Origin of the sequence: Balneola sp. (assembly GCA_002694685.1) — a bacterium.
GTDB lineage: Bacteria > Bacteroidota > Rhodothermia > Balneolales > Balneolaceae > Gracilimonas.
In genome coordinates, this window is record NZMW01000003.1 from 57672 (window position 1) to 105539 (window position 47868).

At 40.6% G+C, this 47868-nt stretch carries 41 protein-coding genes and 1 other RNA gene (1 of these 42 cut by a window edge); 17 read left to right on the forward strand and 25 right to left on the reverse strand.

The window, feature by feature from the left end:
• From CL667_05360 to CL667_05370, 3 genes are all read right to left on the reverse strand, one after another.
• Positions 1-258, reverse strand: the 5' portion of a protein-coding gene (locus CL667_05360; GenBank protein MAL17123.1) for an oxidoreductase. It extends 1209 nt beyond the left edge of the window; only the first 258 of its 1467 coding nucleotides appear in the window; it begins with the start codon at positions 256-258; its stop codon lies beyond the left edge, outside the window.
• 137 nt (positions 259-395) lie between these two features.
• The gene (locus CL667_05365) at positions 396-1244 is read right to left on the reverse strand and encodes a peptidase S51 (protein MAL17124.1); all 849 of its coding nucleotides are present in this window, start codon (positions 1242-1244) and stop codon (positions 396-398) included.
• Positions 1245-1330: 86 nt separating this feature from the next.
• Positions 1331-2908, reverse strand: a complete 1578-nt coding sequence (locus CL667_05370; GenBank protein MAL17125.1) for a hypothetical protein — start codon at positions 2906-2908, stop codon at positions 1331-1333.
• A gap of 517 nt (positions 2909-3425) precedes the next feature.
• Between CL667_05370 and CL667_05375 the strand changes: the two genes are divergently transcribed.
• The 7 genes from CL667_05375 to CL667_05405 all read left to right on the forward strand — a co-directional run bounded on the left by CL667_05375 (position 3426) and on the right by CL667_05405 (position 11333).
• Complete coding sequence (locus CL667_05375; GenBank protein ID MAL17126.1) at positions 3426-6110, forward strand: alanine--tRNA ligase; 2685 nt, start codon at positions 3426-3428, stop codon at positions 6108-6110.
• A 64-nt stretch (positions 6111-6174) separates the two neighbouring features.
• Positions 6175-6552, forward strand: a complete 378-nt coding sequence (locus tag CL667_05380; GenBank protein MAL17127.1) for a GxxExxY protein — start codon at positions 6175-6177, stop codon at positions 6550-6552.
• Positions 6553-6777: 225 nt separating this feature from the next.
• A complete protein-coding gene (gene pdhA, locus CL667_05385; GenBank protein ID MAL17128.1) occupies positions 6778-7878 on the forward strand; it encodes a pyruvate dehydrogenase (acetyl-transferring) E1 component subunit alpha in 1101 nt (366 codons plus the stop codon).
• A gap of 24 nt (positions 7879-7902) precedes the next feature.
• Complete coding sequence (locus CL667_05390; GenBank protein ID MAL17129.1) at positions 7903-8886, forward strand: pyruvate dehydrogenase complex E1 component subunit beta; 984 nt, start codon at positions 7903-7905, stop codon at positions 8884-8886.
• Positions 8887-8912: 26 nt separating this feature from the next.
• Complete coding sequence (locus tag CL667_05395) at positions 8913-10175, forward strand: pyruvate dehydrogenase complex dihydrolipoamide acetyltransferase (GenBank protein MAL17130.1); 1263 nt, start codon at positions 8913-8915, stop codon at positions 10173-10175.
• Between the two features lie 139 nt (positions 10176-10314).
• Complete coding sequence (locus CL667_05400) at positions 10315-10785, forward strand: hypothetical protein (protein ID MAL17131.1); 471 nt, start codon at positions 10315-10317, stop codon at positions 10783-10785.
• Between the two features lie 17 nt (positions 10786-10802).
• Positions 10803-11333 (forward strand): hypothetical protein, encoded by a 531-nt coding sequence (locus tag CL667_05405; protein ID MAL17132.1) that lies wholly within the window; start codon positions 10803-10805, stop codon positions 11331-11333.
• A gap of 10 nt (positions 11334-11343) precedes the next feature.
• On the opposite strand, the gene CL667_05410 is transcribed toward CL667_05405, so the two are convergent.
• The 5 genes from CL667_05410 to CL667_05430 form a co-directional block, all read right to left on the reverse strand.
• Entirely contained in the window at positions 11344-11640 is a 297-nt protein-coding gene (locus CL667_05410) for a hypothetical protein (protein MAL17133.1), read from the reverse strand.
• Positions 11641-11732: 92 nt separating this feature from the next.
• Positions 11733-11909, reverse strand: a complete 177-nt coding sequence (locus CL667_05415) for a histone H1 (protein MAL17134.1) — start codon at positions 11907-11909, stop codon at positions 11733-11735.
• Between the two features lie 133 nt (positions 11910-12042).
• Positions 12043-12687: a hypothetical protein gene (locus tag CL667_05420; GenBank protein ID MAL17135.1), complete on the reverse strand. Its 645-nt coding sequence runs from the start codon at positions 12685-12687 to the stop codon at positions 12043-12045.
• 90 nt (positions 12688-12777) lie between these two features.
• Positions 12778-13551: a cytidine deaminase gene (locus tag CL667_05425; protein ID MAL17136.1), complete on the reverse strand. Its 774-nt coding sequence runs from the start codon at positions 13549-13551 to the stop codon at positions 12778-12780.
• On the reverse strand, positions 13484-16384 hold the full coding sequence (locus CL667_05430; GenBank protein ID MAL17137.1) for a hypothetical protein: 2901 nt from the start codon (positions 16382-16384) through the stop codon (positions 13484-13486). Before CL667_05430 ends, CL667_05425 begins: the two co-directional genes overlap by 68 nt.
• Positions 16385-16613: 229 nt before the next feature.
• Here CL667_05430 and CL667_05435 point away from each other — a divergent pair, with 229 nt between their 5' ends.
• Positions 16614-18638, forward strand: a complete 2025-nt coding sequence (locus CL667_05435; GenBank protein MAL17138.1) for a DNA primase — start codon at positions 16614-16616, stop codon at positions 18636-18638.
• Positions 18639-18768: 130 nt separating this feature from the next.
• On the opposite strand, the gene CL667_05440 is transcribed toward CL667_05435, so the two are convergent.
• On the reverse strand, positions 18769-19179 hold the full coding sequence (locus CL667_05440; protein MAL17139.1) for a hypothetical protein: 411 nt from the start codon (positions 19177-19179) through the stop codon (positions 18769-18771).
• 12 nt (positions 19180-19191) lie between these two features.
• A complete protein-coding gene (locus CL667_05445; GenBank protein MAL17140.1) occupies positions 19192-19866 on the reverse strand; it encodes a hypothetical protein in 675 nt (224 codons plus the stop codon).
• Between the two features lie 211 nt (positions 19867-20077).
• Here CL667_05445 and CL667_05450 point away from each other — a divergent pair, with 211 nt between their 5' ends.
• Complete coding sequence (locus CL667_05450) at positions 20078-21511, forward strand: hypothetical protein (protein MAL17141.1); 1434 nt, start codon at positions 20078-20080, stop codon at positions 21509-21511.
• A 210-nt stretch (positions 21512-21721) separates the two neighbouring features.
• On the opposite strand, the gene CL667_05455 is transcribed toward CL667_05450, so the two are convergent.
• The 3 genes from CL667_05455 to CL667_05465 all read right to left on the reverse strand — a co-directional run bounded on the left by CL667_05455 (position 21722) and on the right by CL667_05465 (position 26221).
• Positions 21722-22636: a hypothetical protein gene (locus CL667_05455; protein ID MAL17142.1), complete on the reverse strand. Its 915-nt coding sequence runs from the start codon at positions 22634-22636 to the stop codon at positions 21722-21724.
• A gap of 4 nt (positions 22637-22640) precedes the next feature.
• Positions 22641-24818 carry a TonB-dependent receptor gene (locus tag CL667_05460; GenBank protein ID MAL17143.1) on the reverse strand — a complete coding sequence of 726 codons (2178 nt, stop codon included), beginning with the start codon at positions 24816-24818 and terminating at the stop codon, positions 22641-22643.
• A gap of 515 nt (positions 24819-25333) precedes the next feature.
• The gene (locus CL667_05465) at positions 25334-26221 is read right to left on the reverse strand and encodes a hypothetical protein (GenBank protein MAL17144.1); all 888 of its coding nucleotides are present in this window, start codon (positions 26219-26221) and stop codon (positions 25334-25336) included.
• A gap of 172 nt (positions 26222-26393) precedes the next feature.
• Between CL667_05465 and ssrA the strand changes: the two genes are divergently transcribed.
• Positions 26394-26760, forward strand: a transfer-messenger RNA (tmRNA) gene (gene ssrA, locus CL667_05470).
• A gap of 101 nt (positions 26761-26861) precedes the next feature.
• Positions 26862-28010 carry a hypothetical protein gene (locus CL667_05475; GenBank protein ID MAL17145.1) on the forward strand — a complete coding sequence of 383 codons (1149 nt, stop codon included), beginning with the start codon at positions 26862-26864 and terminating at the stop codon, positions 28008-28010.
• A gap of 28 nt (positions 28011-28038) precedes the next feature.
• On the opposite strand, the gene CL667_05480 is transcribed toward CL667_05475, so the two are convergent.
• From CL667_05480 to CL667_05490, 3 genes are all read right to left on the reverse strand, one after another.
• The gene (locus CL667_05480) at positions 28039-28482 is read right to left on the reverse strand and encodes a DNA repair protein (protein ID MAL17146.1); all 444 of its coding nucleotides are present in this window, start codon (positions 28480-28482) and stop codon (positions 28039-28041) included.
• 61 nt (positions 28483-28543) lie between these two features.
• The gene (locus tag CL667_05485) at positions 28544-28846 is read right to left on the reverse strand and encodes a hypothetical protein (protein ID MAL17147.1); all 303 of its coding nucleotides are present in this window, start codon (positions 28844-28846) and stop codon (positions 28544-28546) included.
• A complete protein-coding gene (locus tag CL667_05490; GenBank protein MAL17148.1) occupies positions 28843-29775 on the reverse strand; it encodes a hypothetical protein in 933 nt (310 codons plus the stop codon). Before CL667_05490 ends, CL667_05485 begins: the two co-directional genes overlap by 4 nt.
• A 106-nt stretch (positions 29776-29881) precedes the next feature.
• Here CL667_05490 and CL667_05495 point away from each other — a divergent pair, with 106 nt between their 5' ends.
• The 3 genes from CL667_05495 (at position 29882) to CL667_05505 (ending at position 32333) form a co-directional block, all read left to right on the forward strand.
• The gene (locus tag CL667_05495; GenBank protein MAL17149.1) at positions 29882-30649 is read left to right on the forward strand and encodes a hypothetical protein; all 768 of its coding nucleotides are present in this window, start codon (positions 29882-29884) and stop codon (positions 30647-30649) included.
• Between the two features lie 194 nt (positions 30650-30843).
• Positions 30844-31815 carry a hypothetical protein gene (locus tag CL667_05500; protein ID MAL17150.1) on the forward strand — a complete coding sequence of 324 codons (972 nt, stop codon included), beginning with the start codon at positions 30844-30846 and terminating at the stop codon, positions 31813-31815.
• A gap of 14 nt (positions 31816-31829) precedes the next feature.
• Positions 31830-32333, forward strand: coding sequence for a hypothetical protein (locus tag CL667_05505; protein MAL17151.1), 504 nt, complete (start codon positions 31830-31832; stop codon positions 32331-32333).
• Positions 32334-32524: 191 nt separating this feature from the next.
• On the opposite strand, the gene CL667_05510 is transcribed toward CL667_05505, so the two are convergent.
• The 5 genes from CL667_05510 to CL667_05530 form a co-directional block, all read right to left on the reverse strand.
• Complete coding sequence (locus tag CL667_05510) at positions 32525-33841, reverse strand: hypothetical protein (GenBank protein ID MAL17152.1); 1317 nt, start codon at positions 33839-33841, stop codon at positions 32525-32527.
• 449 nt (positions 33842-34290) lie between these two features.
• Positions 34291-36312 (reverse strand): hypothetical protein, encoded by a 2022-nt coding sequence (locus CL667_05515; protein MAL17153.1) that lies wholly within the window; start codon positions 36310-36312, stop codon positions 34291-34293.
• A gap of 98 nt (positions 36313-36410) precedes the next feature.
• Positions 36411-37616, reverse strand: coding sequence for a hypothetical protein (locus tag CL667_05520; protein MAL17154.1), 1206 nt, complete (start codon positions 37614-37616; stop codon positions 36411-36413).
• A gap of 51 nt (positions 37617-37667) precedes the next feature.
• Positions 37668-37961 (reverse strand): hypothetical protein, encoded by a 294-nt coding sequence (locus CL667_05525; GenBank protein ID MAL17155.1) that lies wholly within the window; start codon positions 37959-37961, stop codon positions 37668-37670.
• A 15-nt stretch (positions 37962-37976) separates the two neighbouring features.
• Entirely contained in the window at positions 37977-38558 is a 582-nt protein-coding gene (locus tag CL667_05530; protein MAL17156.1) for a hypothetical protein, read from the reverse strand.
• 191 nt (positions 38559-38749) lie between these two features.
• Between CL667_05530 and CL667_05535 the strand changes: the two genes are divergently transcribed.
• The gene (locus tag CL667_05535; GenBank protein ID MAL17157.1) at positions 38750-40150 is read left to right on the forward strand and encodes a hypothetical protein; all 1401 of its coding nucleotides are present in this window, start codon (positions 38750-38752) and stop codon (positions 40148-40150) included.
• Positions 40151-40438: 288 nt separating this feature from the next.
• On the opposite strand, the gene CL667_05540 is transcribed toward CL667_05535, so the two are convergent.
• Genes CL667_05540 through CL667_05555 form a run of 4 tightly spaced genes read right to left on the reverse strand, consistent with a single transcriptional unit; the run spans position 40439 to position 46318 of the window.
• Positions 40439-42787: a hypothetical protein gene (locus CL667_05540; GenBank protein ID MAL17158.1), complete on the reverse strand. Its 2349-nt coding sequence runs from the start codon at positions 42785-42787 to the stop codon at positions 40439-40441.
• 8 nt (positions 42788-42795) lie between these two features.
• Positions 42796-43689: a hypothetical protein gene (locus tag CL667_05545; protein MAL17159.1), complete on the reverse strand. Its 894-nt coding sequence runs from the start codon at positions 43687-43689 to the stop codon at positions 42796-42798.
• A gap of 3 nt (positions 43690-43692) precedes the next feature.
• Positions 43693-44283 (reverse strand): hypothetical protein, encoded by a 591-nt coding sequence (locus CL667_05550; GenBank protein MAL17160.1) that lies wholly within the window; start codon positions 44281-44283, stop codon positions 43693-43695.
• 28 nt (positions 44284-44311) lie between these two features.
• Complete coding sequence (locus tag CL667_05555) at positions 44312-46318, reverse strand: hypothetical protein (protein MAL17161.1); 2007 nt, start codon at positions 46316-46318, stop codon at positions 44312-44314.
• Between the two features lie 421 nt (positions 46319-46739).
• On the opposite strand from CL667_05555, the gene CL667_05560 reads away from it, so the two are divergent.
• Both CL667_05560 and CL667_05565 read left to right on the forward strand, forming a co-directional pair.
• A complete protein-coding gene (locus CL667_05560; protein MAL17162.1) occupies positions 46740-47087 on the forward strand; it encodes a hypothetical protein in 348 nt (115 codons plus the stop codon).
• 138 nt (positions 47088-47225) lie between these two features.
• Positions 47226-47783 carry a hypothetical protein gene (locus CL667_05565; protein ID MAL17163.1) on the forward strand — a complete coding sequence of 186 codons (558 nt, stop codon included), beginning with the start codon at positions 47226-47228 and terminating at the stop codon, positions 47781-47783.
• The last annotated feature ends 85 nt before the right edge of the window (positions 47784-47868 follow it).

Here is a 47868-nt window from a genome sequence, read left to right on the forward strand (position 1 = left end):
TCGCTGAGCAGAGCCTGAGAAATCCACATCACACAGAGCAGCTACACGTTCTCTTCCATTCACGGAAGCATGTTGTATATCACTGGATCCTTTTCCACCTGCCCCAATCGCTGCTATATTCAGCTGATCGCTCGGTGCGGTAAAACCAACTCCACCTAACACATGGCGGGGGACAAAAAGGAAGGAAGTTGCGATAGCACTTTTTTTAAGAAAGGATTTACGGGTTATTGAGCCGGTTTCTTTTTTATCATTCTTCATAGCTGAAAGGCGATTTTGGATTACCAAATAATTGGCAATCAGTTGGTTAAAGGAATATGACGGGAATATTCAACAATCCGCCCAATTTTAAAAATGGAAATAGGGTGCTTTCATCTGATAGCAGAGTCTCTTATAAGCTAGTCGATGACTTGCCTTTTCTTTAAGTCGTATTTGTCGCCTGAGCGCAGAAAGTAGAACAAGTCATCGGAGGGGAGTTGTTTGTCGCTGCTTCCTTCACGTGACCAAAAACCTCCATCATACATAATCACATAACTGCTGCCAATCACCTCAAAGGTATTACCGGTTACCACAACGGCTGTACTTTCATCGATGCTCATCCCCAGCAGTTCAGGTTTATTTTCGAGGATATTGAACATATCGAAGTGGCGGTTACGGGCAATCACGTGCTGATCGATTGCAATATTTTTAACAAAGCCAAAGCCTTCTTCATGGTCACCCATCATAATTTGGTTGGTTTGAGTATCCCCACGAGCCAGGTAAGATCCCTGAATAGTTGCCCCGGCTGAAGACCCGCCAATTACTCCGCCCTTATTTAATACTTCCCAGAACATGTCCTCGGTTTTGGTTCCGGCATATGCATCTACAAGTCTCCATTGGCGACCACCGCTAAACCAAACCGCTGTTGCCTCTTCCAGCTGCTCCGCAAATACATCGGTATCTGCAACTTTAGGGTTGTTAGTGTGCAGGACGGTTACCCTGCCGGCCCCGGCTTCACGAAATACTCCGGCTCCCCCATAATTCTCGCCATAGGTATCTCTGCCACCGGCTGATGGGATCACAACGATATGTGCATTTTCCCCGCCGGCCAATTCAACAAACTTGTCTACGATACTCGCATCTAAACGCCCGCCTCCAACAATAACCAGCGTGCCGTTATCAGGGCCGGTAGTGGTAGATGATTGTGCAAATAGGGAAGAAGGAATGCCCGCAAGCAAAGCTATTATAAAGAAGACAGTGATTTTCATAAGAGATCAAATAAGTTCAGATTCAGGAATACAAGCTGATAAATATTTCTTGAAATCGGAAATAGTGTTTAGGACAGCAGTTCTATTTAAAACTTGGAACCCCGAATCCATGTGTCCGATCGAGCCCAGCTTTTCTCGAATGCTTGTTGGGTTGAATCGTTTTGGGCATTCATAGCTTTTTCCGCTTCAAGGAGTCCGTAAAGTGACCAGCCATTATTAGGATGATTCTCTAATTCCTTTTTAAAGGTATCGGCTGCATTATCAGGTTGATCCATTTCTAAATATAGAGCTCCCAGCCAGTGGCGGGGAGAAAAGGGCAGAGGTTCGGGCTCATCATAATCCAGATTATCATAAAACATTACACCTTCTTGAAAAGACATAAGTGCTGCGCCAAGGTCTCCTTCCGCCCAATGAATTTCTCCTTCCAAAATTCCTTTAACTGTTCCCAGTAAATTTTCTGCGCTATGGAATCGGAATCTGCCATCCGAATTTTCCGCTAGTTTTTGAAGCTCTTTCAGCTGGTTCTCAGCTTTTTTGATATCATTCATTTTGAGAGCCGCATAGCCTTGGGAGAAATGCCATATTCCTAAAGCTACATCACCGTTCGGTTTTGTTGAGATGGCAGGAATTTCATCGAACCGCCCAAACCGAACCAAGGTTAACACATGGTACATGTTATTACCGGTAAGCTTGGCGTAATCTTTACCGGCTTGAGTGGCAAGTCCGCCCTGCCCATCCATACTGGCTGCAAAAAGAAGCATGTGCAGGTTGTGGGAAGGATAGATCGCAAAGCCTTTGCCCACGGCCGCTTTTTGATCGGAATGCCAAGCCTGAATATTGGCATGAACGGCATCATTCCATCTACCAACTTCATTCCAGGTGTGAGAGGGCATGTGATTAATGTGACTGGCTCCGGGAATTGAATTTCCGATGAACTCCGCACAAGGTTCAGCCAACTCCGGTTTTTGGGTAGATTCTGTTGCGTGAATATATAAGTGACAAGCACCGGGGTGCTTGATGTCTCTTTCCAGAATTCCTTCCAAAACGCCATGCAGAAATTGAACATCCGGGTCGTTCACATCCCGGGTTCCACGCCGTGGTTCCAGTAGAAATAAAGCTTCAGCATACAGGGTTCCGATATCTGAATCATCGGGATAGTTTTCATAGACTTCCTTCATAGCATCAGCGTAGGCAGAATCCAGCGCAGAGCGATTGGAGTTCTCGTAATCTTCCACATATCGAACAGCTGTCGCTTCAATAATAGCTCGCTCTTTTTCGGTGGCTGAAATTTTTGAAAGTCGAAGAGCTTCCTGAATAGCCGCGTACGCTCTGGGTGCTTCGGAATCTCGCATTCCCCCATTTAGGTAAGGTCCCCAGGTCCAAGCTTCGCCCCACCAGCAAATAGCACATTCGGGATCTTTTTGTCGGGATACATAAAACGATCGGGCGGCATCGCCTTTGGCAAAGGCATACATCATTTGATAACCCTGATTGAAATAGGCCTGAGCTTCTTCGTTGTTTGAGGAAATATCCCGGGTGAAGTCACCGAGGGCTTCTTCATACAAAGGCATGGGTTCAGAGAAATCGTCAGGATAATCAATCTGAGCAAAAAGATTGCCGGTACATAATAGCAGAGCAGGAAGAGTTAAAGAGAAAGCTTTCATCAGGTGGATCTGTTTCTTGAGATAAAAGAATAGATACGCGAAAGGGAGGGTGGAGTCAAGGGGAGATAAATAGTTATTTAGTCTGGAAAATTTCAGCTTTTAGAGAATTAGCATTTTGTAGTTTACTCTAACTCTCCTGTTCATTTTGTCTTGATACAAAATGAACCAAAAGATCAAGGCGGATTAAAAAAAGCTAAAGCTGATTCCATTCAGCTAAAATAAATCTATGCTCCATAGCCGGGCCTGCTTGTAATTCAAGTATGATGCGGTGTGATTTATTTTTTAACGCTTCATTCCATCATCTTCTTTACGCTCTTTTTTCTAAGGCCAGAGAAATATCAAGCGTGGCAGATTGGCATTGGTTTAGCACGGAGCGAGAGGTGGAATAGATGAGTTCTAAAGCTTACTAAACCAATCAACAAATAACGATTAACGAATCCTAAACCACAGATGAGTTCAACTCATATTTTTCCTATCTTCAAGGCTCTGTAAAATCAACACTCACACATCAAGTTTAATGTCTCACAAGACTTCTGCCCAGATACGTCAGGAATTTTTTGATTTCTTTGCTGAAAAAGAACACGCTATTGTAGATAGTGCTCCTGTAGTACCCAAAAATGATCCCACGCTGCTTTTCACCAACGCGGGGATGAATCAGTTCAAATCTATATTTCTGGGAGAAGAAGATGCGCTTAAGCATGAGGGAAAGAATTGGAATCGAGCCGCCGATACCCAAAAGTGTATTCGCGTAAGCGGGAAGCACAACGATCTGGAAGAAGTAGGACATGACACCTACCATCATACGCTTTTTGAGATGCTGGGAAACTGGTCATTTGGCGACTATTTCAAAAAGGAAGCCATTGGCTGGGCCTGGGAATTACTGGTGGATGAATGGGGATTAGAACCCGACCGTCTCTACGCTACCGTTTTTGGTGGAGACGAAGAAGATGGACTTCCGGTGGATGAAGAAGCCATCGAGCTTTGGAAAAGTGAAACGAGTATTGATCACGATCACATTTTAAAGTGTGGCAAAAAAGATAATTTCTGGGAAATGGGCGAAACCGGTCCGTGTGGACCGTGCTCGGAAGTGCATATCGATTTACGTCCCGATGAAGACCGCAAGAAGAAGCCCGGCGCTGACTTGGTGAATATGGATGACCCCCGGGTGATGGAAATCTGGAACCTTGTATTTATTCAGTTCAATAGAAAACCAGATTCTAGTCTCGAAAAACTCCCCGCACAGCACGTTGATACCGGAATGGGTTTCGAACGAATTTGTGCTGTCCTTCAGAATAAAACATCGAATTACGACACGGATGTATTCACCCCGGTAATTAATAAAATTGCCGATTTAGCTGGAATCACATACGGGAAGGAAGAGGAAAAAGACATTGCCATGCGGGTTATTGCTGATCATATCCGTGCAGTGACGTTCTCCATTGCCGATGGAGCTTCACCAGGAAATGATGGTCGTGGATACGTGATTCGGCGAATTCTACGCCGTGCTATTCGGTACGGCTGGGATGTGCTGGATTTCAAAGAGCCGTTTTTCTACAAGTTGGTGGAAGTATTGGCTGATCAGTTTGAGGATGTGTTTCCTGAGATCACAGCACAACAGGAGTACATTGTGAATGTGATTCGCTCAGAAGAGAAGAGTTTCCTGAAAACATTGGGGCAAGGAATCGAGCTGTTCAATGAAATGGTGGAAGGCAAGGATAAAATTTCCGGCGAAGATGCGTTCAAACTTCATGATACCTATGGTTTCCCAATCGACCTGACCGAGCTGATGGCTCGCGAGCAGGGTGTGGAAGTGGATGTAGAAGGCTTCAACAAAAACATGAAAGAGCAGAAAGAACGAGCTCGTGCTGCGGGTAAGTTTTCGGTGGATCAGAGTGAGGCTTACGTTTGGAATGTTGTTACTAAAGAGCCTTCTGATGGTTTTAAGCCAAACTTTGTTGGATATGATGATGCTAGTATTGAAACTAGAATTATCAGATATAGAAAGGAAGGTGATAAGTTTGCTCTTCATTTAGAAAAAACGCCATTCTATGCGGAAAGTGGAGGACAGGTTGCTGATACTGGAACTATTTTTAAAGGAGATGAATATTTGGAGGTTTTAAATGTTCAAAAAGGTATTGATAACTTTCATATTCATTATGTAGATAAGCTTCCTGAAGATTTAACTGGCACATGGACAGCCCGAATTGATTTGGATCGACGTATTGAAATCCAGAAACATCACTCAGCAACGCATTTAGTTCATGCGGCATTACGAGGGATTTTAGGCGACCATGTTGCTCAGAAAGGGTCATTAGTAGATGAACACCATCTGCGTTTTGACTTCTCTCACTTTGAAGCAATGACGGACGAGCAGCTGGAAGAAGTAGAGCAGTTGGTTAATGAAAAAGTACAGGAAAACATCCCGCTGACTGAAGAACGCGGTGTTCCTATAGAAGAAGCCAAAGAACGCGGAGCGATGATGCTCTTTGGAGAAAAGTATGGCGAAAGCGTTCGGGTGATATCCTTTGATGAAGATTATTCAGTTGAACTTTGCGGCGGAACCCATGTGGGAGCTACCGGAGAGATTGGATACTTCCGGTTCACACAAGAAACTTCTGTAGCTGCCGGCATTCGACGTATCGAAGCTGTTTGTGGAGCGCAAGCAGATAAAGTTCTGAGAGATGAAAAGCGACTACTTCAACAGGTAAAGGCATCGATTGGTCAGACTCAAGATTTGGCCGGAGACATTGTAAAACTTCTTGAAGACAAGAAATCACTCGAGAAAGAGCTCGAACAGATGCAGCTTCAAAACACCGGTGCCAAGCTGGATGAACTGATCCAAAATTCCGAAACGTTGGACGCAGGAATCAACTTGGTAAAAGGCGAAGTTGCCGGCGCGGATATGGATGTACTCAAGCAATTGGGATACGATGGAATTGAAAAGACGAAAGAAAATACGGCTATTGTACTAGGCTCCAGAGATGAGGAAGAAGGCAAGGTATACCTCATGGTTGCCCTCTCTGACGACCTTGTCAAAGAAAAAGGCTTAAAAGCAGGCGCTATTGTGGGTCAGCTTGGAAGGCTTGTTGGAGGCGGAGGTGGCGGTCAGCCAAACCTTGCAACAGCTGGTGGGCGTCAGCCTGAAAAGTTGGGTGAAGCCCTTAAAAAAGTGAATGAAATAATTACAGAATCAATTTCTTAGGCAAAGATAATAGAACGCGGATAAGACAGATTGAGCGGATAGTCGCGGAAAGAAAGAAAATTATATGAAGCATGAGGAACTAACGGAAAAGATTATTGAATGCTTTTATACAGTTTACAATCGGCTGGGATATGGTTTTCTAGAGAGCGTTTATGAGAAAGCAATGCTCATCGAGTTAAAGCGAGTTGATGTTAAAGCAGTTAGGCAATTTCCAATTAAGGTTTCATATCGTGAACATGAAATTGGAGAGTTCTTTGCTGATATTATAGTTGAGGAAAAAGTTATTCTTGAATTAAAAGCTTCCAGAAAGTTAGATGAAGCTCATGAATTTCAACTTATTAATTATTTAAAAGCTACTAATATGGAAGTTGGACTCTTATTCAATTTTGGGAAGAAGCCTGAATTCAAAAGAAAAATATTTTCAAATAACAGAAAAATTTGAGGCACTAAAGGCATTGGTATAGAACACGATGATAATGATTGAGCTGAAAATCACAGAAAGGTTTTTTGCTTTCTTGTTAATATTAATCAGTGACTATCCTCAAAATCTGTGTCATCTATGTTCAATATCGATGTATATTAAAGAGCAGAATCAAATCACAAAACCTTCATAAAAATTGGATATATTTGCATCCTATTGAAGAAATTTTGGCATTAAAAATTAACTATGGCTAAAAAGAAGACAAAAGAAATCAATTTTGCACCCCGGGGAATCGGAGACGAAAAAGACGGCGTCGTACAGAAAGGTGTTGATCTGCCATCCCCAACAAAGAAAAAACATAAATCTCTTGGCCTGAGTGAAGATGATCTCAAAGCCATGTATGAGCAGATGTATCTTCAACGACGGTTTGAAGAGCGTGCCATGCAGCAATATCAAAAAGGGAAGTTCGGTGGATTCCTCCACCTTTATATAGGACAGGAAGCTGTTTCTACCGGTACTGTATTTGCCCTTAATGATGATGACGATATTATTACCGCATACCGCGATCACGGTTGGGGACTTTGTCGGGGAATCACTCCTAAAGAAGGAATGGCCGAGTTGTTTGGTAAGGCAGCAGGCTGCTCTAAAGGTAAAGGCGGTTCGATGCACTTCGCCAAGACAGAAAATCATTTCTGGGGGGGCTACGGAATTGTAGGTGGTCACATTCCCATTGGCGGTGGACTTGCATTTGCGAACAAATATGATCAAAACGGTCGCATCGCAACCTGTTTCTTTGGTGATGGTGCTGTAGATCAAGGTGCTTTGCACGAGACTTTTAATATCAGCCAGCTTTGGGGACTTCCGGTTATCTACGTGGTAGAGAACAACGGGTACTCCATGGGTACTGCCGCTAAGCGACATACGGTTGCCGAAATCGTAGACCGTGCCAAAGGATACGGCATGAAGAGCAAAGTGGTTAACGGGATGGATGTCTTCTCTGTATATGAAGCCATGAAGGAAGTTTCTGAAGACGTTCGGGAAAACTCCGAGCCTTACTTCCTTGAAATCAGGACGTATCGCTATCGCGGTCATTCCATGTCAGATCCTCAGAAGTACCGAACCAAAGAGGAGCTTGAGACTTATCAGAAGAACGACCCAATTGAGCGGTTGAAAACCTATCTGAAGGACGAGAAAATTCTTAGCGATGATGATCTTCAGGAGATTGAGGACAAAATCGAAGATGAAGTGCTTGAAGCGGTAGAATTTGCGGACAATGCAGACTTCCCGGAAAAATCAGCACTCTACGATGATATGTTTGCTGAAGAAGATCCTTATTTCCATAACTAATTTTAAACGGAATACATTAAAGTAATGGCTGAATTACAATTTAGAGAAGCAATAAAAGAGGCAATTGACGAGGAAATGGCCCGTGAAGAGAAAGTCTTCATTATGGGTGAAGAAGTTGCCGAATACAATGGAGCATACAAAGCTACAGAAGGCCTGCTAGACAAATACGGCTACAAGCGAGTAATTGATACTCCGATTTCAGAGCTGGGTTTTGCAGGTATTGGTGTGGGTGCTGCTATGAATGGCCTTCGCCCCATTGTAGAATTCATGACTTTCAATTTTGCTGTGCTGGCTGCTGACCAGATCATTAACCATGCTTCAAAAGCAGGGTATATGACCGGTGGCCAAATTGATATGCCGATCGTATTTCGTGGACCGAATGCATCTGCAGGTCAGTTGGGAGCAACTCACTCCGTAGCGTACGATTCTATGTATGCTCATTTCCCGGGACTCAAAGTTATCTATACTTCTGAGCCCGATGATGCTAAAGGATTGCTCAAATCTGCTATCCGTGATGATAACCCGGTTATCTTTATGGAATCGGAGCAGATGTACGGAATGAAAGGCAAAGTTTCTGATGAAGACGATTACCTCATCCCCATCGGAAAAGGAAAAATTAAGCGTGAAGGAAGTGATGTTACCATCGTAGCTCACGGTAAAATGTATCACGTGGCAAAACAAGCAGCAGCTCAGCTAGAGAAAGACGGAGTAGATGTAGAAATCATCGATCCGCGCACTGTTAAGCCTCTTGATCTACCTCTTATTGTGGAGTCAATCAAAAAAACCAACCGATGTGTGGTTGTAGATGAAGCACATCCATTTGCAGGATTTGCTGCTGAAATTGGTTTCTTGATTCAACGCGAAGCTTTTGATTACTTAGATGCACCGGTACAGCGAGTAACGCTTCCGGATGTCAATGCTCCATTCTCCAAACCTTTGTTTGATGAATGGCTGCCTGGACCTAAAAATGTGATTGACGCAGTTAATCAGGTAACCTACAGAAATTAATAACTCACTCAACCGAATAGAATATTATGGCGATTAAGATTGAAATGCCGAAGCTCAGCGACACCATGGAAGAAGGGGTGATTGCGACGTGGAACGTAAGCGAAGGAGACGCGGTAGAAGCAGGCGATATCATTGCTGAAGTAGAAACCGATAAAGCCACCATGGAAGTGGAAGCTTTCGATGCTGGTACCGTTCTCAAGATTTTAGTAAATGAAGGTGATGCCGTTCCCTTAGGTGGCTTGATGGCCGTTCTTGGAGAAGAAGGCGAAGACATTTCTGATATCCTTGACGGTGCCGGAAGCAGTTCTTCAGAGCCCAAAGCTGAAACCAAGGAAGCCAAATCAGAAGAGAAAAAAGAAACTTCTTCAGGAAGCAGTTCTTCTGGTCTTACTTCTCCAAAATCTGAAACTTCAGCAAGTTCATCTTCAACCACAGATAATGGCCGTATAAAAGCTTCTCCATTAGCTCGTAAGATGGCTGAAGACAAAGGAATTGATCTTGGTACTGTTGATGGTTCTGGTCCTGGTGGACGAATTATCAAAGTAGATATTGAAGAATATAAAGAGTCGGCACAACCGGTAACTGCTTCGGCAACATCGTTCGAAAGTCTGGAAAGCAAAGAAGTCAAAGTTTCTCAGATGAGAAAGGCGATAGCAAGACGCTTGTCAGAAAGCAAGTTTACCAATCCGCATTTCTATGAGACTATAGATATTGATATGAAAGCGGCGATGGCAGCTCGTTCTTCTATGAATGAAGCCAACGATGTGAAAATCAGCTTCAACGATATTGTGGTTAAAGCTTGTTCAATCGCGCTTACCCGCCATCAGGCAGTAAACAGCTCTTGGCACGAAGATGTCATCAAAGAACACGGTGATGTTCACGTGGCAGTAGCCGTAGCGATTGATGAAGGATTGATGACTCCGGTTATCCGTCACTCTGACAAGAAAGGATTACTACAGATTTCCTCTGAAACGAGAGAACTGGCCGGCAAAGCTCGTGATCGTAAACTTCAGCCTGAGGAGATGGAAGGAAGTACCTTCACCATCAGTAACCTTGGGATGTTTGGTATTGAAGAGTTCACAGCGATTATCAATCCACCAAACGCATGTATTTTAGCAGTGGGTGCGATTCGTGATGTGCCTGTTGTAGAAAATGGGGAAGTGGTTCCCGGTAAACGAATGAAAGTGACACTCTCAAGTGATCACCGAATAGTGGACGGAGCCAAAGCAGCTGAATTCTTGAATACAGTCAGGAATCTGCTGGAGAATCCGCTTTCCATGCTTTTATAGATAGGAAAGCAATTAGTTAATTTTACAAAGCCCTACTCGTTGAGTAGGGCTTTTTTTATGAATAAAAAATTACATTTTAAGCAGAACCTCAGATCGAGTTTATCGTACTTCGGTAAGAATTTTAATCAAATAAACTATTATGCATCGATTAACCTATCTCTTTTTGTTTTCCATACTACTTATTCAACCTGAATTTACTAAAGCCCAAACCCAAGACGTCAAAGATGTACAAGCTACTATAGAACAGCTTTTTGATGGCATGAGAGCTAGTGACAGCTCGATGGTGGCCGATGCTTTTACGAAAGATGCGATTATGAAGAGGGTAGCATCAAACCAAACAGGTGAAGTGATAGTTAACACCGGTAATTTAGCATCATTCCTGAATGCAATAGGATCTCCAAAAGAAGAAATTTGGGATGAGCGTATAGGCAGTTATGATATTAATATTGATGGCAACCTCGCCACGGTATGGACACCATTTGAGTTTTACAGGGGAGATACCTTTTCTCACTGTGGAGTGAATTCTTTTCAACTTGTTAAGAAAGACGGAGACTGGAAAATATTCTTCATTGTTGATACAAGTCGCCAAACCAATTGCGTAGAATCTTAAAAAGAAATCAATATATCATGAAAAAGTACATAACAGCAGTAGCAATGATATTGGTTCTTTCGTCTGGCTCTTTAAAAGCACAAGTAAGTGCGGAACAGCGAGCTAAAGATGTTGAAACCATAGACAATGTAATAGAGGCATTATACGCTTCTATCTCAGGTGAAAAAGGCGAAGAGCGAGATTGGGAACGGTTCAGAAACCTGATGATTCCCGAAGCTCAACTCATTCCCACAGGTGTGAATAGTGAAGGCAAGAATGTATATCAGGTTATGTCGCCAGAACAATTTATCGAAGTGGCAAATAGCAGTTTCATTGAAGATGGGTTTTATGAATACGAGTTACACAGGGATGAACAAAGGTATGGAAGAGTAGTTCATGCATTCAGTACTTATGCATCAAAACGGAGCAAAAGTGATGCCGAACCTTTCAATAAAGGCATCAATAGTATTCAGTTATTTAATGATGGAGAGCGCTGGTGGGTAGTTTCGATATACTGGGCTCATGAGTCTGAAGCAAACCCAATTCCTGAAAAGTATAGTGGTATGTAGATCTACACCACTATTTGGTTTTCAAAAGTCGGTCTATTAAGGCTGACTTTTTTTTGTTTATATACATTCCGTATGAGGTGATAAGGATGCCTTTTTCACCGTCCGTAGTTTCGATGGAATGAATAGTAGCCTCGCTGCCCGGATCTGTTCCGGCATCAAACTTATGAGATGTTCTTACTTTAATCTCATCGGGGGCATAACTTTTGTCAAGGTTTTTACATATCACACTATCTTCACCCAGTTCAAAAGTATGTGTGTATCCTTCCTCTTTCAGTGATTCGGTTGCGTCTGCTAAGTCTTTGTACATAAGTCGTTTACTTTGTTCTTTACTTATAGTACAAAATAAAAAAGCCACTCGTTCAAGTGGCTTTTTTTGAAAAAAACTTAGAGCTATAAAAATTAGTCTTTGTTTTTGATTTCTTGAATTTCAAGACGAATCTCTTGAGCTAATTTTTTTAATTCTTGTAGGCCTTTACGTGCACGAGTACCCGCAGCTTTGTTGCCTTTCTCATAGAATTTTTCCATTTCTTCAGTGGTTTCATCTAAGAGATTTTTAATTTCTTCAACTCTACTCATTATGTAGCTCCGTTAAATTATTATTGGTTAAAATTTTCTGTTTATCAGAAAGTGCGTTGAAGCTATTCAATCGGTGCTATTGAGTCAAATAAAAAATGCGTTTTTAGTATTAATTTTGAACTTTTTTTCGAAATCACTCAATAATTGTCTGTTTTTTGAGGGATGGCCAGTTAGCAAGGTCAGTTGCAGTAGTGATTTTTACCGGATATCCGAAATTTCTGAACTCATCAGGGAGAGTAGTTTCAGCAAAGCCATCCGGTAAAGCACTCCAGGACAATCGATTTTCAGAATCCGAGATCAAGATTTCATCTTTTTCATTTTTTGAGAAAAGAAGAATATCAGCATTATCAAGTTGCTCGGCGAGGGCTTTCGTGAAATCGGGGAGTGGGGCATGACTCGGCTCACCATCATCTCCCACTAAATTTGAAATCAACAGATTTGGGGTTTCGTGATGAGCATTCAGTGCATCCTGATTTAGAGTAAGCCCGTTCTGATCTTTTTTGACTAATCCTTTTTGAAATGAGTGAATACCTATGGTTGCTACCCCTTGGTCGGCAAGTAATCCTATTAATCGCTTATTAAGGTCTTTGATGGCTCTGAGACGAGCGTCCTTCCTCATCATGCCCGTTTGTATGAGTCGGTCGGTGTAAGGGCTGTCGCCGTGAATTATGAGCCCCTGCCGGTCCCCAAGTTTAGCCAATGACTTCGCAAAGGAAGTAAGAAAGATTGAATTTTCGAGATGTTCGTGATCCAGAACGGCAATGAAGTTATTAGGCATATTCAAATAATAAAATCTAGATGTAAAGTGCGTGTTAATAAGATCCGTTTATATAACTAATTCCGGATGGTTTCCATTTAGACAAAACCACTACTTCTTTAGTACGGATGATTTAAAACTAAAGGGGAGCAGATCAATGGATAAATGTTCGGAGAGGGTGCCATCGGAATGATGAAGGTTTATTCCATGATAAGGCATATGCTCGGATATAACCTGCCGGCAGGCCCCACATGGACTGCTTATTTCTCCTTTCTCTGCATGAATTTCAAAACGATCGAAGTCAGTATGTCCGGAGGCAACCGCTTTGCAAAGGGCAACCCGTTCAGCACAAATACCTTTGGTCCATTCACTTACTTCAACGTTTACACCTTCAAAATAAGCTTCTTCTGTAAAAAGCAGAGCAGAGACCGGGAAGTCAGAGTTTGGCGTTACGGCTTTTTTGAGAAGAGATTTAAGCTCAGCTTTAATTTCAATATTAGAATTAAGTGTGTGGGTAAGATTCTCAAGTGAATCTAAAGGGGGAGAATCGGTTTGAATGACTTCAAGGTCAAACTCTTTCGTCCAAAAACTTAGTTGTTCTAAATCAGGAGCATCCACATATAATTTACCAGGAATTTCACCCTCACTTAAACAAATAGCACAGGCCGCTTGTACGGCAGGTATTGTGAGGGGATAAGAAATATTTTCAATGAGAACACCGGCGTAGAATTTTCCTGTTTTGCTCTCTACAACACAAGCACTTTTCGTTTCTGAGTAAGGCGCATATACATTTGTGTAAAGGGAATTCCAGCTCATATTAATTGGTGATTGCTGAGTAAGCTGCGTCGGCAACTTTGGCTCTGATTTCGCTAATTCTCTTTCCATACGCCCGGTTAGGATACGTACGGTTTGTTAAAAGAATAACGGCCATATTTTTCTCCCGATCAATCCAAAGGCTGGTGCCTGTAAAGCCAAGGTGTCCAAAAGTATCGTTGCTTGCTAACTGCCCGGCGGTTGTAAATCCACTGGGACTTTTACGGTCAAACCCAAGTCCGCGACCGCTGTGTTTAGACTGCATCGTTGTAAATTTCTGAATCGTTTCTTGCTTCAGGTATCGTCTTCCTGAGTACACGCCACCATTCAATAGCATGGTACTGAATTTTGCCATGTCTATAGAAGATGAGAATAGTCCGGCATGACCCGCAACACCATCCATAAAGTAGGCACGTTCATCATGCACGCGGGCCCTTACCAATCCCCGATCAAAAACGGTGTCGATTTCGGTAGGCGAGATTCGGCTTACGAGCCATCGGCTATTGGAGGCCGGATTGAAAAAAGTGCTGTACATATTCATCGGGAAATAAAACTCATTCCGGGTATATCGGTCCAAAGGCTGCCCGGTAATTTCATGAATAATTTCAGCCAAAAGAATCATACCTAAATCACTGTAAACATACTTAGAACCGGTCTCGTAGGTGAGAGGCTCGTTCTTGATTGCGTTAACAATCTCTTTTCGGGTTCGGATGGAATCAACATAAACACGAAATGGAGGAAGACCCGTCTGGTGGAGGAGGATATCACGTACGGTTATATTCTTTTTATCCTTTGTGTCGAATTCCGTGAAAAATTCAGAGACTTTACTGTCGAGGCTAAGCTTTTCATCATCAATGAGTTTCATGGTAGCAGCTGTGGTGGCCATCACTTTGGTGATGGAGGCTACATCGTACACATCAGTCGGTTGTACATCCTGAGTCTTTGAATAATCCTGATATCCATATCCGCGATTATAGGCTAAGACTCCATCTTTGACAATCCCAACAATTGCTCCCGGAAACACGGAATCACGAATAGCATCATTAACGATCTCATCAATCTTAAAAAGCTCATTGTGATCGAGATCTACTTCTTCCGGAGTTCCAAATCGAAGTGTTGTGTGATTCATGCCAAGTCCGGCACCAAGCGGATAAAGTCCCGGTATCTCGATTGGCAGCGTTGCTTTTACTTCAGAAGCACCAAAAAGAGCCGGTACCACTCCATTTATTTGATAGGAGGAATTATACCAACCAAGAACATGAGCATCGGTTTCCGGAAGGTCAGAAAGGATATATGGATTGCCAAAAGAAACCAGTGTGGTCGGTTTATTAACGCGATTCAAAGTCTTAAGGAATGAAAGCTGATCGTCAGAAAGATGAATGGATTGCCCAAACCGTAGATATATGAACGAGCCTATGATGATCATATCTACATTTTTTGCTTCGCGAAGTATTTCCTGTTTATCCTTCTCACTGGTTCGCTTATCGTAAAGGTGAAAGGAAACGTTGGGATGATAATCACGGAGTTCTCGTAAAAAAGAAGTTCCTGTATTTCCATCATTATCATCAGCTACAGAAACCACCATGATTTTAGGGTATTCTGATGGAAGGATGGGCAGGAGGTTGTCTTTATTTTTAAGAATGGTAACCGATTCTCTGGCAATACGTCCTGCTTCAGCTTCATGAAAGGCGGTGTTTATTTTGGTATCTAACCCTTCTAAATCAACCTGGTTATCGGTTTCAAAAAGTCCGTATTGCTGTTTCCAAATCATCAATTTTGCAAATGACTTATTGATTCGCTGCTCCGTTATTTCCCCCTTTTCTACGGCATCCATCACTTCATTAATGGCCGTGGTTACATCGGGGCTGATGAGCATGATGTCGGCTCCGGCATTCAGTGAGCGGACAACCGCACGGCCGGGAGAATATTTAGAGCTGATACCACGCATTTCCAATCCATCAGTGACTACCATTCCGTCAAAATTGAGCGAGTCAGAAAGAATATCACCTAATATTACAGAGTCTAAAGTTGCTGGAAGAAATTCACTTGTATTCAGTTTTGGGAAGGCAATATGTGCAGTCATTACACTTTTAATGCCACCTTCAATAGCACTGCGAAATGGAATCAGCTCGAGGGAGTCGATGCGATTATAATCATAATTTACAACAGGAAGGTCACTGTGAGAATCTACATCTGTATCGCCGTGACCTGGAAAATGCTTAGCTGTGGAAACCAGCCCCTCACTTTGTACACCTTGCATGAAGGCGGTCCCGAAATCAGAAACAATCTGAGGATCTCCAGAAAAAGAACGGACATTGATAACCGGATTATCGGGGTTGTTATTAACATCTAAAACGGGAGCATAAATTTGGTGAACTCCTAGTGCCTTAGCTTCAATGGCGGTTATTTTACCCATCATAAAGGCATTCCGTTTATCGCCTGATGCCGCAACGCCCATAGCAGGTGTGAAACGGGTTGTGCCAGAAATTCGCATGGCAGCACCAAACTCCATGTCCTGAGAAATCCATAGCGGAAATTTAGCCATGCGCTGAAGCTTGTTAGTCATTACAGCCTGGCCGTAAATATCACCACGCATAAAAATAATACCACCTACATGATGCTTTTGAACCATTTCTTCGAGCATTTTAAAACTCCGGTCATCGCGGTTGGTAAATTCGCCTTGGGCAGGAATAAAGAAAAGCTGTCCGATTTTTTCTTCGAGTGGGGTATTGGTAATAAGGGAATCAAGGTATTCTTCGGAAGCTTTATCTAGCCGGGCTTCGGGAAAGTTCTTAACCGTTTGCCCAAATAAAAATTCAGATAAACTCTGTGCCGGAAGGGAATGACTTCCTAACACAAAAAGCCCAATAAAGAGTAAAAGGAATGCTTTTAACCTGCTTTGCATAAGTTATGGTACCGGTAGATGAACGTTCGTTTTATGATGCCCTAAATGTACGTGATAGTAACAGACTACGCCAACGGTTTATTTTATAAGACTCATAGATTGTTTGATTAAATGTAACGGAGGCGGTTTTACCGAAAGCAGGGAAAATCAATTATGGAATCCGGCAAAATAAAGTCAGTGAATTTGTAATTTCCCTTTATTTCCAGTTCAAAAATGATCATCATTAACCATGATAAGTGACGACAAAAAAGAAGAGGTACGCGCAGCTGCAGACATCGTGGAGGTGGTTTCAGACTATGTGAAGCTGAAGCGGTCAGGCAGTGGTTTCGTTGGGCTCTGTCCTTATCATGATGAGAAAACCCCGTCTTTTAACGTAACACCCCGACTTGAGATCTTTAAATGCTTCGGGTGCGGAGAGTCTGGTGATGTCTTTAAATTTGTAATGGACCAAGAGGGCGTGGGCTTTACGGAAGCTATTCGTCAGTTGGCTGAGCGCTATGGAGTGTTCATTCCGGAAGAGGACAATGAAGAACCGAGCGAATCTACCCAGCTACGGGAAGGGATTTATCACGCGCTTAAGTTTGCGGGAGTTTTTTACTACCGGAATTTAATTGAAAACCCTGAAGCCGAGAAAGCAGTCAAATACCTTGAGAACCGGGGTTATAATAGAGAAGTATACAAGAAGTACGGATTAGGCTTTGCCCCATCAGGTGGGGAAGAACTTTGGAAAGCGGCCCGAAATGCCGGGATCGATGAAGAGTATTTGGTGGAAGCAGATCTCATCAAGCCAAGTAACAGAGGCAGTGGATTCTACGATACTTTTCGTGGCCGACTCATGTTTCCTATCTTCAATCCTACAGGAAAAGTGATTGCTTTTGCCGGAAGGGTTTTGGGTCAAGAGAAGACGGCAAAGTATATCAATTCATCCCAGACCAAAGTATATAACAAAAGTGAAGTTGTGTACGGGGTGAACTTCGCCAGGAATGAAATCAGGAAGAATAAGGAAGTTATTTTAGTTGAAGGCTATACGGATGTAATCACCTTGATGGAGAATGGAATTCGGAATGTGGTAGCGAGTAGTGGAACCTCCCTCACGCCCGGACAAATGAAAATCCTGCATCGCTACGGAGACCGCATCGTGATGATTTATGACTCCGATGATGCCGGCCAAACTGCGATGAAGCGTGGGATCAACATTGCTTTGGCTGAGGGGATGGAAGTTGAGCTGCTGGAACTCCCCGAAGATCAGGATCCTGATTCATTTGTAAAACAGTTTGGGAAGGAATCGTTTGAGGAACTGAAGAAAGAAGAAGCCGGTGATTTTGTGGATTTCCTTTTGCAAAAAGCTGGTGAAGAAGGCAGGCTGGAAAAGCCTACAGAAACACCCAAAGTGATTACTGAGATTCTGGAATCCATTGCTAATATCAAGGACTCTATACAGCGGCAGGTGTATGTTCAGTATCTGCACCAGAAAATGCAGAAGTTCCAGAAGATTAAGGAAGATGATCTCTATGATCAGCTTGAACGGGTAATGAACGACAAGCGCTGGGAAGAAAAACGGTCTCAGCGAAGAGAAGAAGCAAGGCAGCGTTTTCAGGAAATTGACAATCAGCCAGAAGGGTTAGAAGACCCAAATGAACCTCCTCATCCATCGGGAGCAGGAACGACATCGAGGCCAAGAAGTCAGTCTACTGCTAGGAAAAAGCCGCATTTTGAAAAAGAGCTCATCCGGCTGATGATTACTTATGGTCGAAATATGGTGGAGTATATTTGCTCGTTTTCAAATTCAAAGCTCTTTGAAGATGATGAACTTAGAGTTTTCTATGAGGACATCATTGAACGGTATAAAGAGGAAAAAGAGATTTCGGTGAATGTATATTCGGGAGCTGATGATCCATTTCCACGTTTGGTGGGGGATGTTTTGCTGGAACAGCATTCCGCAAGTGATCGTCATGAGGAGAAAGTGGGGCTTAAATATGAGAAGGATAAAAATCCCTTTAAGACCGCGAAAAGTTCACTTCGTGCAGCTCAGATAAATTTTTACCGGCACAAGCAAAATGAACTGGCAGATAAAATTGCATCAGCCGAAGGTGATGAGAGATTGGAATTGATGGAACGCCAAAAGGACATCAAATCTAAACTAACTCGGCGCGAAACTTCGGACCCGGATGACCTTTACCCCGATCCGGAAACCGGCCTTCAGGATGAGGTCAACGAAAAAGTATTTCAGTATAAGATGAAAGGGGATAAGTGAGATAGTGAAAGTTGATAGGTTGAGATGATAGTCATCTCGCGGCGAATGCCCGAGATCTGGATCTCTAAATGACAACCAGATTCCTGCCTGCGCAGGAATGACTAATTATTCCTGCATCAATTCTAATTTATCAATTATCTAGCTCACAATTGAGCATCCAGCGGATTCCGAACTTATCTTTTAGCATGCCATAGCGGGCGCCCCAGAATGTTTTTTCGAGCGGCATGGTGACTTTCCCATCTTTAGCCAAAGCCTCAAAAAGAGTGTCTTGTTCTTCTATGGTTTCTACGGTGATGGAAAGCTGCACGTTATCGCCCTCGGTAATTTCTTTGTGCGGAGCACCGTCCGAAAACATCATATGAATGCCTTCTGCCTTTAATTCTCCGTGCATTATTTTATCCCTGTAGCCTTCTTCAACGGGCATCTCGGTATCGCCGAAGCGCTGTATAGCCGTGATTTCTCCATCAAGGCATTCTTTGTAATAGTTCATAGCTTCTTCGCAGGTGCCGGGGAAAAATAAGTAAGGGGTAAGTGTCTTCATTTCCTAAAGCTGTTAGTTACTGGTAAGTGCGTAAACTAAAATATTTGCACCCATTTGCAACGCCTTTTGGCGCAAGGCCTGTGGAGTGTTGTGAACTTCTGTATTTGCCCAGCCATCGCCCAGGTTAGACTCATAGCTGTAATACACTACCAGCCGGCCTTCATAAAAAATACCAAAGCCTTGTGATGGCTTGCCATCGTGTTCGTGAATTTTTGGAAGTCCATTTTCAAACGTATACACCTGATCATAGATGGGATGATTAAAAGGCACTTCAACAAAATCTTCGTTTGGGAAAACCTGATTCATCGCTTCTCGGATGTATTCGTCAAGACCGTAATCATCATCCACAAAAAGAAATCCTCCATTTTGCAGGTACTCTCTGAGATTTCTTGCTTCAGCAGAATTCAGGGTGATGTTGCCGTGCCCCGTGAGAAATAAAAAGGGGTAAGAGTGAAGGTCAGCACTGCCCACTGAAACATCGGTAAAATTATTTGAGAGCCTGATGGGTACATTCGATTTGGTATAGCTGATCAGGTTCTCAAGCGCAGAGGGATCATTATACCAATCCCCGCCCCCGCGATATTTAGCCCGTGCAATTTCAAATTCACCGGAATTTTGGGCAAAGGAATATTCAGGGAGAGCGATGACTCCAATCAGGATGAAAATAAACAGGGAATAAAATTTCATTTAATTAGTTAAGAAATAATTCAAGATAATTCATAGACTTAGGGAAATTAAAAATCTTTGTATGAAGAATATAACGCTCTTAGCTCTTTTTGCTTTTTCATTATTGGGAACTTCAATAGCACAACCAATAAGTGAACAACAACATTTGCCCTTCCAAAAAATATCAACATTCACGCCATACCAGCAAAGTCTGCCAACCATTTTTTTGTTTATGGTAGATGATGATATACAAAAAGTAATCTTCAATCCAGCACGAGCAGGAGAAATGGACGGGGGATTTATTTCTACGAATATAATCCCATCTGGAAATCAGGATAATTTCAGCTTAATAGGCTTAACCAAAAGTAAATGGTTTTTCTCCTTCGGCGGGAATTTAGTAACGAATAACAGTGATGGGGAAGAGTATAGGAGATTTGCAGATAATACCCGAATAAGCTTTGAAAATGGTGAAAGGTATTCTAGTAGATCCAATTTCTATCGAAGTGAGTTCGAAAATGAGAGAACAAACTTTGCAGGAGATGTTTCAATATCAAAAATCTTTTCTACTGGTAGCGGGAGGTCCTATTCCATCGGCGTATTTACGGGATATTCAATTTCGAAAGATAATCGACTAAACATGGGTACTGAGAGTAGAACTGTGAGTAGTTATTTTGAACAGGATACTTTGTCTGAGAGTAGAATAAGTCAACAGTTTAGAGAATTCAATAGTGACTCTAAGACTAATAATGAAAAATTTGTTTTTGGTATTGAATTCTCAACTTTTAAGAATGGCACAGACAGTAAACACAAGTTATTTATTCAGCAAAATGATCTGAATTCGAATAGCCAAAGTTTGAACTCTGTAAGGGATTTTAATTCTTATAGTGATAATCAAGGTTATACTCGTTCAATTGTATTAGATGTACGAAACGATTCCAGCTTTATGAATTCCGAGCCTCTTCAATTCAGGTATGAAGGATTTATAAATAAAACTGTAAGCTGGATAGGTAACAACGATTACATATTCTTGAGTGCGAATGCGGTTTATAGTAAAGGGGAACAGGACTTTTTTGATCTGTATTTAAGTAGTCGTACCTATTCTGTGGATGATAGCGTTGTTCAAGTTCAAAATGGTAGTGGAGGGATTAATAATCAGCCTTCTTATTACCCACCAACTAATAATATTGATGATGAACTGAAAGGAGGGGCTGTGTCATTGGGCTATATTCTTTCTATCGAAGATGAAGATTTGAATTTCTTTACCGGAATCAACCCATACTTTAATACTTACAAGATATCTAATGCAAGACAGGATAATGATCTTCTATTTGATGTGGATCAAAAAGTCTATGAAATAGGTACTCAAATCCCTCTGTTCATCTCCTACGATATAAAAGAATTTTTCAGTGTTTGGGGAGGAGGGAATTTGAATGCTACATATACGAATAGTAATGTGAATGAAATGCAAAGATTTCGCTGTCATCCTTTGACTGTATGTGCTCCTCCATTACCTTCTAAAAGATCTTTAAATTCATTTAGATACTCTGAGTCCTTATTTATGGGCTTTAAGCTTTCGCATAAGTCAGGATTGAGTCTTGTAAACAACTTCAGAAGTAACCTAAGTAACGTGAATAGCTGGGTGACTTCCCTGCGGTATTCATTCTGATTACCAAAAGCACAGTCTCACTAAATCAAACATTTCGAACATTTGAATACAAAGATTCTTCTCCCGATTATTCGGGATCAGAATGACTGAGTATGACTAGGGAAATGTACCTTAAAACTACCTGGGTCATCCAGAGCATACCTGCGGAGGATCTTTCCTATTGTGAAGTACTTTTTGTTTTGGAAGATTTAAAGTACTGAACTTAGCTTTCTAATTACTTAACGCTGGATTCCTCTTTATAAAAGTGTCTACGGTATCGGATGCCAGAGAACCGAAAACACCGATTCCACCCTCAACATGGTAAATAGCATTCTGGATTTCGCCGGGAGAAAGGGTTGAACCGCCAAGCTGAACCTGCTGGGATCGGACAAAGTCATAAACATTGTCATCGAGTGTATTGGCTACAATTTTGTTTTCTTCGTAAAAGGCTATACCAATCCACGGATAGCTTATGGTGACTGAGCCATCGGGATTGCCTTCAAAATTTGCCGCATTAATGATTCCTGAGCTATTGTTTGATAACAATCTTAAATCTTCCTGTGGATTGTCAGTGTCTTCAAAAAAGCTGGCGTATAACGGAGTCAGGTTTTCTATTTCAGGAAATTGGCTTAAGGCGTTGAACACAAAAATATTCTGCCGTCCGGGGTATTCACTTTCACTTAAGGTAATCTCAAGCTGCTCGCTTGACTGATACACCACACTGTCTCTGACACCGGCTAAAATCTCAAAGCTTCCGGGGATAGTTGTATTCGCAGAAATGATATCATCCGTACCGTTAATGGTGATGTATACTTCGTAGGTTCTCTCAGGAAGCACCTGATGGTTTTGGACCGGTGTATATATTCCAGACTCAGACCTGATATAGCCAAAGCTAGTCTCAACATCACTTTCCGGTCCGGTTTCCAATAAGCGGATTTCAATCTGAGCATTATTGACAGCTACATCTTCAAATTCATAAAACTCGAGGGCTTCATTGGTTGTTGATAGCCGGACTTGGGGTAGCTGACGATTGGCAATCATATAAGATTCAACCACATAGAACTCCTCATAATCATCCTGAGGGTATACTTCACACGAGAGGAGGAAGGCCGTGGTCAATAAAGAAAAGAGAAATAGTTTTTTCATGGCTCTAAAATTTTACGGTGTAAGAAACAGAAGGAAGAATCGGCAGCAGGTTTACTTCATTAACCTGCACGGGGTTCTCATCAAAATCAAAGCTGTAGAACCATACGTTTCTTCTGGAGTAAATATTGATGAGCTGAAGTTGAAGTTCAGAATCGCCGAGGTCAAAAAATCTGCCCGCCCTTGAGAAGGAGATATCCATTCGGTGATAGTTAGGAAGTCGTGAGGCATTCACTTTCCCTACAGTAAAGGTGTTGCGGTCTTCGTTGGTGAATGGAAGATCGAACTGAGCATAGCGCCCCAGTACTTCCGTGTAAGCCTGTCCGGAAGCAAAGTTAAAGGATGCCGTAAACTTCCACCGGTTACTGAGTTGATAATTCCCAACGACGTTTATGTCGTGACGGCGGTCATATTTGGGAGGATAGAAACGAGCGGTTTGTCCGTCTTCAGTAATTTCGGCATTGTATCCAGGAAAACGGCGCCAGGTGTAACCGAGTGTATAGCCGATGAAACCAGTGAAATCTCCTGCTCGCTTTTCAAAAAACACTTCCAGTCCATAGGCCGAGCCATCCCCAACTCGGAAAATATCTTCATAAAGTAAACCTGCAACGTCAGGCAAAAAAGGATCGAGCTCGAATAGGTCTTCCATTGAGCGATAGTAAACTTCTATATCCAACCCATAATTTGTGAAGGGTACCGTTTTTGCGCCCAGCACAAATTGGTCGCCATAAGCGGGAGATACGCCTTCAGCAGAGGTCAACCAAACATCAAAGCCGGAAAAGGCTTCGTTGGAAATAAGGGTGAGGAACTGATTGTATCGACCGTAAGCAGCTTGAAACCGGATTCGGTCGGTGGGGCGGTATTCCATTGAGAACCTTGGCTCTACCTTAAAATAGTCCCCATCAGAAAAGTAGTTGAAACGAACTCCGGGAGTAAAGACCCATTTGTCAGAAGGCCGCCACTCATCCTGTACATAAGCAGAAGCATATTGGTTTTGAATGCGGCTGGAGAAAGTGTCATTTCCGTCAAACGTATCCTGAAGTTTATTGGTGAAAATCCCTGCCCAAACTCCGGTTTTAATTTGGTGATTATTCCCCGGCAGGTATTCTAAATCAGATTTTATCGAAAAGTCATAAATGTTATTGGCCCGGGTGAAAGTGGTTCCACCAAATTCAAATTCAGGAAAATTAAAATACCGGGAGCCGGTGACCACGAAGTTCGAGAAGAGTTTCTCAGAAAAGATGTGAGTCCAGTTTCCACTTAACGTCTGGTTACCGTAGTTAAGGCCAAATTCCGCATCATCAGCAAAAGGGAACACCACCTGATCCTGACCGGCATAAAAAGCGAGGGATAGCTTGTCGTTGGGAGTGGCGTCATAATTCACTTTCCCGTTCACATCATAGAAATAAAATTTACTGGGAATATTGTCGATGTTTTGTCTTAAGCCAGCCAACAAAGGTTCGAGTGTAGAACGTCGGGCAGCAACCATCCATGATCCTTTTTTATAAGGTCCTTCAACGGAAACACGGGAAGCCAGCATGCCTATTGTTGCTGAACCATCCATCTCGTTTCGGTTTCCATCTTTATTATAGATGGTGAGTACAGAACCTAAACGACCTCCAAATTCGGCCGGATAACCGCCTTTATAAAGTCGCACATCTTTGATGGCATCGGGGTTGAAGGTGGAGAAAAAGCCAAAAAAGTGACTCGGGTTATAAACGGTGGTTCGGTCTAAGAGAATCAGAGTCTGGTCAGGACTTCCGCCACGGATATATAACCCACTGGAGAAATCCGAAGCTGCTTTCACTCCCGGTAATAATTGAATGGAACGGAATACATCGGCTTCAAAAACGGAAGGGAGTTCCTGAATCAATTCCGTATCAACCTGTATAGTCCCTATGTTCTTTTGCTCCTCTTCTTCGCGGGTCGATCTTACAACTATTTCATCTAATTCAACATTTTCGGGAATAAGCTCTACATCAAGCCTAAGGTTTTGGCCGGGTTCTAAAGTGATTTCCTGCCGAAAAGGCCTATAGCCCACATAACTGCAAAACAAGGTGTAGGTACCCGGCTTTAAATTTGGAAGAGTAAAGTAACCCAGAGTATTGGAGGCGGTTCCTTTATTGATTTCCTGAAAGCCAATGTTGGCACTGATGAGTGTTTCTCCGGTCTCGGAATCAGTGATGTAACCATTTATAGAGGCTGATTGCTGAGCTTGAATGATTGTAGTACCCGAGATCAAAATGCTGAGGAGCAGAAAAAGTTTGAGATGCATAGAATTGACTGTTCAAAAATTTGTTCGGGTGGTTACACGGATTATAAGAATGAAAGTTAAGGCTAAATTCATTCCTTTGTGTTAAGAAAGAATTATCCCTAATTCTTGAAACAACCCTAGTCATCCAGAGCATACCTACGAAGTATCTGCAAGTGTGCTAAAAAGCAGTGAAGTGGGGTTAGGCTTGTGAAGATTCTTTGGGTAAATAAGCGAGTCGATTGCGGCATCGCTGAACCCTATCTCTGTCTCTTTGCCTTTCAAAAAGGGAAAGAGGACTCCTTGGTGAGATTAGTCTTGTGTTCTCTTTTCTAATCTTTTATAAGAAGTTGGCAATGCTTTATTTCAAGAGTCTCCTTCCTTGGCGCCCTTGGGCGTTAGGGAAGGAACAAGGATGGGTCAGAAAACCGGCAATAAATACTAAATCATTACAGCCCCAAATCGCCCTGCTCACCCTCACCGGGCAGACCTAAATCCGTCCCCAGTTCTTCATTTATTTTTTGGATAAAGTGTTTAGACAGCAGGGGCGATTCCTTCTCCAGGTTTTGATGCACAAAGAAGTACAGTTTTTCCAGTCCTTGCTCTTTCCAGAATTTGAGTCGTTCCACCCAGTCATCCAGCCGATCGTAATCACTTTCGTGGTTAGCGCCGACATAGCGAATAAAAGCAACGGGAGAAGTGAGGCGCATGTGGAGTAAGTCTCGTCTTCCTGCAGTGTCTGTGATGATATTTGCCACACCGTTTTCCTCGAACAATTTACAGACCTGATCTGCTACTGCAGGTTCATTATACCAATCGGTATGGCGGAGTTCGATGGCGAGGGGAATGTCATCCGGCCAGATTTCTACCAGTCGCTGAACACGGGCAAAATCCTTGGGTTTGAAATCATCCCGAAGCTGTAAGAATATCATTTCCAGCTGATCGCCAAATCCTCTCATGCCGTGAAGGTATTCTTCGAGCGGAGCTTCAATTCCCTTCAATCGCTTAAAGTGACTGATGGAATTCACCACTTTGGGAAAGAACTTGAAATCATTAGGCGTTTTCTCACACCAGGTCTCGGCCTGATCCGGCCCGTAGGTTCGGTAGTGAGTGGCATTCAGCTCGATAGAGTTAAACTGACGGGAATAGTATTCCAGCTCGTCTTTGGTTCCTCGTGGATAGAATCCTTTTAAATCCTTCTTATTCCATTTAGCACATCCAACATAAGCTTCAAAATCACCGCCGCCTTTATTACCTAATATTTTGAGGGTATCGGGGTGATCGGGAGGGAGGGTGAAGTCGATTTCGCTGGGATTATCTACCTTGCCAAATTTCATAAATGGAGTGTTAAGTGTTGAATTTTAAATGTTAAATAGTGAGCACAATTTAACATTTAACACTAAACATTTAGAACCAAAATTGAGGATAGACCGGAAACTATTTCACTGGATTAGAATTAAATAAAAAAGCTTAGTTATTCGTATATTAGAAGCAGTTCATTGACGTATTGGGGGTGTTCTGGATTCGACGGGTTGAGTATCGCCGTTGGTTGCGTGTCGAGAGTGTCCAATGAATCTCGTAATAACATTCATTATGGAACTAAAGTAATTGACAATAATTACTCATACCGTTTAGCAGCTTAAACTGCTGAACCGATCCCTTGGTTAAGTGCCTATCATTGCCAAGCCGATCGTCATACAAGATAGGATAGCGTGAGAGTGCTTTCTGTCGCTTTCACGTAAAACTTTAACAGAATAGTCTGAAGTCGCTTAGGTACTGGGCTCGGCTTCCGGCGAATGTCAATCAGTACCTACACATGTAGATGCTAACAGGTCTACCTTCTCGGACCGGGGTTCGACTCCCCGCACCTCCACAAATCTATAATTTAAAACCTGTAACATATTAATTAATAATATGTTACAGGTTATTTTTATTAGTCTTATCTGAAAAATCAGGACGAAAACAAGACGATTTTTCTTGACTATAGCTCAACCTTTCGCTTTATTTGCTTCAAATTTAGTGAGAAACAAAACGAAAATAGTGAGCAGAGAAATTCCCGATGTAATACTACGACACGATATAAGAAAGAAGGGTAAGTCCTTTTACTTGGATTACCATTTGAACGGAGAGAGGCACAAAGAGAGAATCGGGTTTGTTTCAAAAAACCAAGCGAACCAAGCCAGGTCAAAAAAAATTGATGAGCTTCTGAATCAGGCTGGTATAACGACCGGGAGAAAAAGAATCAGCCTTACGCAGGCTATTGAAATTCACATGGGTATTAAAAAGAGAAATGTCAGAGAAAGTACATTCAAAAAATACCGTTCGAACAAGCACCATCTTCTTGAGGCTATAAAAGAAGTAGGTGAAAAATATTTCAAAGACGTAGCCACTATTTCTGAAGCACAATTTCAGTTGTTAGCTGATACTTTAAAAAAAAGGACTAAATCAGATCATAGAAAAAATAATCTTTTGGTTTTTCTAAAAGCTATTGAAAACACAGCTATTAGAAAAGGGTATATGCCGAGAAAAATCTCAGCTGATATCAAAACTAAAAAGCCGGATCCAAAATTAAAGGTGCAGTATTTCACCAAAAAAGAGCTGCACGAAGTTTGGAAGTGCTCTGACAAATTCTATATGGATTACTTTAAATTTTTTGTTCTTACAGGACTAAGATTGGGGGAGTTCATCCATCTTAAATGGGATAACGTTGATTTTGAGAACAAAGTAATATCAATTGAGAAATATATTGAAGACGGTGAGTTAATTTGGGAGCCAAAGACCAAGTCTTCTATTCGCAATGTTCCTTTGAGTGCTGAAGCCGTTGATATTTTAAGAAAACAAGAAGAGAAGAATGACATTTTTGTTTTCACCTCCAAGAAGGGCATGAAACTTCATCCAAACACCGTTTATGGGGCTTTCAAGAGAGCCGCGGGGAAAGCGAAAGTTAGTGAAGATAAAACTATACATACTTTAAGACATACATTTGCTTCACAGTTAGCCCAAAAGGGAGTTGAGTTATATAAAATTGGGACTTATTTAGGTCACAGTAAATCTGAAACAACTCGTATTTACGCTCACTTAAGTCCATCTGATGACGCTGAAGTTTTAGGGCAAATAGAGGTTTAACTTAAAAAAAGAGAGCATACCGCTCTCTTTAAAACAGTCCAAGCTCCTTCATGGACGTGTAGGATTCTTTGGTCAGGATAATATGGTCTACTATTTGGATACCTAAAAGCTGGCCACAATCTCTAAGCCGTTTGCTGAGGCTAATGTCCGAACTGGATGCTTTTAGGTTCCCAGATGGGTGAGAATGCGCAAGCACTAAGCCATGAGCGTTCCCAAGAATAGCTGTTTGGAAAATCGTTATGGGCTGAACTAAAGTGGCGTTCATCGTACCAATCGAGATCTTACTATACCCGAGAACTTGCTTGGTATTGCTAAGAAGTGCGATAAAAAACTCTTCTCTAAGCTCAATCGTATCGGGGTCAAATATTCCACGAAGAAACTCGGCGGCTTCTTCTGGGGAGGTAATGGTTGGCATCTCGTCATAAGACTTCTGGGAGGAGTATTTGAGAGATACCTCTGCTACGGTATGCATGTTGGATAGGGTTGGTTAAGATTTGTGAGGGCTGTAGAGCCTTCATTGTTCTTATACCTAATTATTTACTATCTCGGTTTTGAATTGAGCTTGAGATACCTCTATTTATAATTTTCAGAAGTCTCTCATTATTTTCCGCACCGTCTAACTTAAACTTGACTTTAGATTTAAAGTCATCTCCCAATTCAATATATAACTCACCAAATAACTCTTTACAAAACCCGGTTGATAGGCTTTTTAAATCAGTAAGATCAAAATGAATTTCAGCTTCCTTTTCAACTATTTCTAAGATTTCATTTTTAATTTTAACCCCAAGAACTCTTGGACCTAAAGTTTTTCCATATTCAGATAATTTAATCTTCATAATGTAATCTGGTGATCTTCGAGATAATTTTCCACTTTTCTTCCATTCATTATCTCTTCAAATTTAGTATCTATTTGTGCCTTAATCTTTAAGTAGACTAATGTGCCATTTTCAAATCCACCTATACCTGTCCTCGTGGAATTATTTGTGACATTAATACTTCTACCGGAACTCCAGATGTGCAATTCGCCACTATTTGATTTAATTAGTTCTGAAGAACTATACAAGCCATATCCTGGACTATTATTTGGGTGTCCGGTTACTTTTTCCTCAAGTGCTTTTTTCAGTATTTGGTCAGTTGAAAAGTTACGGTAAAAATCTTTGCTTTTTAAGCTATTTGCTATACCCTGTCCTAAGTCTAGGATAGCAATTTCAACTCCACTTTTATATGAGAATGACTGGAAATAAATTGGTTTGGGATACTCTTCAGTGTAATAACATTCATAACCATGTGTGCCTGCATTGTCCCAAATTTCATTTAGTATATAATCCAATGTTGCAAATGTATTATCCGTGCATTCAGTTCTAACTTTAATATGATCCATGATTTTTTCATGGACATCTAAACACTCATCCGTATTGTTACAACGTTCTAAAGGAACAGTATAATTAGAAATAGATTTTACGTAAGAGTCATGATATAACTCTTCCAGAGTATATAGCCCCCATGATTGTAGAATTTTAGTTACCCGGCTGCTTTTTTTATATCGTACATAAGTTTCAATTTCAGGAGATTTGTCTTTATAAATATCTCTAAAAGCACTCAGTAATACCGTTCCAGCAGGATTTATGAAGTTGCACTTAGAAATGTCAAATGTAACACGGTCATATTGATTAATAACTCTTAAAAAATCAGTAGATAATTCAAATAGCTCACTAATTTTTTTTCCTGTCAACCTCTCAGGAACACTTATAGTATAATTTTTCATAATAGTAATTATGTTGGAAACAACGCTTAATATATAATTTAAAACATTGTTTTTAAGGTATAAGAACAATGAGCAATCCTGCTCATTAACCTATAATTCTTATACCATGAACCTACAACCATTCTGCTTTCCTGTGACCGAACGTGTGGTCGCAGTAGATAACGCGAAATCCCCTCTAATCGACATTTATGACCAAGACTCCTTTCTGCCAAATGGCTACAAAGCTATTGTCCGGGAGGATACCAATGAGGTCATCAGCGTTGTTCGCGATACCTATAAAATCGTGACGAACTCTAACCTGATTGACCAGCTACTGAGGCAGTTAGCAACCTGTGGTCATTCCTTCAAGATCGATCCGTCTCATTCCTTTGTAAGCAACGAGCGTATGAGGCTACAGATCACCTTCCCTGAGCTCAAACTTCGGGATCAGGAGTCTGAGATTGCCTTATCCGCTTTCATACATAACTCCTATGACCAATCGGAGGGAATACGATTCTATTTTGGAGCCATCCGTGCGATCTGTTCCAATGGAATGGTCTTCGGAACCGTACTCAGCAAGTACTATTCTCGTCATACGAAGGGATTCTCCTTTGATGACCTAAGTGAGAAGCTTGCCGAGGCGAGATCTTTCTTCCCAGAGATACAAGAGCGTATCAACCGCTTAGAAGTACTCCGGGTAGATGAACAACTAGTAGAGCATGTCTCAGAGAAAATCTCCAAGCGACTAGCTCAAGAAGCTATCGACCAGGAAGAGATAGGACGCATATCTCAATGGGTACTACTGAATCGCTTAACGAATCGGATCTCCCACGATATGGACCCTCATGTTCAAGCGCGATACCAGGATAATGTATCTAAAGTATTCGCCCTATGAGCCTACCTAAACTGATCATTAAGATTGTGATCATCATTATCACCGGAGGTAAAAAGCAATGAGTGTAACCAACGACTTTATAGAAGCCGCCGCAGAGTTTGTTAAGCAAACCCTGCGTGTGCTCCTGCTTGGAAAAGTCCCCAAACCGGAAGACGAAGAAAACCAAAACCACAATAAGCCTGCTGAATAACTCAGTGGGCTTTTTTTATATCTACGAACCTTTAAACCCTACCCTTATGAAATCATTAGAATCAGAACTCCCATCAGACGAATGGGTGTCAGAGCGGTCGGAATATCTCGGAGGCAGTGACGTCGGGACGATCCTTGGGGAGAATCCCTACTCAACGCCCCTGCAACTTTGGATGCGTAAGCAAGACTTGTTGCCTCCCATTGAAAATACGCCCATTCTCAAATTCGGCCATTTCTTCGAGTCCATACTGGCCATGCACTTTGAGGACGTGACGGGCTTTAAAACCCGGCAGGTGAATAAAACCTTTGTCCATCCCGAACATGACTTCCTGCGTGCTAACATCGACCGTCAGGTCTTAGCTGGCGACAAGCTGGAATCAACAGCTGTCCTCGAGTTAAAGACCACCACAAGCCATCGCCTGAAAGCCTTGGATGGCGAGTATCCAAAAAGTTGGATACTTCAGATCCAACATTATCTGGGTATTACCGGGTATGAGCTGGGAATAATTCAAGTCTACGAGCGAGATACCTGCCGGTTCCATGATCCGGTTATCATCGAACGCGATGATGATCTCATCATTGATAACATGAATACCCTTATCCAATGGTGGCAGACTCATATGGTTGGCGGTAAGCGACCTGCTCCAATAAATGGAGAAGACGCCCTGATCCTGTACCCAGACTCCTCGGATGGAAAAACCATGGAAGTCACCCCTGCGGGCTATGGCCTCTACCAGGAACTGGTAAAGGTTCGTGAGCGCAAGTCGGATCTGGAGGCTATGGAAGAAGACCTGAAAACAAAACTGAAGGTTCGCCTTGGCGACGCCGAACGTATGGTGCTGGCTGGTAACGACCTAATCAGTTGGAAAAGTTCGACCCAGAACCGGCTCGATACGAAAGCATTCCGGGAGGCGCACCCCAAGCTCTATCGCCAGTACACAAAATCAACCACAACCCGACGGTTCACCGTCAAATAATAAAGGAGGCAATTATGCCACTAATCGTAAAAGAAGACCCATCTGAGTATCCACTATGCCCAGAGGGATTACACCCAGCCGTACTCGTCGACGCTGTTGACCTCGGCGAGCAAGAAAGCACGTGGGGAAAAAAACATCGCCTATCGCTTGTCTTTGAAACTCAGCAGAAAGATGAGGATGACAAGCCATTCATTCTTGCCAAGCGCTACACATGGAGCTTGCATGAGAAGAGTAATCTTCGCAAAGACCTGGAGCGACTCCTTGGGAAGAAGTTTAGTTCACAGGAGTTGCTAGAAGGGATAGATCTCGAGGCGCATATTGGGATGAGCTGTAATATTCTGGTTGTGCATAACGAAACGGAGGACCGGATATATGCTAATATTGAATCTCTACTTCCTTTTAAAGATGGCAGTGGTAGAGTTGTGAAAGATGCACTAATTCCATCTGGAAATTATGAGCGGGTTATTAACCGGCCCGACTATAAGCAGCCAGAGGAGTATGCATTAAATGGAGCTTAGGCTCCAAAGAGGAGGCTTGCCTTCTCTTTTAGTTTAGCTATTAAAAAATAGCTTATTTAGTTGATCTTTACATCTCCTCATTCGCGCACTTACATATAATAGAGCTTAGAAAGCTGCATGCGTAATAGTGATAAGCTAAAGAAATAGACATAAACTCTATAAGGGAAGACTTGTTTCACTTTACCATAACCTTAATACCTTACAAAAAATGGTATAGGGTTTCCTTCTTTTACACCAAAACCATCAACAAATAAATAAGGCACTGCAACAAAATATGCTGTGTTAAACCCCCCTTGATTTGGTAAACCAAAAACAGCATAAGGAAATCTTACTTGCCATTGATTGTTTGGAGGTGTTAAAGTTGCTATAGGTGCGATATTTGTTCCTGTAGCAACTTGATTATTTGCGTCCCTGAAATATATATTATTAGGGACCGCATAAACAGGTGCTCCTTTCTGTTGTTGTTGATTAGTATAAAATATTTTTACTACTACTTGAACTTGTTTCCCAAGAGACTCTGGGATGTTAACTGATCCAGATAAAACCATACCTGGATATATGCCAAATCTGGTTTGAACAGGTTGATTATGAGAGGGCTGGAAGAGAGTAAAATCAACTCTAGAATCTTCGTCATTAGGTTCAATAGATATAGGTCTTATTCTATTATTTTCAACAATTCCATCGTCGTTTTGGACGTTCGTCGTTCTAGCATCTTTTACAATATAAGCTTCCCTAACGGCTCGTTTAAATATATTATAATCAATCCACCCAAATCCACCATCGCCCCAACTTGTACCCCATGAGTTTATTACTTTAAATGCATTTTTATTATCGTCGTAACCGACAACTATCATTGCATGACCAGATGAATTGCTAGATGGATACTGCCTCCAAGTATTATTCTGGCTATTTAGTCTTTTAAAGTTTTCATCAACTAATGCTCCAATAACAACAGGTAGATTTGCGTGAAGCTGAGCTTTGACTTCTCTTTCTGATGCATGATTAACTACTCGCCAATAATCAGCCCTATATGGTTTGGCTCTATTGATTAATTCGTTTGAAGGTCTAGTACTATAATCATACTCATTGTAAGGAAAGTCACTAAGTGTAGCTGCTCCTTGTTCAGATAGTAGATTTAATGCATCAGGTATAAAAGTTCCGCTATTTGTGCCATTATTTATTTGGTTATAAATAAAAGAGGGACTAAATATTCGATCGTTATTCAGTGTCCAGCCATGTTCTATTTTTTCCTGAAAAGATTTTAAAGCATAAGATACTGCCCAACCTACACAGCTATTTTGAGAACCTTGATCTCCTGGTGTTGGAAAATCTCTTGAAAGATCAATTCTTGAAGGTAACTCATCACCAGAAAAAGGAGTATGTGCAAGAGGTATGCTTCGATACTCGTCCTGATTTAAAAAGCTTAATCCAGTACCCTTATCATCTTGAGCAAAAACTGGAAAATCGATTAAAATTAAAAATGAAATAACGGTTAAGAAGTATTTCATGTCAATAATATTTTTAACTAAAGTAATTAATCTCAATATATTATAGTTAGACTTATATAAATATCAAATTAATTTTTCTGCTTAATGCAGTGATATACCTCTCATGTTAGTTGCCTAAAACTGTACTATGTTAGTGCAAGATCTTTTAGTTTAACGTTTCGTTTGGCCTGATTTTGCTACTCTCTTCCAATATTCAATATCCCAAGTCGATTCTATTTTTCTTTCAATCTTATTATCTAACTTCCCAAAGAAGTTCATTAAGGTACGCTCTTCAAGTTCATCGATTGTAATTGCAGAACCCCGTAAATCAGTACCACCTATGTCATCATTCGCGATAATAAAAGCGATAGCCTTCGCGAGGAGTGTCGGGGGCTATATGTGCGCCTTTGCTTGCCGACTTGGTAATCTGACATCCAAATTAGGCATTATCGGCCTTGCAAAGTCGGGCATTAAAGTGAAGAGAGGTTCTGCTCATCCCTGCTCATAATCTCTAACTCTATTTCCTTCTGAATGTTCTTTCCACTGTTCTCGTCCGTCACTTTAAAAGAGAAAGTGTAGGTTCCGGGCTCTAATTCACGAGTCAGGATAGAAAGGTTTTGTACGTATCGGGAGCCTCTCACTTGCTGGGTGAAAGATAGACTCACTTCCCTATCTTTACCCAACAGCCATTGCATTCGTCGATCTTGGGTAATTTCGTAGTCGATGGTGAAATTGGACAATCCGTTCTCGCCTTCCTGAAGGTGATAGATCTGGAAGTGAACAGCTAACTCTTCGCCCTGTGGAATTTGTTTGTCATTGGCCACTACGAATGGGAACAGTACATTTGTGGCATCGGTATTCATTTGATAGCCCAGAATTAAATCGGACATTTGAAGTTTTTCAGGGTCAGAGTTTAGCGGTTTGGGAAGTTCGGATTCCAGTTTTCCTATTCCGCGCAGTGATGCCGGAAACGGAGAATCCTCCAGAGCAGGTTTGGTCCCCGAATTTTCGTTGTGCAGCTCCGCAAACAAGGTTAGCTTTTGGTTCTCTTCCAAAAATGGAACTTTAAATACGCTGCTGCTTGGGGTTTTCCCTTCCAGGTCTAGTACCAAATTTGCTTGCTCGCGGGACTGACTCAGCAGTTCCCCATCTTCGCCATTCACCTTCAACCCATGTAAGAGTTTATACTCGTTGAGTACGGCTTGATTCGGCACCGAATCCCCGGGAAATAGAATATCCTGATTGGCAATTAGATCATCTAAGAAAGGCGCACCAGGCTGACTTTCCAGAAAAGTAAAAGCAGCCGGTCGGTTCTGTTCATCCAAAATACGGTAGTGATGGGCTGAAAGCTCGATGGAAGGTAAAGCCTTTGCATAGGTTGACTGTTCGGGTGGGGCTTCCTTGATGTTATTCAAAGTGATGATTCTCGAACGCTCCTCTTGAATTGGGCCCTGATGCTTGCCTTTATTTGCACCCGACCCCATAACCCATTCAAAATACAATTGTTCATAACGGTTAGCGAAGAAAAAATCGGTGGATGACAACTTCAAATAATAATTGAATTGCATTACCATGCCCGGGGTAGCACCTACGCCTGGGGTAGACTTTAAGCCGGTAAGAGATTGAAAAGCATACCTGTTATCATTTAAGCTAAAAGCCTTACTGGGTATAAAATCTTCCACTTTTTCAACTTCACTGAATCCACCAATAGCTTTATCTCCAAATATTTTGACTAAGTTGAATTTCATTGCTGAATTGGGCTTTTCATACACCCAGATTTCGTAGTAAGGATTAGGGTCAAGGGCTGGTATTACATTGACCATAACTTCGCGATTACAACCAGGAGGACAGTTTGTATATATATCTGCTGAAGTGATGTTAAGGAATCCGGAGTCTTTTTTATCCGGCTCCCCATACTGCACATACACTTTCCCCCGATCGTCAGTGCCATAAGGTGGATCATCTTTTCGGTCAAAATGTTGGCGAGCATAGGCGATACGTTCCCAATGCTCTATCAAACGCTCGTTATAGCGAGTGCCCGGAGTAGGGTCCAGTTCCTCCCAGAAAGTTCTCAAATGACGGTACACATCTACATTTTCTTTGTCGAGCAGCTCCACCCATGCTTTGTACTGCTCGTTGTTGAATCGCAGGGAACTGAACAGCGGCTTTAGCATGGCCAGTTCTTCGTTCAGGGCAAGAGCATTTGGCGGTGTTTCTTTTGCGGTGAGCCCCCATCTATACAGGGCCGAGGCGGCCTCGTAGTACTCACGCAACTGATGCTTCGACGCCAGCCGTATGTATTCCCGCCCAATTGCAAAGCTGGGTATTTCCAGATTAGCGGGGGCTTTAGCCCATACCTCCAAGGCCATTTCATAATGACCTTTCGCTTCCAGTGCGGCGCCTTCTTTAAGTAGTTCATCTTCTCCAAGAATGTTTTCAGGAACAGCTGCCCCCTGCAATAAAAGCAGACTTATAAAAAGTAAAACAGACATAACGTAGAAATTTTTAATTCCTGATTGTGTGTTAAGTTTCGAAAGTGAGGCGACCCTGACAGCTGGTGATCACCCTAAAACTTAATAATCTCTCAACTCTATGGCTTAGTATGGTTAAAACCGGCTACAGACTCAAGGGTTAATTGTTTGATTTCCGGAAGGCCGCTCGCATGTTCACCCAGCACATAAAAAAATCCTTTTGTATCTCGGTGTAAAACTGGAGGGTACAGTTTAAGACTGTCCGATCCTGTATCTTTAAATCGGATGTATTTTTTTAATTGATTCTGGTTATCATATTGCTCCATGCCAAACCACTTTTCTCCGTTATCACTTTTAATCCGGGTAAAATGATACATTCCTTCAGGGGCACTGAACAAACCTAAGCTGGTGTTATTCACTTTTCCATACAATCTTTTCTCCTTGTAAGTTAATCGGTATTCAGAAGGCTCGGCCTGTTCTTCTATGGGGGTTGATTCGTAAACCAAGCCCTGAATAGTTCCAGCATATATCCAATCCTGTAGCTCTTTATCAAAAGCATAGGTGTAAATAAATCCATCGTATAAATACGGGGTATAATAAATAGTTTTGTCCTCACTAATAATAAAATTACCGGGTCTTACTTCTGTTAGATAGCTATAGGCATCGCTGTGGGAATATTGTAATTCTCGAAAACTGCCAAAACAATTTATTTTTTGAGAAAAGTCTGAGCTAAAAAAATGAAACAAACAATCTTCATCTTCTGCTGCTTCGAATAATTTGTACAAGAATATATACCCAGAGTTCGCTTCTGTTTCTATAAAAGTAAATGGACCGATTGGGTATTCAATTCCTAAGGCAACCTGAAAGGTATTCAAGAGTTTCCCATCAGTGGAGAATTTGTAAATAACTCGGTTTACCTCATCGGTAGTTATGATTGTACTTGACTCTTCAGAGTTGTTGGAAACTGTAAAATACTTAAGGGACATAAATTCCCCAGCTCCCCGACCTCGCCGTCCAATTTCATGGATAAAGCGTCCTTTATGGTCGAATTTTTTTAAAGACTGTGAAATCCGGTCTGAAATGAAGAGGTGGCTATCGGGGCTTGTTGAAATACTTCCAATGCTACTAAAGATCGTCTCCTCATTTTTATCAGCAGTACTGCTGTCACCCCAAGAAATAACATGGGGAGTTATTTCGACTACAGGAACAGTATTCCACAATGTTGAGACATCCTTGTCGGTACAACCAAACAAGAGAACTATAGCGAGTAAAGTAAATGCGATTCTATGAAATGATGAGAGTATCATAAGTAAAAACCTACACATCTCGGGATTTATTTGAGATGTGTAAGCTTTTCAATATGTAATTAGTTTAGATTATGCTTCACAAGGAACAGTGGGGTCTGGACAACCGCAGGCACCACCAAATCCACCACAGTCATTTGGTGGTCCATATGGATCATAACCAGGACCCGCGGGGTTGTCAAATTCCGCACAGCCATTCGTGCCAGCTTGACCTATAGAACACCAGCCTGAAGAACCACTAGACTTAATACATACAGGGCATTCTCCACTACTTGCCTGCACTGTAGTTGTATAACTAAATGCGGAAAGCGCAAACACACAAGTTGCCGCAAATAGTTTTAACATGTTGCTTATTTTATTTTTCATAATTGTACCTCTTTTTTATTTGTTATCAGTTGAACGAGCAAAGACCTGATCCATTAGAATTTGTTTTGTATTCAGGCTCGTAACCCTGGAGGGAATGATGTAACGACGCATGATTTTCCCTTGTTTATTATCAATAAATACAAGTAGCTGCCCCATGTTTGGAATGTCTTCTGCAATGGAAGTTATCTGTTCAGTTACCGAATTTAGACCCCACCATGCTAGTTCATTGAATTGAGTTTTTTGAAAAAAAGTATGAGCGGCAGTGCTGTCATTTTCGAGAATGACAAGTGCAGGTTCTACTTTAACTCCTTCAAAATCTTTTAAAAAACTAATCCACTCATGGGTTTCTAAAATACAGCCCGTGCAAACCGTCGGGGTTAATAGAATGAAAGCGGTATAATTAGCTTCTGGAACATATTGTTCAACTGCTTTTGTTGAAGAAATGGGCCGTAGGCTCGAAATCAGGCCTTCTTGTTGGAATGGAAAGGTCATAAGTAACCCCCTCTCCAGTTTCTCTTTTTGAAGGTTTGTAGCTTGTTGCTCTCGGTGCTCTAAAAAGGTAAGCGTAAAAAAGACCCCGCTTGAAATTAAGAGCATCCATATGATAATATGGACTTTTCTCTGACTCATGAGTAAGTATGTAAAAAAAATATATGATAGTCAAGTAGGCGTAAATATAGTTTAACAGTCTGGTTACAGTTAAATATTATTAAAAGTCAAAAAAGGAATATATATAAAGACTATTCCATATATGGAATACGTTGTTTACTTGAATAATTTATACACTTATGAGCATAAACATTTCAACATATATTGATAAAGAAAAGAGCGCGGGTATAGAAATTAGTTCCCTGTTACTTGACAAATATGCTGTTATTCATGCTCCAGAAAAGTTATTCCCTGAATATAATTTATTGTCAGGGTATGGACTACATAAACCCGGTGTAAGTTTAGCTACGATGCTTTTTTTATATAGGCAAGTAATATGTTATGTACCTCCAATTACTGCTGACAGTTTTTCAGAATTTTTTGGAATGGATTTCAATTCCTTTTTGGAATTATCTGATCCTGAATCAGAAGACCAATTTATATTTCCATTACTTGACCACCCTGATAAGTACAGCCACAAAGATGTAAAAAATTCACTCTTTCCTTTGCTTAAGCGAATGCCACCAACATGGGAAAGGTGGCATGAAGTTTTAAGACACACCGGAGGAGATAAGTGGTTTGCAATCGCTGATGAAATTTATAATTATGAGTCTGCTTTAAAAATTGAAGGGTATAGAAATGCAAGAAAAAAAGTATTAAGAAGTAACAAAAAATCGATTATTGACAATGATATTAGGCAACAAATTAGAAATAATTTTACTAATCTATGTTTGATTGGAAATACTAAATACGCATGTGAGATTGCCGAATTATCTAATACTTCTCCAACAGTAGCACTAAATGAATTACTACTTAGTAGTGAATATTTTGCATATCCTAAAGTGATGGGAGGTGGAAAACCCAATATTCATTTAGGTGATTTTAAACATCGTCCAATTATTATGGACCCAAAAATCACTCCGAAAAGGAGCCTGCTAAAACATTACGATTATAGAATATTAAAAGTGTTAATTAAGGGATTAAAGTTTGATAAAATACCAGCTGTTTATAGAGTAGATTTTTTAAAAAAATGGCACAAGTCGAATAATGCTGCAAAAGCCCGTGAGGCATACGGAGCATTAGTTTATAATGCAATGAAGGTAAAGGGAAGTAGTGATGAAGATATTCATGAGGTAGTCCAAAAAATTCTGGAAGAGCTTGAATTATTTTGTGAAGAATCTATGCCTAATGAAGCCTCAATCAAGATACATATTGAAGAAAAAAATAAGAGAGTGACAAAATTTGCCAACATTTCTAACTTATTTGCAGGTGCGTTAGGTTTGCTAAATATTTATCCATTCATGAATTGGGTAGCATCTAATAGTGCCAGCTTATATGGCCAAAAGAAACAAGGTTCGAAAGAAAACTTCATCAAAAAGCTACTTGAAAAACATGCTACAAACGTAGATCCAAAATTATTTTTTTTAATGCAAGATTTAAAGAATACAAGTATTACTGTTGATGACATGTTTAAAAATAATGGTTCAGATCAGACTAGATTACCGGAAGATCCATTACCTGTTTTCTGGAATGATGGATGAGATCAAGAATCGATTTTAACAAATTTATCTCTGCAGAGATAATACACACTTCTTTTAAGGGAATGCATAGCTAATTTAAGTGCTAGAGTGCTAAAGTAATTATAAATAATTATCTGAAATCTAGGTAAGGTAGAGAAATTAGTAATACTAGATTAATTCTCAACTACTAAAATCAATAAGTACAGCGCTTAAGCACTCATGCTAAGGCTAAAGGGCATGAAATCTCTTGCATTAAAAAAGCCCGCCTGGAAAACCAAACGAGCTTTATAATCTGAGACAGCTTTAGGTTTATTTAATAAGCTGCATTTTTAGTTCTTTAGTAAATGTTACTCCTGATTGCCCAACTGCATCCATCCGAGCTATATAAACACCACTTGGCAGGGTATTGGCATCAAAAGTTATGCTATGGAAGCCAGCACTCATGTTATTATTAATAAGTGTTGCTACTTCCTGACCCATAATGTTATACACCTTCAAGACAACCTCTGCTGCTTCAGGTAGTGCATAGGTAATTTCTGTAGAAGGATTAAATGGGTTAGGGTAGTTTTGCTCTAAGCTAAAACTTTCCGGTTGTTCTGTTCCCGGAGCTATTGGTTTGCAAGGAAATCCTGGTTGGCAGCCACCACCTGTTACATCTACAAATTTTCTGATTGTACCACTATACCCTCTTGAATCTGTAATTGTCAAGAATAAATCAAAATCATCGGTTTGACTACCAGAATATGAAGATCCTGTCCCAACTAATGTTCCACTACCACCCTGACCAACTGGTGCTATCCTCCATTCATATTGTAAAGGGGATTGACCATCTGAAGAAGACCCGTACCATGTACCATTTGAACCTGAACTTAATATTGAAGGTCCTGATATTGATGCAGAGATCGTTGGAGTCGCCAACGTTCCGTGTACCGTATATCCAAATGAGACATTACTTGGCGAAGTAGGATACCATACCCCATTTTTTTTATAAACAAAAGTACGCAACGTAGCTGAAGTGTTTGTTACATTAATTACATCAGTATAATTATAGGCAAAGTTAGGATTGTCATCGGAGTAACCTCCACTAGCCGTTCCTCTTCCCCATACATGAACCTCATTCATTGTAGGATAAGATACAGTCTTTCGCACTTCTACTCTGTCGACTTCGTGGTAACCATCTGATATTCCAGGGGTAGCATAAAAAAGCACATATTCGTAAAATGAATAATTGTGAACTGATCCTCCTGTCGTAAAATAATGGTCTAATATGTAGGGACTATTTAGCCTATCCAATGCTTTCTTAGCGTTGGCCCTGCCATATCCATACGCTGGGTCAAAGTTTGATGACCCCATTGCTGGAACCTTATCTGCACTTAACTTTAGTAAGTTCTGAACATCATCATTGTATAAGTAAATAGACTTTTCTTGTAATCCATATTCAAATAATAATGCAGCAATACCAGCAACACCTGGGGTAGCATATGATGTCCCGGTTCTTTCTGCTGTTTCACCATTATTAAATGTCCAATTAGATATAATCTCCTCTCCTGGTGCCACAAGATCAATGTGATTACCCTGTCTTGATTTATTTCCAATTAAATCATATCTGTCAGTATAACCAACCTGAATCATTGGGGTTTTAGCAAATGCAGCTGGGTATTCTTTTTTTGTTGGTGTTTGATTTTCATTATTACCAATATTACCCATAGACACAACATTTATCATGTTGTATTGGTATGCATTTGCAAAAGCAGCATTGATTAGTGTAATGTTAGATGTCGAACTGTTACTATAATTTATTACACTGGCACCTTCGTTTATTGCCTCCATAATTTTGTTGTAAGTAGTACCCGAACCTAAGTAACCTGGTGTTTGGGTAGCAGTATTACAAGTCCCGTCATAAAGATTCTTTGAAATTACTCCTGAATAACTACTTACTCCTCTAACATTCCCTCCTCCTTTTTTTGCAGCCGCTATTCCTGCTACATGTGTACCATGCGAGTATGCAACTCTACAAGTTGAGTTAACACTAGGATCATGTAAATCACCGGTCACCTTTCCTGATAAATCTAACTGATCATCATCTACTCCAGTGTCAATAATCGCAATTTTTACCTGTCCATCCCCCTCATATTCCTGCCAAGCTTCAAATACATCCATATCAGCATCAGGAGTTCCTCCGTTTTGGCCTGTATTATTCAGGTGCCATTGGTCAGCAACCTCCGAATCACCAGTTGACCGCACTATTGATGAGGTAGGCTCAACTCCCCAATCAGGTTCCGCAAACAAAACATTTTTATTTTTCGATAAGTTTTCAATAGCCTTTTCAGCCGATATTAAATTTGGAAAGCTAAGAGTAAATACCCTTGTCAAATCCATTTTCTTTATTCTCTTTCCATTTTCTAATATAACTAAAGTATCTCTTTTTGAGAACTCTGGGAACGTTCTTCTTGCAGATTTAAACTTCTCTTTTTCTAAATCAACTTTTAATGAAGCGGATAATTTTCTTATTTCAGAAATGTTATTTACTACGGCCCTATTATCTATAAGATCAAATGAATTAGGGGTAAAATATACATTAATATTATAATCATGTTTTTGCGCATAAGTTGCTGTACTAATTATTAGTGCTATAATTAGGGTATAGAAATATTTCATGAAATTATCTAGTTAGTTATTTGGTAGGGTTCTTCAACATCTTGCTTTATCCACAGATATCCATTGCCGGTGTTGATATTTGTATATACAATGGATAGTCCATCGGGAGACCATGCAGCTTCATCTGAATATTCCATAAGTAATGTTCTCTTTCCTCCTTTAAGGCTTTGCGAGAAGATACTTGGAGCATTCTTTGAATACCCTGTAAAGAGTATTTCTTTTCTCAAATCATTGTAGCTAATTAAATGTAAGAGCTTATGAGGTTTAACATTTAATACTTCGAGTACATTTCTATGATGAATGTTTACTCTTTTTACCGAAGTAGAAGTAAAATTTCCATTTTTATCGTGTAAATCCAATCTGAATAAAACTTCATTTTCATTTAGCCATTTTGGAAATAATCCATATTCAGTTATAAACCAGTCTTTATTTCCTGATGGAGTTACGTACCGTAAACCCGATCGTGTCGAGTCATTATTCGACTTCCCATATGCAATACGTTCACCATCCGGACTCCAGCTTGGGTAATAGCTGCGACCGGGAGGAAAAGTTAACTGCTGGAGGGTATCTGAATGAATATGCTTCTTGTATACCTGCCCATACTGGATAAATGCAATCCAATTATTATCAGGGCTCCAGGTAACATCATATGCCCAGCCTTGGTGAAGGAATCTATTATCTGTTCCATCTGGCCGAATAAGATAAATCCCTCTCTGTTCTTGAGGTCCCTTTGTGCGAGTATAGGCAATCCAGTTTCCATCCGGACTCCAGGCAGGCGCTATATCAACATAGTCATAATTGGATGTTGTGGGGGAAACATCTTCTTCAACCTCATCGGCGTTGAACAAATCACAGCTTGTGCAAAAACCTACTAGTAAAATGATAAATGCTATTTTCTTCATTTGTTAATCATCCTCCGTCCGGTCATCAAGCTTAAGTCGGTATTTCCCATTGGTAATGTATAAGGTATCTTGATTAACCCTCAAGCTATATTGATCTGCTCTGCGATTGACTATTACCCTCATTTCAAATGTCCCGGAAACGATGGTTTTACCTTTCTTCTGAGGCTCGAAGTTAACCGTTACATGACCTTGAGTATCATTTTTCGCTTCATATACTGATATAGTAGCGTCTCCATTTACTTCATAATAATTACCACCTAGATATAAATTTCTACCTGCAGTAATCGTATCAAGTATGGCAGGATATTCAGAAATACCCTCGCTGTAATTCATAGAAAAACCAACAAACTCATTATAAGGGTAGAATTGGGGGTCATATTCATATCCAAAAATTGTAAGATATAAATATTCACCCTGATCGGTCAGAACAGCTTTTGCTGTAAGCTTACCATTAATAGCTCGAGCATCATAAGGCTCCCCATTAATTTCTGCTGTAAAAACCGGCTCAAACTTTTCTTCGTTGTTTGAAGGTAATATTCCACAGCTATTCAAGAAAATTACGATTGTAATTATGTAGGGTAACATATATTTCATACTATCTATACTGAATTAAAAACAACGGCTATTTTATGAGGGTAACTGTTTGAGATTCTATGATATTGCCGGCGACAATCATTCGGATGATATAATTTCCACTTGACAAATTGGCTGCCTCAAAATTAACTCTATGTACACCAGCACTAAATCTTTTATTAGCTAATTCCGCCACTTCTTTTCCAGATATATCATAGACAGAAACATTTACATCTTCAGGTTCTGGTAGTGTAAATGAAACTTGGGTACTTGGATTAAATGGGTTTGGATAGGCGGGTAATAACTCAACGGAATTGGGTTCCTGACCTTCTGGATTTTCTACCCCTTTGAAACATGGGTCAAACGGACCACATGTTGACCCTTCTATGTAAACTCTGATTACATCAGTAGCTTGTTGACCATTCGTGTCACTAACATCTACTTGAACAAACCAGTCACCTGGACTATTAAATGTAGTGGAATAATTTTGAGAGGTAGACACTACACTTGCACTTCCAACGGCTAATGGATTTTGGCTAATCCTCCACTGATAAGACCTTGTACCTGAACTACCACAGGGATTGCTAGTAAATGAATAGGTATCTGGGGACAAATATGTAGCACCTATTGATGCCCGAAGCTCATCTTCATTAACAAAGTCGGCAACATCATCCCTTGTGTCATTTAATACTCTATAATTTTCCCTTTGATTTGCAATACCTAAGGGCTTTCCATTCTTAGAAAGATTCGGATTTGAAAAATATTTCACTTTTTTCCAATCCGTGTTTCCTCCATTTGAATAAGGGTCTTTAAAGGACATAATGGTTGTATTTCCACAGTTTTGATTAAATCCACATCCACTATAAGTATATCGGTGGCCATACCCAAAGGCTGGATAAAGTGTGTTTGTTGAGGCATTTTCTGGATTATGAAAAGCCGCTTGAATATGTCCAACTTCATGGGTGAACGTATAATGAGGACCCGTAGCTTTAGAAACATCAACAATAGCATACGCTTGGTGGTCATCCAGAACCAATGTGCCGGCGTTACCCCATTGACTCCCATACGTACCATTTTCAACCAATAAGACTACTACGTCTGCATCATATTGATCTCTTAAGTCTTGTGCAGTGTTATCTCCATAAAGAGTCTGTGTGTCAGTTTGTATATTTCCAGTTGAGGTGAAGTTGTATAGTCGTCTAGCAACGACGCGCATTTCTACGTTAGTAATCTGACTATTAGTGTAGCTTGTGTTTGATTCTTGGCTAGCTAATGTTATTTCGGCATTCACATCTTCATCATCATCAGCCCCTGGGGTGTATAGCACTAACACTCTAATATGCTCTGGTGAGCAGCGCATAACGCCTGTATTTTGAAGTTTTTCGTTATTATCAAAAATAGGCTCAATAATCGGCTTTATTTCCTCTGTTATATTTGTTTCTTGTTTTGAAAATTTACCATAGTTACTATCGTAGTTCTTCTTAGAGCCAATATCTACTTGAGGCTCGTCGTTCTGCTCATCACTCATTTCAATAATGACATTGTTTTTTGACTCCTTCAAAGTACGTACTTTGAAAAACATGCGGTCAATGTCAATACTGCCAGTAATCCTTCCATCTTTATTTTCAATTAAAGTAGCATCTCCTAAAATTTCTTCAGTCCCTTTTTTGTAGACATCTCCTAACCAAGCATATTCCGTATCAGAAATTACATTTACCTCTCTCTGAACAATTACAAACTCACTTGCTCCTTGAGACATTGAAAATGAAAATTCTTTTCTTTTTTCGTTAGCAAATACATTAAATGCTTTCACTTTGTATAGCTCATTGGGCAACTTTACAACATGAACCCTCTTATGCTGAGACTGTTGGCGATAATAATTTAAACTTTTCTGCCCAACCTCAGATACAACATTTGCTTCTGTTATTCTCTCTAAAACTAACTTATCCACTTTTTCAGGTCTTTTATCAATGCTTTGTGCAGCAGTAAAAGCTGGTGTAAATGCTATTAAAATTATTGTTAAAGTTAATTTTATGTAAGGAAAAGCAGGCTTCATGGCTTTGGCGTTTTTGGTTTAGCAAAAGTCACTCTCTTTAAATCTTTTGCAATTACAAAGAAGAGATGATTAATAGCTAATTGTTACAAAAAATAATTACTTATTTAGTAAGTAAAATATTTCTTTGATTTAAAGTATTGTTAATGCTTTGCTTATATATGGTTATTATATTACATATGATTATATAACAAGTATACATTGGTTTATATTTATAATTGGATTCTCAACTTATCCAATGTGATTCCCGGCGTTGTAAATTAGAACAGCTTCTTACAATACCGAAGCCCAAAAGTGAATCATTTACCCCGCTTAATTATTATGATTTTGCAGTTAACATACTCACCATTGCCTCAGATCTGCTCAAAGGTTATCGTTTTGATGAATGTGAGCCTATGGAATAAGAGCCAACAGCTTCTCTGGCATGTTTGGCTACAATAAGCAGGGTGCTGGAGGGGTGGGCTTTCGGTTTGTAACCGATGGCTATACCAACATTGATGACTACATCTACAAAGCCTGTATGGATGAGGTAGGCTATGCCATAGAGAAAGCCTGTGAGAAAGAAATTGAAATTCGGAACATCGCTATCTACCCAAACCAAATAGATAAGTCCAGTCAGTTAGACGTGTTCTTCCAGGAAGACGAAGAACTCAAAGCTCAGATTAAAGCGATGGATGAAATTAAAAACCGGTTTGGGCAAAAGTATATAAGCAGAGGGAATGCCCTACTTAGGGTAGAGGGGAATACAAACTTTTTGGAGAGGAATGTTTGAAGATTGACGATTCAAGTAAAACACTACGGTATTGGCTTCTTGGCTGTTGCTTCTAAAGAATTAATTTTGCTACTTCAAATAAATCTTAATCCCCGCGCCTTTTAAACGCTGGGTCGTTCTGTGTAATTTAATCTTCTAATGGAAAACAAATCTCGAAGAAACTTACTGACTTTAAGTCTTCTGATAATCGTCAACTATTACATTGGAATCTCAATAGATGAAATAAACATACTTGGGAATTCACTAACAATTGAAGAGCCAGAAATAATCGGTTACTTGGTAATAGTTGCATGGGTATACTTTTTATTTTGGTTTTACCAGACTACAATGAGTAAAAAAGATCTTGGAATTAGGGGAGATTTTGAAAAAAGGATGATTAAGTATACAAAGCCAAATATCATTAAAGAGATGAATAGACTTGGTTACGATGTTTATTCAAATATTGAGTTCCAACCCTTTAACAAATTTAAAAAATCATCCTTTTTTAAATATAGGTATCCATTACAAGAAACAAATTTGTATAACGAATCAGAAACTGTTGATGAAATACCTTTGAATTTTAGAATATTTATTATCCCTTTCTTAAAATCTTCAGTTTCTTTCGTATTCAACAACAAAGCGTTTTCTGAATATTTTATTCCATTTATCCTGGCGTTCGGTACCTTAATTTATATTTGTCTGGAAATATTCACATAACAAGGCGTTTTAAATCGGACGCGGACGGGGTGCGATTGAACTTGATTGCCAGGAATTAATTTTGCTACTTCAAATAAATCATAAT

Excerpts from the sequence above, each read along its gene's own strand:
- CL667_05370 (MAL17125.1), bottom strand. The coding sequence starts at position 2,908 with ATGAAAGCTTTCTCTTTAACTCTTCCTGCTCTGCTATTATGTACCGGC.
- CL667_05550 (MAL17160.1), bottom strand. The coding sequence starts at position 44,283 with ATGAAATATATGTTACCCTACATAATTACAATCGTAATTTTCTTGAAT.
- CL667_05440 (MAL17139.1), bottom strand. The coding sequence starts at position 19,179 with ATGAAGACACTTACCCCTTACTTATTTTTCCCCGGCACCTGCGAAGAA.
- CL667_05420 (MAL17135.1), bottom strand. The coding sequence starts at position 12,687 with ATGCCTAATAACTTCATTGCCGTTCTGGATCACGAACATCTCGAAAAT.
- CL667_05520 (MAL17154.1), bottom strand. The coding sequence starts at position 37,616 with ATGTGTAGGTTTTTACTTATGATACTCTCATCATTTCATAGAATCGCA.
- CL667_05535 (MAL17157.1), top strand. The coding sequence starts at position 38,750 with ATGAGCATAAACATTTCAACATATATTGATAAAGAAAAGAGCGCGGGT.
- CL667_05465 (MAL17144.1), bottom strand. The coding sequence starts at position 26,221 with ATGAAATTTGGCAAGGTAGATAATCCCAGCGAAATCGACTTCACCCTC.
- pdhA (MAL17128.1), top strand. The coding sequence starts at position 6,778 with ATGGCTAAAAAGAAGACAAAAGAAATCAATTTTGCACCCCGGGGAATC.
- CL667_05430 (MAL17137.1), bottom strand. The coding sequence starts at position 16,384 with ATGCAAAGCAGGTTAAAAGCATTCCTTTTACTCTTTATTGGGCTTTTT.
- CL667_05560 (MAL17162.1), top strand. The coding sequence starts at position 46,740 with ATGTTTGGCTACAATAAGCAGGGTGCTGGAGGGGTGGGCTTTCGGTTT.
- CL667_05480 (MAL17146.1), bottom strand. The coding sequence starts at position 28,482 with ATGCATACCGTAGCAGAGGTATCTCTCAAATACTCCTCCCAGAAGTCT.
- CL667_05505 (MAL17151.1), top strand. The coding sequence starts at position 31,830 with ATGCCACTAATCGTAAAAGAAGACCCATCTGAGTATCCACTATGCCCA.
- CL667_05495 (MAL17149.1), top strand. The coding sequence starts at position 29,882 with ATGAACCTACAACCATTCTGCTTTCCTGTGACCGAACGTGTGGTCGCA.
- CL667_05395 (MAL17130.1), top strand. The coding sequence starts at position 8,913 with ATGGCGATTAAGATTGAAATGCCGAAGCTCAGCGACACCATGGAAGAA.
- CL667_05450 (MAL17141.1), top strand. The coding sequence starts at position 20,078 with ATGGTAGATGATGATATACAAAAAGTAATCTTCAATCCAGCACGAGCA.
- CL667_05380 (MAL17127.1), top strand. The coding sequence starts at position 6,175 with ATGAAGCATGAGGAACTAACGGAAAAGATTATTGAATGCTTTTATACA.
- CL667_05390 (MAL17129.1), top strand. The coding sequence starts at position 7,903 with ATGGCTGAATTACAATTTAGAGAAGCAATAAAAGAGGCAATTGACGAG.
- CL667_05415 (MAL17134.1), bottom strand. The coding sequence starts at position 11,909 with ATGAGTAGAGTTGAAGAAATTAAAAATCTCTTAGATGAAACCACTGAA.
- CL667_05485 (MAL17147.1), bottom strand. The coding sequence starts at position 28,846 with ATGAAGATTAAATTATCTGAATATGGAAAAACTTTAGGTCCAAGAGTT.
- CL667_05405 (MAL17132.1), top strand. The coding sequence starts at position 10,803 with ATGAAAAAGTACATAACAGCAGTAGCAATGATATTGGTTCTTTCGTCT.
- CL667_05525 (MAL17155.1), bottom strand. The coding sequence starts at position 37,961 with ATGAAAAATAAAATAAGCAACATGTTAAAACTATTTGCGGCAACTTGT.
- CL667_05515 (MAL17153.1), bottom strand. The coding sequence starts at position 36,312 with ATGTCTGTTTTACTTTTTATAAGTCTGCTTTTATTGCAGGGGGCAGCT.
- CL667_05400 (MAL17131.1), top strand. The coding sequence starts at position 10,315 with ATGCATCGATTAACCTATCTCTTTTTGTTTTCCATACTACTTATTCAA.
- CL667_05545 (MAL17159.1), bottom strand. The coding sequence starts at position 43,689 with ATGAAGAAAATAGCATTTATCATTTTACTAGTAGGTTTTTGCACAAGC.
- CL667_05435 (MAL17138.1), top strand. The coding sequence starts at position 16,614 with ATGATAAGTGACGACAAAAAAGAAGAGGTACGCGCAGCTGCAGACATC.
- CL667_05490 (MAL17148.1), bottom strand. The coding sequence starts at position 29,775 with ATGAAAAATTATACTATAAGTGTTCCTGAGAGGTTGACAGGAAAAAAA.
- CL667_05555 (MAL17161.1), bottom strand. The coding sequence starts at position 46,318 with ATGAAGCCTGCTTTTCCTTACATAAAATTAACTTTAACAATAATTTTA.
- CL667_05540 (MAL17158.1), bottom strand. The coding sequence starts at position 42,787 with ATGAAATATTTCTATACCCTAATTATAGCACTAATAATTAGTACAGCA.
- CL667_05455 (MAL17142.1), bottom strand. The coding sequence starts at position 22,636 with ATGAAAAAACTATTTCTCTTTTCTTTATTGACCACGGCCTTCCTCCTC.
- CL667_05410 (MAL17133.1), bottom strand. The coding sequence starts at position 11,640 with ATGTACAAAGACTTAGCAGACGCAACCGAATCACTGAAAGAGGAAGGA.
- CL667_05445 (MAL17140.1), bottom strand. The coding sequence starts at position 19,866 with ATGAAATTTTATTCCCTGTTTATTTTCATCCTGATTGGAGTCATCGCT.
- CL667_05565 (MAL17163.1), top strand. The coding sequence starts at position 47,226 with ATGGAAAACAAATCTCGAAGAAACTTACTGACTTTAAGTCTTCTGATA.
- CL667_05375 (MAL17126.1), top strand. The coding sequence starts at position 3,426 with ATGTCTCACAAGACTTCTGCCCAGATACGTCAGGAATTTTTTGATTTC.
- CL667_05365 (MAL17124.1), bottom strand. The coding sequence starts at position 1,244 with ATGAAAATCACTGTCTTCTTTATAATAGCTTTGCTTGCGGGCATTCCT.
- CL667_05510 (MAL17152.1), bottom strand. The coding sequence starts at position 33,841 with ATGAAATACTTCTTAACCGTTATTTCATTTTTAATTTTAATCGATTTT.
- CL667_05530 (MAL17156.1), bottom strand. The coding sequence starts at position 38,558 with ATGCTCTTAATTTCAAGCGGGGTCTTTTTTACGCTTACCTTTTTAGAG.
- CL667_05425 (MAL17136.1), bottom strand. The coding sequence starts at position 13,551 with ATGGAAAGAGAATTAGCGAAATCAGAGCCAAAGTTGCCGACGCAGCTT.